The 56,973-nt window shown below is 75.2% G+C and carries 49 protein-coding genes (1 of these 49 only partly in view); 37 read left to right on the top strand and 12 right to left on the bottom strand.

Annotation, left to right across the window (positions count from 1 at the left end; all coding sequences use genetic code 11):
- From KVT14_RS09165 to KVT14_RS09155, 3 genes are all read right to left on the bottom strand, one after another.
- Nucleotides 1–849, bottom strand: the 5' portion of a protein-coding gene (locus KVT14_RS09165) for a carbohydrate ABC transporter permease (RefSeq protein ID WP_210417261.1). Its footprint begins 12 nt before the window's first position; only the first 849 of its 861 coding nucleotides appear in the window; its start codon is at nt 847–849; its stop codon lies beyond the left edge, outside the window.
- 17 nt (nt 850–866) lie between these two features.
- Nucleotides 867–1,856 carry a carbohydrate ABC transporter permease gene (locus tag KVT14_RS09160; RefSeq protein ID WP_217615373.1) on the bottom strand — a complete coding sequence of 330 codons (990 nt, stop codon included), beginning with the start codon at nt 1,854–1,856 and terminating at the stop codon, nt 867–869.
- 93 nt (nt 1,857–1,949) lie between these two features.
- Nucleotides 1,950–3,302, bottom strand: coding sequence for a sugar ABC transporter substrate-binding protein (locus KVT14_RS09155; protein WP_217615372.1), 1,353 nt, complete (start codon nt 3,300–3,302; stop codon nt 1,950–1,952).
- A gap of 287 nt (nt 3,303–3,589) precedes the next feature.
- On the opposite strand from KVT14_RS09155, the gene KVT14_RS09150 reads away from it, so the two are divergent.
- Together KVT14_RS09150 and KVT14_RS09145 are read left to right on the top strand one after the other, a co-directional pair.
- Nucleotides 3,590–5,098, top strand: coding sequence for an alpha-N-arabinofuranosidase (locus tag KVT14_RS09150; RefSeq protein WP_217615371.1), 1,509 nt, complete (start codon nt 3,590–3,592; stop codon nt 5,096–5,098).
- Nucleotides 5,091–6,170, top strand: coding sequence for an arabinan endo-1,5-alpha-L-arabinosidase (locus tag KVT14_RS09145; RefSeq protein ID WP_308160986.1), 1,080 nt, complete (start codon nt 5,091–5,093; stop codon nt 6,168–6,170). Before KVT14_RS09150 ends, KVT14_RS09145 begins: the two co-directional genes overlap by 8 nt.
- Here KVT14_RS09145 and KVT14_RS09140 read toward each other — a convergent pair.
- A complete protein-coding gene (locus KVT14_RS09140; protein ID WP_308160985.1) occupies nt 6,167–6,742 on the bottom strand; it encodes a GNAT family N-acetyltransferase in 576 nt (191 codons plus the stop codon). The two genes, KVT14_RS09145 and KVT14_RS09140, sit on opposite strands and share 4 nt — an antisense overlap.
- Nucleotides 6,739–7,575, bottom strand: a complete 837-nt coding sequence (locus KVT14_RS09135) for an HAD family phosphatase (RefSeq protein ID WP_147795371.1) — start codon at nt 7,573–7,575, stop codon at nt 6,739–6,741. The genes KVT14_RS09140 and KVT14_RS09135 overlap by 4 nt, the downstream gene beginning before the upstream one ends.
- 34 nt (nt 7,576–7,609) lie before the next feature.
- Here KVT14_RS09135 and KVT14_RS09130 point away from each other — a divergent pair, with 34 nt between their 5' ends.
- Both KVT14_RS09130 and KVT14_RS09125 read left to right on the top strand, forming a co-directional pair.
- Nucleotides 7,610–7,900: a glutaredoxin family protein gene (locus KVT14_RS09130; RefSeq protein WP_217615370.1), complete on the top strand. Its 291-nt coding sequence runs from the start codon at nt 7,610–7,612 to the stop codon at nt 7,898–7,900.
- A gap of 9 nt (nt 7,901–7,909) precedes the next feature.
- A complete protein-coding gene (locus tag KVT14_RS09125) occupies nt 7,910–8,596 on the top strand; it encodes a redox-sensing transcriptional repressor Rex (protein ID WP_217615369.1) in 687 nt (228 codons plus the stop codon).
- 220 nt (nt 8,597–8,816) lie between these two features.
- On the opposite strand, the gene KVT14_RS09120 is transcribed toward KVT14_RS09125, so the two are convergent.
- On the bottom strand, nt 8,817–9,374 hold the full coding sequence (locus KVT14_RS09120) for a YceI family protein (protein WP_147795374.1): 558 nt from the start codon (nt 9,372–9,374) through the stop codon (nt 8,817–8,819).
- A 135-nt stretch (nt 9,375–9,509) separates the two neighbouring features.
- Here KVT14_RS09120 and KVT14_RS09115 point away from each other — a divergent pair, with 135 nt between their 5' ends.
- The 6 genes from KVT14_RS09115 to ccsB all read left to right on the top strand — a co-directional run bounded on the left by KVT14_RS09115 (nt 9,510) and on the right by ccsB (nt 15,136).
- Entirely contained in the window at nt 9,510–10,055 is a 546-nt protein-coding gene (locus KVT14_RS09115) for a MarR family winged helix-turn-helix transcriptional regulator (RefSeq protein WP_217615368.1), read from the top strand.
- A 63-nt stretch (nt 10,056–10,118) separates the two neighbouring features.
- Entirely contained in the window at nt 10,119–10,775 is a 657-nt protein-coding gene (locus tag KVT14_RS09110) for a histidine phosphatase family protein (RefSeq protein WP_217615367.1), read from the top strand.
- Entirely contained in the window at nt 10,772–11,389 is a 618-nt protein-coding gene (locus KVT14_RS09105; RefSeq protein WP_217615366.1) for a TlpA disulfide reductase family protein, read from the top strand. The genes KVT14_RS09110 and KVT14_RS09105 overlap by 4 nt, the downstream gene beginning before the upstream one ends.
- Entirely contained in the window at nt 11,389–12,291 is a 903-nt protein-coding gene (locus KVT14_RS09100; RefSeq protein ID WP_306795748.1) for a cytochrome c biogenesis CcdA family protein, read from the top strand. The genes KVT14_RS09105 and KVT14_RS09100 overlap by 1 nt, the downstream gene beginning before the upstream one ends.
- Nucleotide 12,292: 1 nt before the next feature.
- Nucleotides 12,293–14,011 carry a cytochrome c biogenesis protein ResB gene (locus KVT14_RS09095; RefSeq protein ID WP_217615365.1) on the top strand — a complete coding sequence of 573 codons (1,719 nt, stop codon included), beginning with the start codon at nt 12,293–12,295 and terminating at the stop codon, nt 14,009–14,011.
- Between the two features lie 6 nt (nt 14,012–14,017).
- Nucleotides 14,018–15,136, top strand: coding sequence for a c-type cytochrome biogenesis protein CcsB (ccsB, locus tag KVT14_RS09090; RefSeq protein ID WP_217615364.1), 1,119 nt, complete (start codon nt 14,018–14,020; stop codon nt 15,134–15,136).
- 273 nt (nt 15,137–15,409) lie between these two features.
- Here ccsB and KVT14_RS09085 read toward each other — a convergent pair whose 3' ends face one another.
- Nucleotides 15,410–15,808, bottom strand: coding sequence for a PLDc N-terminal domain-containing protein (locus KVT14_RS09085; RefSeq protein WP_217615363.1), 399 nt, complete (start codon nt 15,806–15,808; stop codon nt 15,410–15,412).
- 139 nt (nt 15,809–15,947) lie between these two features.
- Between KVT14_RS09085 and KVT14_RS09080 the strand changes: the two genes are divergently transcribed.
- The gene (locus KVT14_RS09080; RefSeq protein WP_217615362.1) at nt 15,948–16,241 is read left to right on the top strand and encodes a DUF4229 domain-containing protein; all 294 of its coding nucleotides are present in this window, start codon (nt 15,948–15,950) and stop codon (nt 16,239–16,241) included.
- Here the strand turns inward: KVT14_RS09080 and KVT14_RS09075 are convergent.
- The gene (locus KVT14_RS09075) at nt 16,238–17,107 is read right to left on the bottom strand and encodes a 1,4-dihydroxy-2-naphthoate polyprenyltransferase (protein WP_217615361.1); all 870 of its coding nucleotides are present in this window, start codon (nt 17,105–17,107) and stop codon (nt 16,238–16,240) included. The two genes, KVT14_RS09080 and KVT14_RS09075, sit on opposite strands and share 4 nt — an antisense overlap.
- Nucleotides 17,108–17,207: 100 nt before the next feature.
- Nucleotides 17,208–18,410: an o-succinylbenzoate--CoA ligase gene (gene menE, locus KVT14_RS09070; RefSeq protein ID WP_217615360.1), complete on the bottom strand. Its 1,203-nt coding sequence runs from the start codon at nt 18,408–18,410 to the stop codon at nt 17,208–17,210.
- 85 nt (nt 18,411–18,495) lie between these two features.
- Between menE and KVT14_RS09065 the strand changes: the two genes are divergently transcribed.
- On the top strand, nt 18,496–19,557 hold the full coding sequence (locus KVT14_RS09065) for a DUF3048 domain-containing protein (protein ID WP_217615359.1): 1,062 nt from the start codon (nt 18,496–18,498) through the stop codon (nt 19,555–19,557).
- Between the two features lie 42 nt (nt 19,558–19,599).
- Here the strand turns inward: KVT14_RS09065 and KVT14_RS09060 are convergent, their stop codons facing one another.
- Complete coding sequence (locus KVT14_RS09060; RefSeq protein WP_217615358.1) at nt 19,600–20,568, bottom strand: 1,4-dihydroxy-2-naphthoyl-CoA synthase; 969 nt, start codon at nt 20,566–20,568, stop codon at nt 19,600–19,602.
- 116 nt (nt 20,569–20,684) lie between these two features.
- Between KVT14_RS09060 and KVT14_RS09055 the strand changes: the two genes are divergently transcribed.
- From KVT14_RS09055 to KVT14_RS09035, 5 genes are all read left to right on the top strand, one after another.
- On the top strand, nt 20,685–21,008 hold the full coding sequence (locus tag KVT14_RS09055; protein WP_217615357.1) for a multidrug efflux SMR transporter: 324 nt from the start codon (nt 20,685–20,687) through the stop codon (nt 21,006–21,008).
- Complete coding sequence (locus tag KVT14_RS09050; RefSeq protein WP_217615356.1) at nt 21,008–21,613, top strand: hypothetical protein; 606 nt, start codon at nt 21,008–21,010, stop codon at nt 21,611–21,613. Before KVT14_RS09055 ends, KVT14_RS09050 begins: the two co-directional genes overlap by 1 nt.
- Nucleotides 21,614–21,618: 5 nt before the next feature.
- On the top strand, nt 21,619–22,569 hold the full coding sequence (locus KVT14_RS09045; protein WP_308160984.1) for an o-succinylbenzoate synthase: 951 nt from the start codon (nt 21,619–21,621) through the stop codon (nt 22,567–22,569).
- Nucleotides 22,566–24,392, top strand: coding sequence for a 2-succinyl-5-enolpyruvyl-6-hydroxy-3-cyclohexene-1-carboxylic-acid synthase (menD, locus tag KVT14_RS09040; RefSeq protein WP_308160983.1), 1,827 nt, complete (start codon nt 22,566–22,568; stop codon nt 24,390–24,392). The genes KVT14_RS09045 and menD overlap by 4 nt, the downstream gene beginning before the upstream one ends.
- Before the next feature lie 117 nt (nt 24,393–24,509).
- A complete protein-coding gene (locus KVT14_RS09035; protein WP_217615355.1) occupies nt 24,510–26,336 on the top strand; it encodes a S1C family serine protease in 1,827 nt (608 codons plus the stop codon).
- Nucleotides 26,337–26,626: 290 nt separating this feature from the next.
- Here the strand turns inward: KVT14_RS09035 and KVT14_RS09030 are convergent, their stop codons facing one another.
- Nucleotides 26,627–27,961 (bottom strand): isochorismate synthase MenF, encoded by a 1,335-nt coding sequence (locus KVT14_RS09030; RefSeq protein WP_217615354.1) that lies wholly within the window; start codon nt 27,959–27,961, stop codon nt 26,627–26,629.
- A 57-nt stretch (nt 27,962–28,018) separates the two neighbouring features.
- Here KVT14_RS09030 and KVT14_RS09025 point away from each other — a divergent pair, with 57 nt between their 5' ends.
- The 18 genes from KVT14_RS09025 to KVT14_RS08940 all read left to right on the top strand — a co-directional run bounded on the left by KVT14_RS09025 (nt 28,019) and on the right by KVT14_RS08940 (nt 50,035).
- Complete coding sequence (locus tag KVT14_RS09025) at nt 28,019–28,720, top strand: demethylmenaquinone methyltransferase (protein ID WP_217615353.1); 702 nt, start codon at nt 28,019–28,021, stop codon at nt 28,718–28,720.
- A gap of 134 nt (nt 28,721–28,854) precedes the next feature.
- Nucleotides 28,855–30,162 (top strand): geranylgeranyl reductase family protein, encoded by a 1,308-nt coding sequence (locus KVT14_RS09020; protein WP_217615352.1) that lies wholly within the window; start codon nt 28,855–28,857, stop codon nt 30,160–30,162.
- Between the two features lie 115 nt (nt 30,163–30,277).
- Nucleotides 30,278–30,646, top strand: a complete 369-nt coding sequence (locus KVT14_RS09015) for an NADH-quinone oxidoreductase subunit A (protein WP_147795390.1) — start codon at nt 30,278–30,280, stop codon at nt 30,644–30,646.
- A 1-nt stretch (nt 30,647) separates the two neighbouring features.
- Nucleotides 30,648–31,199: an NADH-quinone oxidoreductase subunit B family protein gene (locus tag KVT14_RS09010; RefSeq protein ID WP_147795391.1), complete on the top strand. Its 552-nt coding sequence runs from the start codon at nt 30,648–30,650 to the stop codon at nt 31,197–31,199.
- Nucleotides 31,196–31,993: an NADH-quinone oxidoreductase subunit C gene (locus tag KVT14_RS09005; protein WP_217615351.1), complete on the top strand. Its 798-nt coding sequence runs from the start codon at nt 31,196–31,198 to the stop codon at nt 31,991–31,993. Before KVT14_RS09010 ends, KVT14_RS09005 begins: the two co-directional genes overlap by 4 nt.
- Nucleotides 31,990–33,345, top strand: coding sequence for an NADH-quinone oxidoreductase subunit D (locus KVT14_RS09000; RefSeq protein ID WP_217615350.1), 1,356 nt, complete (start codon nt 31,990–31,992; stop codon nt 33,343–33,345). The genes KVT14_RS09005 and KVT14_RS09000 overlap by 4 nt, the downstream gene beginning before the upstream one ends.
- The gene (nuoE, locus tag KVT14_RS08995) at nt 33,345–34,268 is read left to right on the top strand and encodes an NADH-quinone oxidoreductase subunit NuoE (protein ID WP_217615349.1); all 924 of its coding nucleotides are present in this window, start codon (nt 33,345–33,347) and stop codon (nt 34,266–34,268) included. The genes KVT14_RS09000 and nuoE overlap by 1 nt, the downstream gene beginning before the upstream one ends.
- Nucleotides 34,268–35,608 (top strand): NADH-quinone oxidoreductase subunit NuoF, encoded by a 1,341-nt coding sequence (nuoF, locus tag KVT14_RS08990; RefSeq protein WP_217615348.1) that lies wholly within the window; start codon nt 34,268–34,270, stop codon nt 35,606–35,608. The genes nuoE and nuoF overlap by 1 nt, the downstream gene beginning before the upstream one ends.
- The gene (locus KVT14_RS08985) at nt 35,608–38,265 is read left to right on the top strand and encodes an NADH-quinone oxidoreductase subunit G (protein ID WP_217615347.1); all 2,658 of its coding nucleotides are present in this window, start codon (nt 35,608–35,610) and stop codon (nt 38,263–38,265) included. Before nuoF ends, KVT14_RS08985 begins: the two co-directional genes overlap by 1 nt.
- A gap of 20 nt (nt 38,266–38,285) precedes the next feature.
- On the top strand, nt 38,286–39,674 hold the full coding sequence (gene nuoH, locus KVT14_RS08980) for an NADH-quinone oxidoreductase subunit NuoH (protein WP_217615380.1): 1,389 nt from the start codon (nt 38,286–38,288) through the stop codon (nt 39,672–39,674).
- Between the two features lie 82 nt (nt 39,675–39,756).
- The gene (nuoI, locus tag KVT14_RS08975; protein WP_308160988.1) at nt 39,757–40,404 is read left to right on the top strand and encodes an NADH-quinone oxidoreductase subunit NuoI; all 648 of its coding nucleotides are present in this window, start codon (nt 39,757–39,759) and stop codon (nt 40,402–40,404) included.
- On the top strand, nt 40,401–41,318 hold the full coding sequence (locus KVT14_RS08970; RefSeq protein ID WP_217615345.1) for an NADH-quinone oxidoreductase subunit J: 918 nt from the start codon (nt 40,401–40,403) through the stop codon (nt 41,316–41,318). The genes nuoI and KVT14_RS08970 overlap by 4 nt, the downstream gene beginning before the upstream one ends.
- Nucleotides 41,315–41,614, top strand: a complete 300-nt coding sequence (gene nuoK / locus KVT14_RS08965; protein ID WP_147795399.1) for an NADH-quinone oxidoreductase subunit NuoK — start codon at nt 41,315–41,317, stop codon at nt 41,612–41,614. Before KVT14_RS08970 ends, nuoK begins: the two co-directional genes overlap by 4 nt.
- 13 nt (nt 41,615–41,627) lie before the next feature.
- Nucleotides 41,628–43,541, top strand: a complete 1,914-nt coding sequence (nuoL, locus tag KVT14_RS08960) for an NADH-quinone oxidoreductase subunit L (protein ID WP_217615344.1) — start codon at nt 41,628–41,630, stop codon at nt 43,539–43,541.
- Nucleotides 43,542–43,551: 10 nt separating this feature from the next.
- On the top strand, nt 43,552–45,171 hold the full coding sequence (locus tag KVT14_RS08955) for an NADH-quinone oxidoreductase subunit M (protein WP_217615343.1): 1,620 nt from the start codon (nt 43,552–43,554) through the stop codon (nt 45,169–45,171).
- Nucleotides 45,168–46,937 (top strand): NADH-quinone oxidoreductase subunit NuoN, encoded by a 1,770-nt coding sequence (gene nuoN, locus KVT14_RS08950; protein WP_217615342.1) that lies wholly within the window; start codon nt 45,168–45,170, stop codon nt 46,935–46,937. The genes KVT14_RS08955 and nuoN overlap by 4 nt, the downstream gene beginning before the upstream one ends.
- 47 nt (nt 46,938–46,984) lie before the next feature.
- On the top strand, nt 46,985–47,992 hold the full coding sequence (locus tag KVT14_RS08945) for a polyprenyl synthetase family protein (RefSeq protein WP_217615341.1): 1,008 nt from the start codon (nt 46,985–46,987) through the stop codon (nt 47,990–47,992).
- A 312-nt stretch (nt 47,993–48,304) separates the two neighbouring features.
- Nucleotides 48,305–50,035: an RDD family protein gene (locus KVT14_RS08940; RefSeq protein WP_217615340.1), complete on the top strand. Its 1,731-nt coding sequence runs from the start codon at nt 48,305–48,307 to the stop codon at nt 50,033–50,035.
- Between the two features lie 520 nt (nt 50,036–50,555).
- On the opposite strand, the gene eccCa is transcribed toward KVT14_RS08940, so the two are convergent.
- Entirely contained in the window at nt 50,556–54,533 is a 3,978-nt protein-coding gene (gene eccCa / locus KVT14_RS08935; protein WP_217615339.1) for a type VII secretion protein EccCa, read from the bottom strand.
- A 260-nt stretch (nt 54,534–54,793) separates the two neighbouring features.
- Between eccCa and KVT14_RS08930 the strand changes: the two genes are divergently transcribed.
- A complete protein-coding gene (locus KVT14_RS08930; RefSeq protein WP_217615338.1) occupies nt 54,794–56,161 on the top strand; it encodes a hypothetical protein in 1,368 nt (455 codons plus the stop codon).
- Between the two features lie 64 nt (nt 56,162–56,225).
- Nucleotides 56,226–56,973, top strand: a 748-nt coding sequence (locus KVT14_RS08925; protein ID WP_217615337.1) for a zinc ribbon domain-containing protein, incomplete at its 3' end; no start/stop codon positions are given.

The following is a 56,973-nucleotide window of genomic DNA, read 5'->3' as shown; positions in this document are numbered from 1 at the left end:
CCCCGTCAGCGCGACCGACTCGATGATCTGCCGCTGGAAGATCAGGAACACGACCAGGATCGGCAGCAGCGCCACGAACGACGCCGCCATGATCAGCGGGTAGTCCCGCTGCGTGGCGTACTCGACGTTGAGGTTGGCGATGACCACCTGCAGCGTCTGCTTGGACTCGGTGTTCAGGTAGAGGATCGGCGCGAGGTAGTCGTTCCAGATCGTCATGAACCAGAGGATGAACTGCGCGGCGATGGCCGGGCGGATGAGCGGGAAGATCATCTTCCGGAACACCTGCAGGTAGGACGCCCCGTCGATCTTGGCGGCCTCGACCATGGAGTCGGGCACGCTCGACAGGTACTGCCGCAGGAAGAAGATCATCACGATGTTGCCGAACAGCAGCGGCACGATCAGCGGCAGCAGGGTGTCGACCCAGCCGATCTTCGAGAACATCACGAACTGGGGGATCATCAGCGTCGGGAACGGGATCATCAGCCCGGTCAGCAGACCGAGGAAGATCGCGTTCTTGAACGGCAGCCGCATCTTCGCCAGCGCGAACGCGGCGAGCGACGAGGTGATCGACCCGACGATCGTGACGGTGCCGGCGACGATGATGCTGTTCTTGAAGCCGGACAGGATCGGCGCCTCGGTCCACATCCGGACGAACGTGTCCCACTGGGGCGCGTCCGGGATCCAGACCGGCGGCAGCGCGAACACCTCGGCCTTGGTCTTGAGGGCGGTGGTCGCCATCCACAGCAGCGGCGCGATCATGACGACCGCGCCCAGCGCGAGCACGACGAACAGGATGGTGTTGACCACGCGGTTCTGGGCGGTGGTGCCCATCGGCGTCTTGCGGCTCATGAGTGCTCGGAGCCCCTTCAGTCGATGCTGAACGAGTTGCGCCGGTTGAGGCGGAACTGGATGAGGGTGACGACGAGGACGATCAGCCCGAGCACGACGGCCATCGCCGTGGCGTAGCCCATCTGCTGGTACTTGAACGCCTTGCGGACGATGTAGTAGACGATCGACGCGGAGCTGAACTCGGGCCCGCCGGTCGGCGTCATGATGTTGATCTCGGTGAAGATCTGCGACCCCGCGATGACGTTCGTGACGACCAGGAAGAACGTCACCGGGCGCACCATCGGCAGCGTGATCCACCGGAACCGGTGGTAGCCGTTCGCGCCGTCCAGGGAGGCCGCCTCGTAGAGCGAGCGGGGCACGGACTGGATGGCCGCCAGGTACAGCAGCATCGAGTACCCGAGGCCCTTCCAGACGGCCATGAGGATGATCGCGGGCTTCACCGTCGCGGTGTTCTGCAGCCAGTCGGGGCCGTCGACCCCGAACCACGACAGCACCTGGTTCACCAGGCCGAAGTCGCCGTTGTAGGCGAACTGCCAGACGATCGCGATGGCCGCCAGCGACGAGATGACGGGCACGTAGTAGATGGTGCGGAACGCGGTCTGCCCGGGGATCTTCCGGTTCAGCGCGATGGCCAGCAGCAGCGCCAGCACCAGGCCGATCGGGATGCCGATCATGTAGAACGCGGTGTTCCACAGCGTCTTGCGGAAGTACTCGTCGCCGAGCAGGGCCACGTAGTTGTCGAGGCCGATGAACTGCGGCGCCGTCAGGCCGTTCCACCGGGTCAGCGACGCGTACAGCGCGTAGCCCAGCGGGTACAGCGTGAAGACGAGGAAGCCGATCACCGGGGCGGCGACGAACGCGGCGGCCCAGCGGTGCTCGGTGCGGTGCAGGCGGCGCATGGCCTGCCGGGCGTGCAGCGCGGAGCCGCGGTCGTCGCCGGCGGGCGGGACGATGCCGGCGGCCGGCGCGGTGGGGACGGGGGTGGGCTCAGCGGTGGTCCGTGACATCCCGGTGCTCCTTCACGAGGGCGGCCCCGCCGCGCCGGGTCCGCCCGAGGAGGGGCGGTGCGCCGGCGCGGCGGGGGAGCGGGGGTGGGGTGGTCAGGCCCCGCCGGCCATCTCGGCGTTGGCGTTGGACTCGTCGAGCAGCGCCTGCATCTTGGGCTGGACCTCGGCGAGGTAGTCCGCGGCGGTCTGCTTGCCGTCGAGCACGGGCTGGATGTTCACCCAGAGCTCGTCGTACCACTCGGCGCCGTAGGTGAACGAGGCCGGCATGGCGCGGCCGTAGTCCTGCACGATGTCGAGGAACTCCTGGCGGTTGGCGGGCTTCGCGTCCGCCGCTCCGGCCCACTCCTCGGCCACGTCGATCAGGTTCGGGATCTGGATGTTCGCGTCGACGAGCGTCTGCTGGGCGTCGGGGTCGGCGGACAGGTAGGTCGCGAGCTGCACCGCGGCGTCGGGGTTGCCCGAGGTGGCGGAGACGCCGATGCCGAGCGAGCCGACCCAGGTGGCGGACTCGCCGGTGCTGCCGGCGGGCCAGGGGATCAGGTCGTACTCGAAGTCCAGGTCGTTGTAGACGCTGACGTCCCACGGGCCGACCGGGAAGAAGCCGATCTCGCCGGCCATCCACCGCTGGTAGGTGTCGAGGGTCGCGGCCTCGGACGCGTTCGGGGTGACGCCGTCGACCGTGGTGAGGTCGGCGAAGTACTGCAGCGCCTCGGCGAACTCCGGGGTGTCGACGGTGACCTCGGTGCGGTCCTCGTTGGTCCAGTCGCCGCCGTTGCTCCACACCATCGACTGCAGGTTCCACTGCACGTTGAGGCCGGTGCCCCACTGGTCGACCGCGCCGTCGCCGTCGGTGTCGGTGGTCAGCTGCTTGGCGATGTCGCGGAACTCGTCGAGGCTCAGCGGGACGTCGGGGTCGGGCAGCGGGATGCCCGCGGCCTCGAGCATCGTCTTGTTGTAGCCGAAGGCGAACGGGCCGACGTCCTTCGGCAGGCCGTACAGCCGGCCCTCGGGCGTGCCCTGCAGCGTGCCGTCGAACCGGTAGGAGTCGACGCCGTACTCCCAGATGTTGTCGAGGTCGACGCCGGCCTCCTCCACCTGGTCGGTGATGTCCAGCAGCACGCCGGACGCCACGTAGGACTGCAGATTGGCCTGCTCGATGTAGAACACGTCGGGCACCTTGTTGCCCGAGACCGCCGCCTGGAGCTTGGTGGCGTACTGGTCGGCGTCGGTCACGGTCATCTGGACCTTCACGCCGGTGTCCTCGGTGAACTTGTCGATCGCGGCCTGGTACGCGGCCTTCTCGTCCGCGCCGCCGCGGAACATGAACGTCAGGCTCTCTCCGTCGCCGGAGCCGCCGCCGTCGTCGCCTCCGCCGGAGCCGCACGCCGTCAGGGCGAGCGCCCCGGCGAGGGCCAGGGCCGCCGCCCGCAGGGTCTTCGTGGTCATCGCGCCGTTGCCTCCACTGGTGGACCGGGCGAGGTCGAGCGCGCGCCGGTCGGCCGTCGGTGGCGGACCGGACTTGCGAGGGCGGCTCTGACCTCGTGTTCTACATCGTTGCACTACAACGTTGGAGAGAGTGGCACGGGTCACGCGGGGTGGTCAAGTAACGGTCTGGTCACGGCCGGGGTGCGGTGAGTAGGTGCCTTGCGGTGCCATGGTTGACGGGTCCCGCTCCGGCGGGCACGATCGTCCTACAACGATGTAGATCGGACAGCGAAGGAGCTGTGCCCCACATGACCACCGTCACCCTCACCCTCGACCCGGCGTTCCGCGTCGGGCCGGTCCGGCGCCGGACGTTCGGCGCGTTCGTCGAGCACCTCGGCCGCTGCGTCTACACCGGCATCCACGACCCCGAGCACCCCACCGCGGACGCCGACGGGTTCCGCGCCGACGTCATCGGGCTGACCAAGGAGCTGGGCGTCTCGACGGTCCGCTACCCCGGCGGCAACTTCGTCTCCGGCTACCGCTGGGAGGACGGCGTCGGCCCGCGCGACCAGCGCCCCCGCCGGCTCGACCTGGCCTGGCACTCCACCGAGCCGAACCTCGTCGGCGTCGACGAGTTCATGCGCTGGACCAAGGCCTCCGGCACCGAGGCGATGATGGCCGTCAACCTCGGCACCCGCGGCGTCCAGGAGGCGCTCGACCTGCTGGAGTACTGCAACGTGAAGGGCGGCACCGCGCTGTCCGACCAGCGCCGGGCCAATGGCGCCGCCGAGCCGTACGACATCAAGCTCTGGTGCCTGGGCAACGAGATGGACGGCCCGTGGCAGATCGGGCACAAGACCGCGCACGAGTACGGCCGGCTCGCCGCCGAGACCGCCCGCGCCATGCGGATGATCCAGCCCGACCTCGAGCTCGTCGCCTGCGGCTCGTCCGGCGTGCCGATCCCGACGTTCGGCCAGTGGGAGCAGACGGTGCTCTCGGAGACCTACGAGCACGTCGACATGATCTCGGCGCACGCGTACTACGCCGAGGAGGACGGCGACCTCGGGTCGTTCCTCGCCTCGGCCGTCGACATGGACCACTTCATCGACTCGGTGACCGCGGTGGCCGACGGCGTGCGCGCGCACAAGAAGCTCGCGAAGCGGATCCACATCTCGTTCGACGAGTGGAACGTCTGGTACCAGAAGCGCGCCGAGTCGGTGCCGCCGTCGGGCGACGACTGGCCGGTCGCGCCGGTCCTGCTCGAGGACAAGTACAACGTCGCCGACGCCGTCGTGGTGGGCAACCTGCTCATCTCGCTACTCCGGCACACCGACCGGGTGCACTCCGCCTCGCTCGCCCAGCTGGTCAACGTGATCGCGCCGATCATGACCGAGCCCGGCGGCCGCGTCTGGCGGCAGACGACGTTCCACCCGTTCGCGCAGGCCTCGCAGTACGCGACCGGCGAGGTGCTGCAGGTGGCGATCGACGCCCCGACGTACGAGACCGCGAAGTTCGGCGACGCCCCGCTGGTCGACGCCGTGGCCACCCGGGACCCGGAGACCGGCGCCGTCGCGCTGTTCGCGGTCAACCGCTCGACCACGGAGACCGTGACCCTCGAGGTCGACACCCGGTCGATCCCCGGGCTGCGGGTGCTCGGCGCCACCAGCCTGTCGAACCCGGACCACACCTGGGTCGCCACCGCCGACGACGACACCGCGGTGCTGCCGCGGGACAACGACTCCGCGACGATCGACGGCGGACGGCTCACCGTCCGGGTGCCGCCGGTGTCGTGGAACGTCGTCCGGCTCGGTGCCTGAGGACGACGCCGCCGGCGCCCGCGCGCCCCGTCCCCGCCGCCGCGGCCTGCTGGTCGCGGCGGCGGTGGCGGCGGTCGCCCTCGTGGGGGCCGGGGGTGCGGCGGTCGCGACCCGCTCGGGCGCGCCCGCCGCCACCGAGATCCCGGTCGCGGGTGACGTCGGCGTGCACGACCCGGCGCTCGTCGTCGGCGACGGCGACGACCCCTGGTACGTGTACTCGACCGGCGACCAGCGGGAGAACGCCGGCGCCGTCCAGGTCCGCCGGTCCACCGACCGCGGCGCGACCTGGGAGTACCTCGGCACCGCGTGGGGGCCGTCCGACTCGCCGCGGTGGGCCCAGGAGGCCGTCCCGGGCGTCGTGAACTACTGGGCGCCCGAGCTCGTCGAGCACGACGGCACCTGGTACCTCTACTACGCCGCGTCGACCTTCGGCTCGAACCGGTCGGTCATCGGCCTGCGCACCAGCCCGACGCTCGACCCTGACGACCCGGACTACGGCTGGGTCGACCGCGGCGAGGTCTGGCGGTCGGAGCCGGCCGACGACTACAACGCGATCGACCCCGGCATCGTCGAGGACGCCGACGGCACGCCCTGGATGCTGTTCGGGTCGTACTGGTCGGGGATCCAGGTGGTCGAGCTGGCCTGGCCGGACGGGCTGGCGGCGGCGGGGGCGTCGCCCGTGGGGCTCGCGAGCCGGCTGGCGGCGCCGCACGCGATCGAGGCCCCGTACGTCGTCGAGCACGACGGCTGGTACTACCTGCTCGTGTCCCAGGACGCGTGCTGCCAGGGCACCGACTCGACGTACAAGGTCGCGGTCGGGCGGTCGCGGGACGTCACCGGGCCGTACGTCACGCGCGACGGCACGGACCTGCTGCTCGACGGCGGGGACGTGCTGCTGGAGACCGCCGGGGACCGGGTCGGCCCGGGCGGGCAGTCGGCGTCGCGCGGCGTGCTGGCGTACCACTACTACGACGCGGCCACGGGCGGGACGCCGACCCTCGGGCTGCGCGAGATCGCGTGGGACGCCGAGGGCTGGCCGGTGCTGACGACCGCGGAGGAGCAGGCGGGCTAGAGGGCCTGGTGCAGGACCAGGTCGTGGTGCCGCTGGTCGCCGACCTGGAACGTGCGCTCGCCGACGACCTCGAACCCCGAGCGCCGGTAGAACGCCTGGGCTCGCAGGTTCTCGCCGTTGACGCCCAGCCACACCCCGGCGGCCTCCCGGGCGCGGGCGGCGTCGAGGCTCGCGGCCATGAGCGCGCCGGCCACCCCGCCGCCGTGCCGGCCGGGCAGCACGTAGCACTTGCTCAGCTCGACCGTCGGGCGCAGCGGCACGACCGCGGCGACCTCGGCGGCGTACGGCTCGCCCGCGACCAGCATCGTGTAGCCGACCAGCTCGTCGTCGGCGTCGGCGACCAGCAGGTCGCGCGTCGGATCGGCCAGGTAGGCCGCGAAGTGCTCGGGGGTGAGGTGCGCGGCGATGAACGCGGCGTGGTCCTCGGGCGTGGACGACGGCGGGCAGGCCAGCGGGAACGTGGCGGCGGCCAGGTCGGCGAGCGGGGCGGCCTCGTCGGCGCGGGCGCGGCGGACCACCGGGGCGGCGGTCGCGGGCGCGTCCGGCGCCCCGGCGGTCCCGGCCGTGGTCACCGCGCGCCCCAGCGGGCCCGGATCGCGCGCCGCGCGGTCCGCACCACCAGCCCGAGCACCCACACCGAGCCCGCGACCGTCGCGGCGTCGACCCCGCGGCGGGTGGCGTTGCGGCGGCCGCGGAACTCCCGCATCGGCCAGCCGACCTCGGCGGCGTGCTTACGCAGCCGGCCGTCCGGGTTGATGGCGCACGGGAAGCCGACCTCGGACAGGATCGGCACGTCGTTGGTGGAGTCGCCGTAGGCGAACGACCGCTCCAGGTCGAGGCCCTCGCGCTCGGCCAGCGCCCGGACCGCCTCGGCCTTCGCGCGGCCGTGCAGCAGGTCCCCGACGAGCCGGCCGGTGTAGAAGCCGTCCTTGTGCTCCGCGATCGTGCCGAGGGCGCCGGTCGCGCCGAGCCGGCGGGCGATGATGTCGGCGATCTCGACCGGGGTGGCCGTGACCAGCCAGACCTCGTGGCCGGCGCGCAGGTGCTGGTCCAGCAGCCGCTGCGTGCCCGGGAAGATCCGGAGCGCGAGCACCTCGTCGTAGATGTCCTCGGCGATCGCCACGACCTCGGCGACCGAGCGGCCGTGCATGATCTCGAGCGCGCGCTGGCGGACCTCGTCGATCTGCTGCCGGTTCTCGCCGAACGTCAGGTAGCGGATCTGGTGCACCGCGAACCGGACGATGTCCGAGCGCTGGAAGAAGGCGCGGCGGTAGAGGCCGACGGCGAGGTGGAACGAGCTCGCGCCGCGGATGATCGTGTTGTCCACGTCGAAGAACGCGGCCACGCGCCCCGTCGGCGCCGTCGGCGCGGGCGCGCCGGTCAGGGGCTCGGTGGGCTCGGGCACGCCGCCACTGTAGTCACGGACCTAGGCTCGTGCCGTGCCGACCCCGCCAGCCGAGACCCCGCCCCGCGTCGTCCTCTACTCCCGCGCGGGCTGCCACCTCTGCGACGCCGCCCGCGACCTCGTGGCCGAGGTGGCCGCCGAGCGCGGCGCGTCCTGGGCCGAGGTGGACGTCGACGCGGGCGGCACGGCGCGCGACGGGCGACCGCTCGCGGCGGCCTACGGCGAGCTGCTGCCGGTCGTCGAGGTCGACGGCGTGCGGGTCGGCTACTGGCAGATCGACCGCCACCGGCTCGTCGACGCCCTCGCGGCGGCCCCGCAGGCCTAGGCTGTCGCCGTGCGAGCCCTGCCGCCGACCACCGTCGCCCGCCTGCCGGGATACCTGCGCTCCCTCGGCGGCCTCGCGTCGGAGGGCGTGACCACCACGTCGTCCGACCAGCTCGCCGAGCTCGTCGGGGCGTCCCCCGCGCAGCTGCGCAAGGACCTGTCGTACCTGGGCGCGGGTGGGCGGCGCGGCGTCGGGTACGAGGTCGACCACCTGCGGCGGCAGATCGCGCAGGCGCTCGGCATGACCGAGGAGCGCCGCGTCGTCATCGTCGGCATCGGCAACCTGGGGCACGCCCTCGCCACCTACTCGGGCTTCGCGGACCGCGGGTTCGTGCTGGTCGGCCTGTTCGACACCGACCCGGAGCTGGTCGGCACGGAGGTCGGCGGGCACGTCGTGCAGCACGTCGACGGCCTGGAGCGGGCGGTCGAGGAGCAGGAGGCGAGCGTGGCGATCGTCGCGACGCCCGCGTCCGCCGCGCAGCCCACTACGGACCGGCTGGTCGCCGCGGGCGTGACCGGGGTGCTGAACTTCGCGCCGCGCACGGTCCGGGTGCCCGACGGGGTGGACGTCCGCGAGGTCGACCTCGGGTCGGAGCTGCAGATCCTGGGCTTCCACGCGCGCCAGCGCTCGGGCGCCGCGTCCGCGCCGGCCGAGGCCCCGGCCGCCGAGCCCGAGCCGGTCCCCGCCGCCGACTGACCGCGCCCGCGCCCGCCTCCGCCGAGCGAGCAGCCGACGCGTCGAGCGAGTAGTCGGCGGGTACTCGGTCGACGCGTCGGCTACCCGGTCGCGGCGGCCGCCGACGCACGAGAGGGCCCGGTCGACCGCGGCAGGGGTACGCGGTCGACCAGGCCCTCACGTGCGCCGCCCCCGGCGTGCGCGCGGGGCGCAGCCGGGGGCGGCGGGGTCGTGCGGAGGCTCAGGCCTGCTTGATGGCCGAGACCTCGAGGTTGATGACGACCTTGTCGGACACCAGGACGCCGCCGGCCTCGAGGGCCGCGTTCCAGGTGATGCCGAACTCCTTGCGGGAGATGGTCACCGAGGCGGAGAAGCCCGCGCGCTGGTTGCCGAACGGGTCGGTGGCCGCGCCGCCGAACTCGGTGGCCAGCTCGACCGTCTTGGTCACGCCGTTGATGGTGAGCTCGCCGGTCACGACGTAGTCCTCGCCGTCCGCGGCGACCGAGGTCGAGGCGAAGGTCCACTCGCCGAACTTCTCCAGGTCGAAGAAGTCGGTCGAGCCCTTGAGGTGGCCGTCGCGGTTCGCGTCGCCGGTGGCGATGGTCGACGGGTCGAGCGAGGCGGTCACGCCGGACAGCGTGAGGTCCTCGGCGACGGTGATGGTGCCGGAGGTCACCGCGACGGTGCCGCGGACCTTGGAGATGCCCGCGTGGCGGACGGTGAAGGACGCCTCGGTGTGCGAGGGGTCGATCGCCCAGGTGCCGGCGGTGAGGGCGGTGGGGAGCGTCGTGGTCGACATGGTGCCTCCTGCGAAGTATTGGTTGAAGCATCAACTGCGGTTAGTTGAGATTTCTACTACAGTGGAGCCTGCTGCGCAAGGCCTGTGGGACGATCAGCCACCGACGTCACAGGCCGGCGCGGGAGGAGGACGGCGATGAGCACCACGACCACCGGGAGCGCGACCACCAGGGCGCCGCGGGAGCACGACGACGTCCGCTGGCTGACGGCGGACGAGCAGCGCGCCTGGCGCGCGTACCGGGACGGCACGGCCCGGCTGCTCGACGTGCTCGCGCACGAGCTGGAGCAGGACTCCGGCCTGTCGCTCGGCGAGTACGAGGTGCTGGTCCGGCTGTCCGAGGCGCCGCAGCGCACGCTCCGCATGTCGGAGCTCGCCGGCGAGCTCGCGCACTCCCGGAGCCGCCTCACGCACACCGTCCGCCGCATGGAGGCCGCCGGCCTGGTCGAGCGCGCCCCCTGCCTGGAGGACGCCCGCGGTGTGAACTGCACCATGACCGAGACCGGCTGGCGCCGGCTCGTGGACGCCGCGCCCTCGCACGTCGAGTCCGTGCGCGCGCACCTCGTCGACGTGCTCTCGCCGGTCCAGATGCAGGCCCTGGGCGACGCGATGGCCGCGGTCGGCGCCGCGCTGCAGGCCGGCTGCGCCCAGGTCGAGGCCGACGCGGAGGCCGCCGGACGCTGATCCGGCGGGTCCCCGCGCCCCGGCACGGTCCGACCACCCAGCCGGGTTTGCGAGACTGACCCCATGGTCGCCACCACCATCCACCTCATGCGGCACGGCGAGGTGCACAACCCCGAGGGCGTGCTCTACGGACGGCTCGACGGGTACCACCTGTCCGAGCGGGGCCGGGAGATGGCCGAGCGCGTCGCCGCGCACCTGGCCGGCACGCTCGACGGGCCGCGCCGCGACGTCACCGCCCTGTTCGCGTCGCCGCTGACGCGCGCCCAGGAGACGGTCGCCCCGATCGCCGAGGCGCTCGGCCTGCCCGTCACCACCGACGAGCGCCTGCTCGAGGCCGAGAACAGGTTCCAGGGCCTGACGTTCGGCGTCGGCGACGGCTCGCTGCGGCACCCCCGGCACTGGCCGCTGCTGGTCAACCCGTTCCGGCCGTCCTGGGGCGAGCCGTACCGGCAGCAGGTCGGCCGGATGCTCGCCGTCGTCGAGCGCGCCCGCGACGCCGCGCGCGGTCACGAGGCCGTGCTCGTCAGCCACCAGCTGCCGATCTGGGTCACCCGGCTCGCGCTGGAGGACCGCCGGCTGTGGCACGACCCGCGCCGCCGGCAGTGCTCGCTCGCGTCGCTGACCTCCCTGACGTACGAGGACGACCGCCTGGTGCGCATCGGCTACACCGAGCCCGCGGCCGACCTGCTGCCCGGCGCCTCGGCGGTGGCGGGCGCATGACGACCCGCAGCCGCGCCCGTCGCGCCGCCGCGGGCGTCGTCGCGCTCGGCGCCGCCCTCGCGCTCGCCGCGTGCTCCGGCGGGGGCGACGGCACGGGCTCGGACACCGACGTGGCCGACCAGGGCTACGTCTCGGGCGACGGGTCGTTCACCCAGTGGGCGGTCGCCGACCGGCAGGGCCCCGTCGAGGTCGCCGGCACGGACTACGCGGGGGAGGCCGTGGACATCGCCGACTGGCGGGGCGACGTCGTCGTGCTGAACACCTGGTACGCGGCGTGCCCGCCGTGCCGGGAGGAGGCGCCCGACCTCGTCGACATCGCGCACGAGTACGCGGACTCCGGCGTGCACCTCCTCGGCATCAACGGGGTCGACGACGCCGGGGCGGCCGAGCCGTTCCAGCAGACCTTCGACGTGCCGTACCCGAGCATCGACGACCGCGACAAGAACGCCATCGCGGCGCTGCAGGGCATCGTGCCGATCCAGGCCACGCCGACGACGGTCGTGCTCGACCGGGACGGCAAGGTGGCCGCGCGCATCGTCGGCCTGGCCGAGGGCTCGACCCTGCGCGCGCTGATCGACGAGGTGCTCGCCGAGGACGGCGGGGGCTCCGCGTGATGCTCGCCGACGTCGGGGACTCGTTCGCGCACGCGGCCACCTCGGGCTCGCTGCTCGCGGCGGTCCCCGTGGCGCTGCTCGCCGGGCTGGTGTCGTTCGCGTCGCCCTGCGTGCTGCCGCTCGTCCCCGCCTACGTCGGCTACCTCGGTGGGATGTCCGCCGCCTCCGCGCCGGGGACCGCCCGGGCGCCGCGCGTGCGGGCCGCCGCGGCCGGCGGTGGCGCGGCGACGCTCGACCTCGCCGGCGCCCTCCCGGCGCAGCCCGCGCTGACCCGGCCGGCGGCCGACGAGTCCCCGGCGGCCCCGGCCGCCACCTCCCGCGGCCGGCTCGTGCTCGGCGTCCTGCTGTTCGTCGCCGGCTTCACGGCGGTGTTCCTCGCCTACGGCTCGCTCGCCGGGTCGCTCGGCTCGTTCCTGCTGCGCTGGCAGGACCCGGTGTCCCGGGTGCTCGGGGTCGGCGTGCTCGTCATGGGCCTGGCGTTCCTCGGGCTGGTCCCGTTCCTGGAGCGGGACAGCCGCCGGGTGCTCGCGCCCCGCGCCGGCCTGTGGGGCGCGCCGGTGCTCGGCGTGACCTTCGGCATCGGCTGGACCCCGTGCATCGGCCCGACGCTGGCCGCGATCCTCCTGCTCTCCCTCGACGGCGGGTCCGCCGGCCGCGGCGCGCTGCTCGCGCTCGCGTTCTGCGTCGGGCTCGGGCTGCCGTTCGTGCTCGTCGCGCTCGGCCTCCAGCGCAGCCGCCGCGCCCTCGACTGGCTCGCCCGGCACCGGCTCGCGGTGATGCGGGTCGGCGGCGGCCTCCTGCTCCTGCTCGGTGCCGCGCTGGTCACCGGCCTCTGGTCCGCGTGGGCGGGCTGGCTCCAGGGCCTGCTCACCGGCGCCGAGCCCTTCGTCCCGGCGGTGTGAGATGACGCGCGACCCCCAGACCACCGAGACCTCGCCCCGCGGGTACACCCCCGAGGGGCTCGAGGACGTGTTCAGCGCCGGGCAGCAGCCCCCGGCCGGCGGCCCCGGCGCGCCCGGCGGCGCCGGGGGCGCGTCGCCCCAGCTGCCGTCGCTCGGCGTCGTCGGCTGGCTGCGCTGGGCGTGGCGGCAGCTCACCTCGATGCGCGTGGCCCTGCTGCTGCTCATGCTGCTGGCCGTCGCGGCCGTCCCCGGCACGGTGTTCCCGCAGCGCGCCCAGGACCCCGACAAGGTCGCCACCTACCTGACCGACCACCCGGACCTCGGCCCGCTGCTCGACCGGCTGGGGTTCTTCGGCGTCTACTCGTCGGTCTGGTTCTCCGCGATCTACCTGCTGCTGTTCGTGTCGCTCGTCGGCTGCATCCTGCCGCGCAGCCGCACCCACCTGCGGGCGATGCGCGGCCGGCCGCCGCGCGCCCCGCGCCGGTTCGACCGGTTCCCCGCCCAGGCGTCCGCCGAGCTCGACGGCGCGCCGCAGGAGGTCGCCGAGCGCGCCGCCGCCGCCCTGGGCGGTCCGCGCTGGTGGCGCCGGTTCCGGGTCGACGTCCGGGACGAGGGCCGCGGCACGTGGAGCGTCGCCGCCGAGCGCGGGTACCTCCGCGAGACCGGCAACCTCGTGTTCCACCTGGCGCTGGTCGGCCTGCTCGTCTCCGTCGCGACCGGCCAGCTGCTGCACTACCGGGGCCAGGCGATCATCGTCGAGGGCCGCGCGTTCGCGAACACCCAGAGCGACTACGACACGTTCGAGTCCGGCTCCGGGTTCAGCGCGTCGTCGCTCGAGCCGTTCTCGATGCGCCTCGACTCCTTCGAGTCGTCCTTCGACCCCGACACCCTGCAGTCCCGGGACTTCACCGCGCACGTGACGATCACCGAGCCGGGGTCCGAGGGAGTCCAGGAGCAGATCAAGGTCAACCACCCGCTCGACATCGCGGGCGCGAAGGTCTACCTGCAGGGCAACGGGTACGCGCCGCAGGTGACCGTGCGGGACCCCGAGGGCACCGTGACGTACTCCGGTGCCGTGCCGTTCCTCCCGCAGGACACCGTCTACACGTCGCAGGGCGTCATCAAGGTGCCGGACGTGACCTCGGGGCCGCAGATCGGCCTGCAGGGCGTGCTGCTGCCGACCGCCCAGCAGATCGGCGACGGCATCTACCGCTCCGTCGACCCGCAGCCCACCGACCCGCTGCTCGCCCTCGCGGTGTGGACCGGCGACCTCGGCCTGGACGACGGCGTCCCGCAGAACGTCTACCAGCTCGACGAGACCGGGCTGACCCAGGCGCTCGACGACGACGGCCGACCGGTCACGCTCTACCTGCGACCGGGCGAGACCGTCGACCTGCCCGACGGCCTGGGCACGCTGACGTTCGACGAGCTGCCGCGGTTCGTCGCGCTGGACCTCCGGCACGACCCGTCGCTCGCGTGGGTGCTGACGTTCTCGCTGCTGGCGTTCGCGGGGCTCGCGACGTCCCTGTTCGTGCCGCGCCGGCGGGTCTGGCTGCGGATGCGCGCGGGGGACGAAGGTCCCGGGCCAGGCCGTACAGTGGTCACCGCCGCCGCGCTGGCGCGCGGCGACGACGTGGGCCTGCAGGCGGAGCTCGACCGGGCGATGGACCGGCTCCGCGGAGCGGACGTCGACGGGCCCACCGGCCGGACCGGAAGGTAGAGGGACATGGCAATCGGCGACATCAGCACCCTGCTCGTGTGGGGGGCGGCGACCGCGTTCACGATCGCCCTGATCGCCTACACCTCGGCCCTGGCCCGGCTGGCGGACGCCGCGTCCACGGAGCACCGCGCCGAGCGCGCGGCCCGGGTCGCCGCCGCCAAGGAGGCGCGCGCCGCGGCCCGCGCGACCGTCGGTGCCGGCGGGCCGTCCGGCCTGGTGGTCCCGGCCGACGCGGACGAGACGACCGACGCGGGCGCGCCGCGGTCCGGACGGATCGACGACGCCGAGCCCGAGCGCCCCATGACGGCGCCCTCGGCCACGACCGGCATCGCCCGGACCACCACCTACCTCGGCATCCTGCTGCTCGGCGCCGGCATCGTGCTGCGCGGCGTCGCGGCGGGGCGGTGGCCGACGGCGAACATGTACGAGTTCACGCTCGTCGGCACGTTCGTCGCCGCCGTGGTGCTCGCGGTCGTGCAGCGGAAGCGGGTCATCCCGTTCCTCGGCGTCGTCGTCATGGGCATCGGCGTGCTGGCCCTGGCCCTCGGGCTGCTCGTGTTCTACGTCCAGGCCGACGCCGTGCAGCCCGCGCTGCAGAGCTACTGGCTGATCATCCACGTGGGCGTCGCCATCGCCGCGACCGGCATCTTCACCGTCGCTTTCGCCACCTCGGTCCTCCAGGTGCTGCAGGACGGCCGCGAGACCGGCCGCTCGCACCTCGACCACCCGTGGCGGTCGGCGGACGGCCTGCGCCGCTCGCTGGCCCGCTGGCGGGTCACCGGCCCGGCCTGGTCCTGGCTGCGCACCGTGCCGTCCGCCCGCCGGCTCGAGGCGCTGTCCTTCCGGCTCAACGCCATCGGCTTCGTGCTGTGGACGTTCACGCTGATCGGCGGCGCCATCTGGGCCGAGCACGCCTGGGGCCGGTACTGGGGCTGGGACCCCAAGGAGGTCGGCACGTTCGTCGCCTGGGTCGTGTACGCGGCGTACCTGCACGCCCGGACGACGCGCGGCTGGGCCGGGCGCAAGGCGGCGTACTTCGTGTACGTCGGCTACGCGGTGGTGCTGGCGAACTTCACCGTCGTGAACCTGTTCGTCACCGGCAAGCACTCCTACTCCGGCATCTGACGCCCGGCGGCGGGCGGGTAAGCCCCGCGCCCCGCGGTGCCGCCTCGGCGCAGGCCTGCGCCGCGCGACCCTGATCCCCACCCGATTCTCGCGAGACCACCCGATCGATCGGGGTGCGACGCGAGAACCAGGTGGGGACCAGGCTGCGAGGGGACCGCGTCGGTCCCCTCGCCCGTCAGCCGCACGCACCGGGCCTCGCCCGTCAGCCGCACGCACCGGGCCTCGCACGTCAGGGGTGCGGCCGGGCTTCGCGGTCAGCCGCGCGCCCCGCGGTCAGCCGCGCGCGCCCTCGTCGGGGACGTCGCCGTTGCTGCCGTCGCCGGTCCCGCTCTCGCGCTCGCGCCGCCGGCGCTCCTGGTCGAGACGCCACAGGAACTCGGGGTCGTCGTCGGGCGCCACCGGGCCGGGGCGGCGGGGGCCGGAGCCGCCGGGCCCGCCGAGGCCGCCGGACCCGCCGGGGCGACGTCCCTGCGCGGGGCCCGCACCGCCGGTCGCGGGCTGGGCGCGGCTGGTGAGGATCCACACGAGCGGGCCGGCGATCGGCACCAGCGCGATGAGGAACCACGCGCCCTTCGGCAGACCGCGTCGGGCGCGCTCGTCGCTCGTGGCGATGTCGGCGAGGGCGTACACCGCCAGGCCGATGATCACGAGGAAGAACAGCGCGCGTGCCATGCTCCACCCTAACCAGACCGCGCACGCGCACCCCGCCCCGGGCCGGGTGATCGCCCGAACCGGCACGAGGTCGTCACATCCGGCCGCGCCCCGGACGTCCCGGCTCGGACCGTCCCGGCGATCGGCCTACCCTGGACCCGTGCCCGTCGTGACCTACTCGCTGCTCCGCCTCGCCCTGTTCGTCGTCTGCCTGGTCGGCCTCGTGCTCGCCGGCACCGGCTGGCTGCTGGGCGTGATCGGCGCGGCGCTGCTCGCGGCGCTCCTGTCCTACGTGCTGCTCCGCGGCCCGCGCGACCGGGCGGCGCTGTGGCTCCAGGCCCGCTCCGAGGCGCGCGGCGACCGCCCGCGGCTGTCCCGCACCGCGACGGCGGACGCCGCGGAGGAGGACGCCGCGGTCGAGGCCGCCGAGCGCGAGGCCCGCGCGGACGGCTAGAGCGCCAGGCCCAGGCCCAGCAGCACGCCGAACGTCAGCTCGTACATGCCGGTCCCCGCGAGGACCGGCACCAGCGCGATGCCGCGCGCGCCGACCAGCACCGTGAACGCCAGGACGCCCGCGGGCAGCGCCAGCAGCATGACGATGAGCGCCCACGGGTTCGCCAGGGCGCACAGGACGCCGAGCAGCACGGGCAGCACGACCATGACCGCGTACGCGCGGCGGGCGCGGTGCTCGCCGAGCCGGACCGCGAGGGTGCGCTTGCCGACCAGGGCGTCGGTCGGGATGTCGCGCAGGTTGTTGACCATGAGCAGCGCGCACGCGATCAGGCCGACCGCGACGGCGCCGACCCACGCGGGCCAGGTCAGGGTGCCGGACTGGGTGTAGGTGGTGCCGAGCACCGCGACCAGGCCGAAGAACACGAAGACGCCGACCTCGCCGAGGCCGAGGTAGCCGTACGGGCGCCGGCCGCCGGTGTAGAACCACGCGGCCGCGACGCACAGGGCGCCGATCGCGAGCAGCCACCACTGGCCGCTCAGCGCGACGAGCCCCAGGCCGAGCAGGCCCGCGACGCCGAACGCCGCGAACGCCGCGGCCTTGACCTGCTTGGGGAAGGCCGCGCCGCTGGCGGTCAGGCGCATGGGGCCGACGCGGTCGGCGTCGGTGCCGCGGACGCCGTCGGAGTAGTCGTTGGCGTAGTTGACGCCGACCTGGAGCGCGAGGGCCACGCCCAGGGCGAGCAGCGCGCGCCCGAGGTGGGCCGCCTCGATCTGCGCGGCGGCGCCGGTGCCGACCAGCACGGGCGCGGCGGCGGCGGGCAGGGTGCGCGGGCGTGCTCCGGCGACCCACTCGGCGGCGGTGGCCATGGTGCTCCTGTCGTGGGGCCGCGGCGCGGGGCCGCGGCGGGTGGTTCGGCGTGCAGCGACGGTAACCCGGAACGCGGGCCCGGCACGCACGGCGTGGGGGTCAGGGTGCCGCGTCGCCGGCGACCGAGGTCCGTCCGAGCGCGCGGGCTGCCAGGTCGGCCGCCCCCCGCCGGTCGGGCTTGCCCGGGCCGCGCAGCGGCAGCGCCCCGACGGTGACGAGGTGCCGGGGCGCGGCGGGCCCGCCCAGCGCCGCCGCAGCGGCTTCCCGCAGGCCGGCGAGCGCCGGCGCGGGAGCGCCCGCCGCGGGGACGACGACGGCGACCAGCGCCTGGCCCCACTCGGGGTCCGGCACGCCGACGACGAGCACCTCGCCGACCCCGGGCAGCCCCGCGAGCACCCGCTCGACGGCCGCGGGCGGCACCTTGACCCCGCCGGTGACCAGCACGTCGTCGGCGCGGCCGAGCACCTCGAGCCGGCCGTCGTCGCCCCACCGGCCGAGGTCGCTGGTGCGCAGCCAGCGGGTGCCCTCCCGGACCTCGAACAGCTCGGCGTCCAGGTCCGGGCGCCCCCGGTAACCGGCGGCGAGCACGGGCCCGGCGATCCGCACCCGGCCGTCGTCGGGGTCCAGGTCGACCGTCACCCCGTCGAGGGGGACGCCGTCGTAGACGCAGCCGCCGCAGGTCTCGGACATGCCGTAGGTGGTCACGACCCGCGCGCCCGCGGTCCGGGCGGCGTCGAGCAGCCCCGGCGGCGTGGCGGCCCCGCCGAGCAGCACCGCGTCGAAGGCGGCGAGCGCGTCCCGCCCGGGCGCCGAGTCGAGCAGGCGGTGCACCTGCGTCGGGACCAGCGAGGTGTACCGCGGGCCGTCGGCGGCCGGCATCCGCGCCACCGCGGCGGCGAACGCGTCCGGCCGGAACGGCCCCGCCAGCACGGCCGGCTCCTTCCCGGCGAGGAGGGACCGCACCAGGACCTGGAGTCCCGCCACGTGCGCCGGCGGGAGCGGCAGCAGCCACCGGCCGGGCCCGGCGAGCCGGGACTCGGTCGCCCTGCCGGAGGCGCGCAGGGCGGCCGCGGTGAGCATCACCTCCCGCGGGGCGCCGGTGGACCCGGAGGTGCGCACGAGCAGCGCCACGTCGTCGGGGACCTCGCCCGCGCCCTCCTCGACGCGCCCGACGGCGCCCGCGTCGGGGGCCTCGACCGGGAGCACCGCCGGGCCGGTGCCGTCCAGCGCGGCGGCGAGGGCGGCGGTGAGCGCCGGCACCGTGGCGGGGGAGGCGGGGACCACGCGGACGGGACGGCTCACCCGGCCAGGGTAGGTCCGCCCGTAGAGTGGCGCGGGACGCGCGGCGGGGAGCCGTCGCGCACGCGGTCGGCACGGAAGGGTCGAGATGGTTCACAGCACGAGGCGGGGGCTGCGGCGCGCCGCCGCGGCCGTGGTCGCCACGACCCTCCTGGTCGCCGGCTGCTCGCAGGGGCAGGACCCGGCGCCGGAGGCCGCCACCGTGGCCCCGACCCTCGAGCCGCAGAAGGCTGCCGCGCCCGACCCCGTGGTCGCGCCGACCTGGCCGCTGACCGGCGTGGCGGGCGAGCCCGTGAACCGGCCGGCCCTCGCGGTCAAGATCGAGAACACCGCGACCGCGCGCCCGCAGTCCGGCCTGGACCAGGCGGACGTCGTGTGGGAGACGATCGTCGAGTTCGAGGTGTCCCGGTTCGTCGCGGTGTGGCACTCGCAGGTGCCCGAGGAGGTCGGCCCGGTCCGCTCGGTCCGCCCGATGGACCCCGACATCGTCTCGCCGATGAACGGCCTGCTGACGTTCTCCGGCGGCCAGCCCGGCATCCTCGACCTGGTCGCGGCGAGCCCCACCCAGGTGATCAGCCACGACGCCGGCGCGGCGGGGCTGTACCGGATCTCGTCGCGCTCGGCCCCGCACAACGTGTACGCCGACCCGACCGCGCTCTGGGCGCAGGCCGACGCGAACCACCAGAGCAGCCCCGGCGAGCAGTTCGCGTTCGCCCGGACCGCGGAGCGCGCGACCGCCGTCGCGGCGGGCACCCCGGCGACCACCCTGGCGTTCGACCTGTCCAGCCAGTCGAAGCCCTCGTGGACCTGGAACGGGACGGTCTGGGAGCGCTCGGAGGGCTCGACGCCCGCGGTGGCCGCCTCCGGCGCCCGGCTGTCCGCGACCAACGTCGTCTCGATCGTGGCCGAGCACCCGGGCACGCCGTTCGGGGCGCAGAACGGGGCGGTCGTGCCGACCTACACCCTCGTCGGCTCGGGCGAGGCCACGCTCGCGACCGGCGGCAAGACGATCCCCGTGCGCTGGCAGAAGGACTCGCGCGACGCCCCGATGCAGCTGTTCACCGCCGACGGCGCGCCCGCGCTGCTGGCACCGGGCAACACCTGGGTGGAGCTGGTGCCCGCCGGGACGGGCTCGCTCGCGATCTCCTGACCGGCGCGCCCGGGCCGGTCGCGCCGGCCCGGGCGTCGCCCATCAGAACGCGTAGGGGAACCGGCTCCAGTCCGGGTCGCGGCGCTCCAGGAACGCGTCCCGGCCCTCGACGGCCTCGTCCGTCATGTACGCCAGCCGGGTCGCCTCGCCCGCGAACACCTGCTGGCCCGCGAGGCCGTCGTCCGCCAGGTTGAACGCGAACTTCAGCATCCGGATCGCCTGCGGCGACTTCGTCGCGATGATCCGCGCGTACTCCAGCGCGGCGTCCTCCAGGTCGGCGTGGTCGACGACGTCGTTGACCGCGCCCCAGGCGTAGGCCTGCTCGGCGGAGTACTCGCGCGCCAGGAAGAAGATCTCCCGCGCGCGCTTCTGCCCGGTCTGCCGGGCGAGCAGCGCCGAGCCGTACCCGCCGTCGAACGACCCGACGTTGGCGTCGGTCTGCATGAACCGCGCGTGATCGCGGGACGCGATCGTCAGGTCGGCGACCACGTGCAGCGAGTGCCCGCCGCCCGCGGCCCAGCCGTTGACGACCGCGACGACGACCTTCGGCATCGTGCGGATGAGGCGCTGCACCTCGAGGATGTGCAGCCGCCCGGCGCGGGCCGGGTCGATCGCGTCGGCGGTCTCGGCCTCGGTCGAGCCGGTGTACCGGTAGCCGTCGCGCCCGCGGATGCGCTGGTCGCCGCCCGAGCAGAACGCGTGGCCGCCGTCCTTCGGGCTCGGCCCGTTCCCGGTGAGCAGCACGGTGCCGACGTCGGAGGTCATCCGGGCGTGGTCGAGCACCCGGTACAGCTCGTCGACGGTGTGCGGCCGGAAGGCGTTGCGCACCTCGGGCCGGTCGAACGCGACGCGCACCACGGGCAGGTCCCGCACGCCGTCCGCCGACCGGGCGACGCCCCGGTGGTACGTGAGGTCGGTGAGGTCCTCGAAGCCGGTGACCGTGCGCCAGCGGCTCGGGTCGAAGGTGTCGGAGACGCGCGGGGGCAGCGGGGCGGCGGCGGGGTCGGTCACGGAGCCCAGCGTAGGGCGGGACGCCGGCGCGAGATTCTGGTACGGTCGTACTAGAAACGGGCGCGGGACGGCGGACTCTGCCACCCGGCGCGCCCGATCCCGGGGAGGGATCACCCATGGCGTGGGTCGTGCTCGTCGTGTCCGGACTGCTCGAGGCGGGCTGGGCGCTGAGCCTCAAGGCGTCGGACGGCTTCAGCAGGCTGTGGCCGAGCGTGTCGTTCGTGGTGCTGGCGGTGCTGTCGTTCGCCGGCCTCAGCTGGGCGCTCCGGTCGCTGCCGGTGGGCGCCGCGTACGGCGTGTGGGTCGGGATCGGGGCGGCGACGACGGCGGTCCTGGCGATCGTGCTGTTCGGCGAGTCGGTGTCGGTGCTCAAGATCGTGTCGCTCGTGCTGATCGTGGCGGGCGTGGTCGGGCTGAACCTGTCGGGCGGCGGGCACTGATGACGCCGGGCGCGCCCGGTGCGGCCGGCGGCACGGCCAAGGGCGTCCGGCGGCGCGCCGAGCTCGCCCGCGCTGCCGCCGACCTGGTCCGCGAGGAGGGCCCGGCCGCGCTCAGCCACCGGGCGGTGGCGGCCCGCGCGGGGCTGTCGCTGTCGGCCACGACGTACTACTACGCCGGGCTGGACGACCTCGCGGGAGCGGCGGGCGCGGCCCTGGTCGACGCGTGGGTCGCGCATGCGGACGCGGTGCTCGCGCGGGCCCGGACCGCCGCCGCCGACGGGGTCGCCGTCGAGGACCCCGCCGCCGTCGTGGTCGACGCCGTCCTGCCGCCCGGCGACGACGCGGCCGTGCGCGCCCACTACGAGCAGCTGCTCGCGGCGGGCCGGGTCCCGGCGCTCGCGACGGCGCTCGGAGCGGGCCGGGCCCGGCTGGACGCGGTGCTCGCGGCGCTGCTGGCCGAGCTGCGGCTGCCCGTGCCCGCGGCGGTCGCGCTCGGGGTGGTCGACGGGGCCGTGGTCGCGGCCACGAGCGAGGGCCGCCCGGTCCGCGACGCCGCCCGCGACCTGCTGCTCGCCGTGCTCGGCCCGCGCGAACCTCTACGCTGAGCCGCGTGCACGTCTACGCGATCCCCCTGCGGACGCGCTTCCGCCGGATCACGGTGCGCGAGGGCGTGCTCGTCCGCGGCGAGGCCGGCTGGGGCGAGTTCAGCCCGTTCTGGGACTACGACGCCGCGGAGTCCGCGGCCTGGTGGCGCGCGACCCGCGAGGCGGCGGACCTCGGGTTCCCGGAGCCCGTCCGCGACCGCGTCCCGGTGAACGTCACCGTCCCGGCCGTCGGGCCGGACGCCGCGCGGCGGATCGTGCTCGCGTCGGGCGGCTGCACCACCGCCAAGGTCAAGGTCGCCGAGCCCGGCCAGGGCGCGGCGGAGGAGGCCGACCGGCTGGCCGCCGTCCGCGAGGCGCTCGGCCCCGGCGGCGCGATCCGGGTCGACGCGAACGCCGCCTGGGACGTCGACACCGCCGTCGAGCGGCTCAAGGTCCTCGACCGCGCCGCCCGCGGGCTCGAGTACGCGGAGCAGCCGGTCGCCTCCGTGCGCGACCTCGCCCGCGTGCGCCGGTCCACCCACGTGCCGATCGCGGCCGACGAGTCGATCCGTCGCGCCGAGGACCCGCTCGCGGTGGTCTGCGCCGAGGCCGCCGACGTCGTGGTGCTCAAGGTGCAGCCGCTCGGCGGCGTGCGCGCCTGCCTGGACCTCGCCGAGCAGGTCGGCCTGCCGGTCGTCGTGTCCTCGGCGCTGGAGTCGTCGGTCGGGCTGGCGGCGGGCGTGGCGCTCGCGGCCGCGCTCCCGGAGCTGCCGTACGCGTGCGGGCTCGCGACCGCCCAGCTGCTCACCGACGACGTCGCCGACCCGCCGCTGCTGCCCGTCGACGGGGCGCTGCCCGTCGCGGCCGCGCGCGCGGTCGTCCCGACGGACGAGCGGCTCGCCGCCACGGAGGCCGACGCGGCGACCGCCGCGCGCTGGGCGGAGCGGCTGGCCGCGGTGCGGGCGGTGGCGCGGTGACGGCCCCGGCCGTCGGCGGCGGGCCCCGCGGTCCGGTGCGCGGCGCACCCGCCGCGCAGGCCGCGCGGGTGCTGGTCCAGGAGCTCGCCGCCCACGGCGTGCGGGACGTCGTCCTGGCCCCCGGTTCGCGCAGCGCCCCGCTGGCCTACGCGCTCGCCGAGGCCGCCCTGCCCGACGCGGAGCGCCCGGCCGGCGCCCCGGCGGTCCGGCTGCACGTGCGGGTCGACGAGCGGGACGCCGCGTTCCTCGCGCTCGGGCTCGCCCGGGCCGCGGCGGCGGAGGGCGAGCCGCGCGCGGTGGCCGTCGTCACCACGTCCGGCACCGCCGTCGCGAACCTGCACCCGGCGGTGCTGGAGGCGCACCACGCGGGCGCCCCGCTGCTGCTGCTCACGGCCGACCGCCCGCACGAGCTGCGCGGGACCGGCGCCAACCAGACCACCGTGCAGCCGGGGATCTTCGGCGCGGCGACCCGGCTCGAGGCCGACGTCCCCGCCCCGTCGGGCCGTGCCGGCGAGGACCGCGACCTGCGGCACCTGGTCTCCCGCGCCGTCGCGGCGGCGCTCGGTTCGCGCACCGGCGACCCCGGTCCCGTGCACCTGGACCTCGCGTACCGCGAGCCGCTGGTGCCCGGGCCGGAGCCGTGGCCCGCCGACGGCGCGGCCGGGCGGGTCGTCGTCCCGCCGCGGCCCGTCGCCGCACCCGCCGTGGGCGACCCCGGCGTCCCCGCCCGCGCGGACCTGCCCGGCCCCGTCGTGGTCGTCGCGGGCGACGGCGCCGGCCCGGAGGCCCGCCGGCTGGCGGAGGCCGCGGGCTGGCCGCTGCTCGCGGAGCCGTCCTCGGGCGCCCGGGGCGGCCCGCACGCGCCCGCGACCTACCGGGTGCTCCTCGGCGAACCCGCCCTGGGCGGCCGGGTCCGCTCCGTGGTGCTGCTCGGCCGCCCGACGCTCACCCGGCCCGTGTCGGCGCTGCTCGCCCGGGACGACGTCGACCTGACCGTGGTCGCCCCCGCGGGCTCGGGCTGGCCGGACGCGGGACGGGCCGCCGACCGGGTGCTCACCGGCGTGCCCGACGCCTGGTTCGACGGGCCGGCCGACGACCCCGCGTGGCCCGCCGCCTGGCAGCGCGCCGACGCCGCCGCGGGTGCCGCGGTGGACGCCGCGCTGGACGACGACCCCGCCGCGCCGCCGACCCGGGCCACCCCGCCGCTCACCGGGCCGCGGGCCGTGCGGGCCGTCGCGGAGGCGTCGCTGCCCGGCGACGTGCTCGTGGTCGGGTCGTCGAACCCCGTGCGGGACCTGGACCTGGTCGCCCGCTGGGCGGAGCCGCCGCTCGTGCTCGCGAACCGCGGGCTCGCCGGCATCGACGGGATGCTGTCCACCGCCGCCGGGGTCGCGCTCGGCCTGCCGCGCCGCCGCGTGCGCGCGCTGGTCGGCGACCTGACCTTCCTGCACGACGTCGGCGGCCTGCTGCGGCTGACCACCGAGCCCGAGCCCGACCTCCAGGTCGTGGTGCTGAACGACGCGGGCGGCTCGATCTTCGCGACGCTCGAGCACGGGGCGCCCGAGCGCGCCCGCACGTTCGAGCGGGTGTTCGGCACGCCGCACGCCGTCGACGTCGCCGCCCTGTGCGCGGGCTACGGCGTGCGGCACGTGCGGGTCTCGGACGAGGCCGCGCTCGCCGCCGCGCTCGCGGCGCCGGGTCGGGGGACCTCCGTCGTCGAGGTCCGGGTTGACCGCGCCGACCGACGGGCGCTGGGGGAGCGGCTGGCTGCGGCGGCCCGGGACGCCGCGCGCGGCGCGCTGGGCGGCGGCGCCGCCGGCTGACGGGGTGCGACCCGCCGCGGACCACGTCATCGTGGATTCGCAGCGGACTCCCAGGTTCTGCCGAGCATCGCTCCAGTTCCGGGGGGTCTGATGGTCGGCAAGAAGGAGGTACACCCCATGAGCAGCAGCACCCCCGAGGGTCCGCGCGACGCCCAGGGCGCGCCGGAGCCGCAGCGCACCGAGGACGGCACCGCTGCGACCGAGGCCGTCCCCGCCACGCCGACGACCGATGCGCCGACGGCCGACGCGACGCCGTCCGCGGACGAGACGCAGCGCATCGCCCCGGCCCCCACCCAGCAGCTCCCGCAGACCCCGGCGCAGCCCGCGGCCCCGGCCGCCCCCGCCGCCGGCTCCCCGCAGCAGCCGTACCAGCACGCCGCGCCGCAGCAGCCGGCCGCGCAGCCGCAGCACCCCGGTGCCCCGGCGCCGCAGCAGCCGCGCTACGGCCAGTACGCGCCGCAGCAGCACCCGGCGCAGGCGCACCAGCAGTCGGCGGCGCACCAGCAGCCCGCTGCCCCGCAGCAGCACGCCGCCCCGCAGCAGCACGCCCCGCAGCAGGGGCACGACCCGCTGGCGGCGTTCCGCGCCCCCGCCGGCCCCGGCGCCCCGCAGGGTCCGGGTGGCCCCCAGGGCCCGCACGGTCCCCAGGGCCCCACCGGCGGCCCGGAGTACCCCGCCGCCTTCGGAGCCCCGGGTGAGCCCGGCGGCACCCCCGCCCGCACCCGGACCGCGCGCGACCGCGTCTGGCTGCCCGTCGCGAGCGTCGGCGTCGCGGCGGCCGTGCTCGCGAGCCTCGGCACGGCCGCGCTGACCGGCGCGTTCGAGAACGACGGCTCCTCCCGCGCGGCGAGCATCGCGTCGATCGGCCAGAGCAGCAACGACAGCGTCCCGGTCTCCGGCTCCACGTCGGACAACCCCGACTGGCAGGCGGTCGCGTCCGCCGTGAAGGACTCCGTGGTCGCGATCACGGTCACCACCAGCCAGGGCGAGGCCCAGGGCTCCGGCGTGATCGTCGACACCGAGGGCCACGTCGTCACCAACAACCACGTGGTCTCGGGGGCGCAGGACGGCAAGGTCCAGGTCACGCTGACCGACGGCCGGATCTTCACGGCTGACGTCGTCGGCACCGACCCCACCACGGACCTCGCGGTCGTGAAGCTGCAGGACGCGCCGGACGACCTCAAGCCCGCCGCGCTCGGCGCCTCCGCCGACGTGACGGTCGGCGACCCGGTCATGGCCGTCGGCAACCCGCTCGGCCTGGCGAACACCGTCACCACCGGCATCGTCTCGGCGGTCGACCGCCCGGTGTCGACCACGGAGGACGGCAGCAACGAGGCCGTGGTCACGAACGCGATCCAGATCGACGCGGCCGTGAACCCCGGCAACTCGGGTGGCCCGCTGTTCGACGCGCAGGGCCAGGTCATCGGCATCACCTCGTCGATCGCCACCACGTCGAGCCAGTCCGGCTCGATCGGCCTCGGCTTCGCGATCCCGGTGGACCTCGCGGACATGATCGCGGGCCAGCTGATCAAGGACGGCACCGCGGAGCACGCGTTCCTCGGTGTCGGGCTGACCGACAACACGGCGACCGCCGACGGGGTCACCCGCGCCGGCGCGGAGGTGCAGAGCGTCACCTCCGGCTCGCCCGCCGCGGACGCCGGCGTGCAGCAGGGCGACGTCATCGTGGCGATCGACGGCAAGGCCGTCGGCGGCGCCGAGTCGCTCACCGGCTACGTGCGGGCCTACGCCTCGGGCGACAAGGTCACCCTGACCCTGGTGCGCGACGGCAAGTCCCTCGACGTGGACGTCACGCTCGCGGTGCGCCAGGAGACGACGTCGAGCGACTCGGGCTCGGGCGGCTCGGGCAGCACCGACCCGCGGAACATGACCCCGGACGAGCTCTGGCAGTGGTTCCAGCAGCAGCAGGGCGGCGGCCAGAACTGACGCCGGCCCCACGACGGCCCCTCGGGCGGGATATCCCCTGCCCCGCCCGACGGGCACGGGGGCGGCGAGCCCGCACCTCGCCACCCCCACCGACGACCCCCGCGGCGCGCACCCCTGGCGCCCGCGGGGGTCGTCCCGCGTCCGGGCGGTGGCCGGGCTGGGCGCCGCCCGGTTCGGTGGTCCCTGCCGAGTTCGGTGGCTGGAGGTACCGAACTCGGCGACAGGCACCGAACTCGGCGACCCGTGTCCGGCGCGGACCGCCTGGCCCGGGCTCGCCCCGGTGCCCGCCGTCAGTCCGAGGCGAGGGCCGTGCGCATCGGGACCAGCTTGGCGCGGGACTCCGCCAGCTCGGCCTCCGGGTCGGACGCCGCGACGATGCCGCAGCCGGCGAACAGCCGGAGGCGGTGCGGGTCGTCCGGGTCGAGCTCCGCGGACCGCAGCCCGATGCCCCACTCGCCGTCGCCGTCCGCGCCGACCCAGCCGACGGGGCCGGCGTACCGGGCGCGGTCCATGCCCTCGATCGCCCGGATCAGGTCGCGTGCGGCCTCGGTGGGCGTGCCGCAGACCGCGGCGGTGGGGTGCAGCGCGGCCGCGAGGGCGAGCGACGTGGGGTGCGGGCCGCCGTCGGCGTCCGTTCCGGTCCCGCGCAGCACCGCGGTCACGTCGGACGCCAGGTGCAGCACGTTGGGCAGGTGCAGCACGAACGGGACGTCGGGCACGTTGGTCGACGAGCAGAACGGCGCGAGCGCCTGCGCGACCGAGGACACCGCGTACTCGTGCTCCTCGAGGTCTTTGGACGAGTGGGCGAGGATCGCGGCGCGCGCCAGGTCGGCGTCGTCGTCGCCGGTGCGGCGGATCGTGCCGGCGAGGACGCGCGACGTCACCAGGCCCTGGTCCGAGCGGACCAGCAGCTCCGGGGTCGCGCCGATCAGGCCGTCGACGGAGAACGTCCAGCAGGTCGGGTACCGGTCGGCGAGCCGGCCGAGTACGTGCCGGACGTCCAGCGGCTCGGCGGTCGTGGCGACCTCGTCGCGCGCGAGCACCACCTTGTCGACCTCCCCGGCCCGGATGGCGGCGACGCCGCGGGCGACCACGGCGGGCCAGTCCTCGGCCTCGACGGCGCCGGACGCGTACGTCACGGCCCCGGGGGCGCGGACCGGCGCGAGGCCGGCGAGGTGCCGGGCGACCAGCGCCCAGTCCGGCGCGGGGCCGAGGGTCCCGGCGGTCTCGACGACCGTCAGCCAGGACTGCCCGTCCCGGCGGCCGACGACCACCCGCGGCACCACGAGCGCGCCGCCCGCGGCGGACAGGTCGTCGAACGCGAACGAGCCGAACGCCACCGGCCCGGTGCCGGGCAGCCCGACCTCGTCCCGGACGACGGCGTGCCGGACCAGGTCCTGCCACCAGCGCTCGGCGTCGGCGAACCGGTCGGCACCCCGGACGTCGATGCGCGCGGCCTCGCCCCAGCCGACGAGCCCGTCGCCCCGGCGCACCCAGGTGAGCGGGGCGTCCTCGGGGAGCAGGGAGAGGAGGTCGTCCGGGGCGTCGATCCGGACGGTGCGCACCACGAGCGGCTCGGGGTGCGAGGACGCCGCGGCCTGGCGGTCGTCGAGGGGGCTGGTCATCGCCGACCAGGGTACGACCGCGCGCGAGGCGCCCGCGCGACCTGACACGATGGGCCCATGCCCCGCGCCTCGCTCGACAAGGACCCGCACGACGTCGCCACGATGTTCGACGGCGTCGCCCGCCGCTACGACCTGACCAACGACGTGCTGTCGCTCGGCCAGGACCGGATGTGGCGCAAGGCCACCCTGAAGGCGCTCGACGCGCTGCCGGGGGAGACCGTCCTCGACCTGGCCGCGGGCACCGGCACCTCGAGCGAGCCGCTGGCGGACGCCGGCGTGAAGGTCGTCCCGTGCGACCTGTCGACGGGGATGCTCACGGTCGGCAAGCGCCGTCGCCCCGACCTGCCGTTCACCGCGGGCGACGCGACGGCCCTGCCGTTCGCGGACGGGGTCTTCGACGCGGTGACGATCTCGTTCGGCCTGCGGAACGTGGTGGACACGGTCGGCGCGCTGGAGGAGATGCGCCGCGTGACCAGGCCGGGCGGGCGCCTGGTCGTGTGCGAGTTCTCGACGCCGACCTGGGCGCCGTTCCGCACCGTGTACTCGGGGTACCTCGTCAAGGCGCTGCCCGCGGTGGCGAAGGTGGTCGCGCGGGAGACCGCGGCGTACGACTACCTGGCCGAGTCGATCCAGGACTGGCCCGACCAGCTGGGTCTGGCGAAGCTCCTCAAGGAGGCGGGCTGGGGCTCGGTCGCGTACCGGAATCTGTCCGGCGGCATCGTCGCCCTGCACCGCGCGACGAATCCTGGGATCAATTAGCGCGGAATGGTGGGACGAAAGTCCCGCATAACCCCTGGTCAGGAGCAGCGACGCTACTGAGGCAAACCTTCGCAGACAGATCGTTGGTCGTATCACTAGACTCGCCCTGTCAACACGTGTGAAGGCATTCACAAATGGGGCGAACTGTGCACAGTGGCAAGAGCGATGACGCGGACGTCATCGTCGTCGGCGCCGGACCCGGCGGGTCCAGCGCCGCGTACCACTGCGCCGCCGCGGGCCTGTCGGTGCTGCTGCTCGACAAGGCGAGCTTCCCCCGGGACAAGATCTGCGGCGACGGCCTGACGCCGCGCGCCGTCGCCGAGCTGGTCCGGATGGGCGTGCCGCTCCGCGAGCAGGACGGCTGGATCCGGAACGTCGGCCTGCGGGTCCTGGGCGGCGGCCACGTGGTCGAGCTGCCCTGGCCCGAGCTGTCGTCCTACCCGTCGTACGGCCTGGTCCGCGCGCGCACCTCGCTCGACCACCTGCTGCTCGAGCACGCCCGCGCCGCCGGCGCCAAGGTGCAGGAGCGGACCAACGTCACCGGCCCCCTGGTCGACGAGCGCACCGGCCGCGTCGTCGGCGTGCAGGCCCGCCCGGTGGACGCCGACGGCCGCCGCGCGGGCGACCCGGTCGAGTACCGCGCGCCCGTCGTGATCGCCGCCGACGGCGTGTCCGCCCGGCTCGCGACCGGCCTCGGCCTGGAGAAGCGCCAGGACCGCCCGATGGGCGTCGCGGTGCGCACCTACTTCGAGACCCCGCGGCACGACGACCCGTGGATGGAGAGCCACCTCGAGCTCTGGGACGGCAAGCCCGGCGAGTCGGACCTCATGCCCGGCTACGGCTGGATCTTCTCCCTCGGCGACGGCACCGCCAACGTCGGCCTCGGCTCGGTCTCCTCGACCGCCGCCGCGACCAAGGTCGACTACAAGGACCTGTTCGCGAAGTGGATGGCGAACGCCCCCGCGGAGTGGGAGTTCACCCCGGACCACCAGCTCGGTCCGGTGCGCGGCGCCGCGCTGCCGATGGGCTTCAACCGCGGCCCGCTGTACGGCCGCGGGCTCATGCTGGTCGGCGACGCCGCCGGGATGATCAGCCCGTTCAACGGCGAGGGCATCGCCTACGCCCTGCAGGCCGGCCGGGTCGCCGCGGACGCGATCGTCCAGGCCGCCGCCCGGGGCACCGCCGCCGGACGGGAGCGCGCGCTCGCCACCTACGGCGCGCGGATGAAGGACGACCTGGGCGGGTACTACACGCTCGGCCGGGTGTTCGTGAAGCTGATCGAGCGCCCCGAGATCATGCGGGCCTGCACGAGGTACGGCCTGCCTCGCCCGCTGGTCATGAAGCTCACGCACAAGCTGCTCGCGGACTGCTACGAGCCGCACGGCGGCGACTGGGCCGACCGGACCATCGCCGCCCTCGCGCGTCTGGCGCCGGCCTCGTGACGGCCGCCGCCCGCACCGGACCGCCCTGACGGGCGGCGCGCCGGCCTCGCCCGCCGGACGCGCCCCGCCCCCGCAGCCCCACGGAAGCACTCCACCCCCCACCGGGAGAGCACCGATGACCAACCCGTACGTCCCCCTCCTCGTCATGATGGGGGTGGCCGCCGTCCTCGCGGTCGGCGGCCTCGCCGCCAGCGCCGTGATCGGCCCCAAGCGCTACAACCGCGCCAAGCTCGAGGCCTACGAGTGCGGCATCCAGCCGACCCCGCACGCCGTCGGCGGCGGCCGGTTCCCGGTGAAGTACTACCTGGTCGCGATGACCTTCATCATCTTCGACATCGAGGTCGTGTTCCTCTACCCGTGGGCCGTCAGCTTCGGTGAGCTGGCCGTCTTCGGGCTGGTGGCGATGGTGGGGTTCCTCGCGCTGATCACCGTGCCGTTCCTCTACGAGTGGCGGCGCGGCGGTCTCGAGTGGGACGAGGACTGAGATGGGTATCGAAGAGGCTCCCAGCGGCTTCCTGCTGACGTCGGTCGAGACGCTCGCCGGCCTGGTCCGGAAGGCCTCGCTCTGGCCGGTGACCTTCGGCCTGGCGTGCTGCGCGATCGAGATGATGGCGACGGGCGGGTCCCGGTTCGACATCTCCCGGTTCGGCATGGAGGTGTTCCGCGCCTCCCCGCGCCAGTCCGACCTCATGATCGTGGCCGGCCGGGTCAGCCAGAAGATGGCGCCGGTGGTGCGGCAGGTCTACGACCAGATGGCCGAGCCCAAGTGGGTGCTGTCGATGGGCGTGTGCGCCAGCAGCGGCGGCATGTTCAACAACTACGCGATCGTCCAGGGCGTCGACCACGTCGTGCCGGTCGACATCTACCTGCCGGGCTGCCCGCCGCGGCCGGAGATGCTGATCAACGCGATCCTCGAGCTGCACGAGCAGATCAAGGCCGAGCCCCTCGGCAAGAACCGGGCCGACATCGCCCGCGAGGTCGAGGCCGCCGCGCTGCGCGCCGAGCCCACCTCCCACATGACGGGGCTGCTGCGATGAGCGACGAGAAGCAGGACGCCGCCGCGGCCGCGAAGGCCGGGGACGCCGCCTCCGCCGACACCGGGGCCCAGACGACGAGCGAGGCGGCCCTGGAGGCCGGCGCGCAGAACGTCCCCGCCGACCGGTCGCTGCCGCTCGAGGTCGTCCAGACCCGGCACGGCATGTTCGGCGTGCACGGCTCCGGCGACACGTCCGGGTTCGGCGGCCTGGTGCAGACCGTGGCGCTGCCCGGCCCGAGCGAGCGGCCGTACGGCGGCTGGTTCGACGAGGTCGTGGACGTCCTGACCGAGCTGCTGGACGCCTCCGGCACCGGCGCGGCCGCCGCGCTGGAGTCGGTGGTCGTCGACCGCGGCGAGCTCACGCTGAACATCGCGCGGGAGCACGTGGTCGAGGTCGCGCGGCACCTGCGCGACGACCAGGACCTCCGGTTCGAGCTGTCGCTCGGGGTCAGCGGCGTGCACTACCCGCACGACACCGGCCGCGAGCTGCACGCCGTCTACCACCTGGTGTCCGTGACGCACGGGCGCCGGCTCCGGCTCGAGGTCGCCGCACCCGAGGGCGACCCGACCATCCCCAGCACGGTCGGGGTGTACCCGGCCAACGACTGGCACGAGCGCGAGACCTGGGACTTCTTCGGCATCGTCTTCAGCGGCCGCACCGACCTGGCGCGGATCGAGATGCCGGACGACTGGCCCGGCCACCCGCAGCGCAAGGACTACCCGCTCGGCGGGATCCCGGTGGAGTACAAGGGCGCCACCATCCCGCCGGCCGACCAGCGGAGGCAGTACTCGTGAGCTCCCAGACCCACGCGCCGAAGGCCACCGGCCACCTCGTCGACGACGAGACCGTCGGCCTGCGCACCTTCGAGGCGACCGGCGGCGACTGGTCCGACATCGCCGAGGAGGCGGCCCGGCTCGGCGAGCAGCGCATCGTCGTCAACATGGGCCCCCAGCACCCGTCCACGCACGGCGTGCTCCGCCTCATGCTCGAGATCGACGGCGAGACGGTGACCGAGGCCCGCGCGGGCATCGGCTACCTGCACACCGGCATCGAGAAGAACATGGAGTACCGCACCTGGACCCAGGGCGTGACGTTCTGCACCCGCATGGACTACGTCGCCCCGCTGTTCCAGGAGGCCGCGTACTGCCTCGCGGTGGAGAAGCTGCTCGGCATCACCGACGACATCCCGGTCCGCGCCAGCGAGATCCGCGTGCTGATGATGGAGCTCAACCGGATCTCCTCGCACCTGGTGTGCCTGGCGACCGGCGGCAACGAGCTCGGCGCCACGACGATCATGACCATCGGGTTCACCGCCCGCGAGGAGATCCTGCGGATCTTCGAGATGGTCACCGGCCTGCGGATGAACCACGCGTACATCCGCCCCGGCGGCGTCGCGCAGGACATCCCGCCGGGCGGGCTCGACTCGGTCCGCGAGGCGCTGGTCGGCGTGCGGCGCTACCTCACGCAGCTCGAGGACCTCATGCTCGGCCAGCCGATCCTCAAGGGGCGGCTGAAGGACGTCGGCGTGCTCAACCTCGCCGGGTGCATGGCGCTCGGGATCACCGGCCCGATGCTCCGGTCCACCGGCCTGCCGTACGACGTCCGCAAGGCCGCCCCGTACTGCGGCTACGAGACCTACGACTTCGACGTCCCGGTCTCCGAGGGCTCGGACTGCTGGGACCGCATGGTCCTGCGCATCGAGGAGTGCTACCAGTCGATGCGGATCGTCGAGCAGGTGATCGAGCGGCTGCAGGCCTCGGCCGGCACGCCCGTGATGGTCGAGGACAAGAAGATCGCCTGGCCCGCCCAGCTCGCCATCGGCAGCGACGGCATGGGCAACTCGCTCGATCACATCCGGGAGATCATGGGCACCTCGATGGAGGCCCTGATCCACCACTTCAAGCTGGTGACGGAGGGCTTCCGGGTCCCCGCCGGCCAGGCGTGGCAGACCGTCGAGCACCCCCGCGGCGAGCTCGGCGTGCACCTCGTGTCCGACGGGGGCACCAAGCCGTACCGGGCGCACTTCCGCGACCCGTCGTTCAACAACCTGCAGGCCGTCTCGGTGCTCTGCGAGGGCGGGCAGGTGGCGGACGTCGTCTGCTCCGTCGCCTCCATCGACCCGGTGCTCGGAGGGGTGGACCGCTGATGACCGCCATCGACCACCCGCGGATCCCCGGCTCGGGGCGCCCGCGCGCGGCCTACGACGACGCGACCCGGGAGCGGCTCGCCGCCGACGCGGCGCAGGTCGTCGCCCGGTACCCGGACCCGCGGTCGGCCCTGCTGCCGCTGCTGCACCTGGTGCAGTCCGAGGACGGCTACGTGAGCCCGGCGGGCATCGCGTTCTGCGCGGCGACGCTCGACCTGTCGACGGCCCAGGTGTCCGCGGTCGCGACCTTCTACACCCAGTACAAGCGCCGCCCGAACGGCGAGTACACGGTGGGCGTCTGCACCAACACGCTCTGCGCGATCATGGGCGGCGACGCGATCTGGGAGGACCTCACCGACCGGCTCGGCATCGGCCACGACGAGACGACAGGCGACGGCAAGATCACGCTCGAGCGGATCGAGTGCAACGCGGCCTGCGACTACGCGCCGGTCATGATGATCAACTGGGAGTTCTTCGACAACCAGACGCCGGACTCGGCCGCCGAGGTGGTCGGGAGGCTCATCGCGGGGGAGCCCGTGGCCCCGACCCGCGGCCCGGCCCGGGTGCAGACGTTCAAGCAGGTGTCCCGCGTGCTGGCCGGGTTCGACGACGGCCTCGCGGACGAGGGCGTGGCGGCCGGCGAGCCGACGCTGCGCGGGCTGCGGCTCGCGCGGGAGAACGGCTGGACCGCCCCGTCGGTCGACGCCGGCGAGCGCGACGCCGCGCAGGCCGAGGACGCGGCCCCCGCGGCGCCCGCCGCCGGCACCGCCGCACCCGCGGCCTCCGCGCCGCAGCCCGGCGGCGAGCAGTCCTCCGTCGACCGCCCCGCGGCCGGCGCCCCCGAGCGGTCCGCCGACCAGGAGAAGGCCGAGCACCGCGCCGACGACACGAGCAAGCCCGCCGACAGCGAGAAGGAGTCGTGATGGCCGACGCGACGACCCTGACCCCGGTCCTGAGCGACCGGTGGGACGCCGACCGCCCGTGGGACCTCGGCACGTACGAGGCCCGCGGCGGCTACCGGGGGCTGCGCAAGGCCCTGACGATGGACGCCGGCGACGTCGTGACCACCGTCAAGGACTCCGGCCTGCGCGGCCGCGGCGGTGCCGGCTTCCCGACCGGCATGAAGTGGGGCTTCCTGCCCGCGCCGGACGGCGGCCCGCGCTACCTGGTGGTCAACGCCGACGAGTCCGAGCCGGGCACCTGCAAGGACATCCCGCTGATGCTGGCGGACCCGCAGCTGCTGGTGGAGGGCGTGGCGATCACGTCCTACGCGATCGGCTGCCACCACGCGTTCATCTACCTGCGCGGCGAGGTCGTGCACGTCTACCGCCGGCTGCTGCACGCGGTCGAGCAGGCGTACGCGCAGGGCTACCTGGGGAAGAACATCCTGGGCAGCGGCTACGACCTCGACGTCACGGTGCACGCCGGCGCCGGCGCGTACATCTGCGGCGAGGAGACCGCGCTGCTCGACTCGCTCGAGGGCCGCCGCGGCCAGCCGCGCCTGAAGCCGCCGTTCCCCGCGGTCGCGGGCCTGTACGCCCGGCCGACCGTCGTGAACAACGTCGAGTCGATCGCCTCGGTGCCCGGCATCGTGGTCGGCGGCTCCGACTGGTTCCGCACGATGGGCACCGACCGGTCGCCCGGCCACGGCCTGTTCTCGCTGTCCGGGCACGTGCAGCGCCCCGGGCAGTACGAGGCGCCGCTCGGCATCACGATGCGCGAGCTGCTGGCGATGGCCGGCGGCGTCCGCGAGGGCCACGAGCTGAAGTTCTGGACCCCGGGCGGCTCCTCGACGCCGATCTTCACCGCGGAGCACCTGGACGTCCCGCTCACCTACGAGGAGGTCGGCGCCGCCGGCTCGATGCTCGGCACCCGCGCGCTGCAGGTGTTCGACGACTCGGTGTCGGTGGTCAAGGCCGTGTCCCGGTGGACGCAGTTCTACAAGCACGAGTCCTGCGGCAAGTGCACGCCCTGCCGCGAGGGCACGTTCTGGCTCGCGCAGGTGCTCGGCCGCCTGGAGGCGGGCCAGGGCACGTCGGGCGACATCGACCTGCTGCTCGACCTGTGCGACAACATCCTCGGCAAGGCGTTCTGCGCCCTGGGCGACGGCGCGACCAGCCCGATCACCTCGGCGATCCAGTACTTCCGGGAGGAGTTCGAGGCGGGCACCCACACGCCCGCCGACGTGCTGTTCCCGCCGGAGCGCGCCTCGCTCTTCCCCTACACGCCGCGCCGCAGCGGCCAGCTCGCGGGAGCCCACTGATGACCGTCACCGCATCGAAGCCCGCCGGGTCGGGCGCGACGCCGCCGCCCGAGCCGAAGCCGGACGGCGTCACGTTCACGATCGACGGCATCGAGACCACCGTGCCCAAGGGCACCCTGGTCATCCGCGCCGCCGAGCAGCTCGGCATCCAGATCCCGCGGTTCTGCGACCACCCGCTGCTGGCCCCGGCCGGCGCCTGCCGCCAGTGCCTCGTCGAGGTCTGGGCCCCGGGCCGCGACGGCAAGGTCGCGAAGATGCCCAAGCCGCAGGCCTCGTGCACGCTCACGGCCACGCCCGGCATGGACGTCCGCACCCAGCGCACCTCCGCCGAGGCGGACAAGGCGCAGCACGGCGTCATGGAGCTGCTGCTCATCAACCACCCGCTGGACTGCCCGGTCTGCGACAAGGGCGGCGAGTGCCCCCTGCAGAACCAGGCGATGTCGAACGGCCGCAGCCAGACCCGGTTCGTCGACATCAAGCGGACGTTCCCCAAGCCGATCGCCGTGTCGACCGAGATCCTGCTCGACCGCGAGCGGTGCATCCTCTGCCAGCGGTGCACCCGGTTCTCCCGGGAGATCGCCGGCGACCCGTTCATCGACCTGCAGAAGCGCGGCGCGATGCAGCAGATCGGCCGGTTCGACGCCGACGTGCTCGGCTTCGCCGGCGCGGGGGTCGAGGGCGAGGACGGGGCGGCCGACGGCACGCTGGCGTTCGACGACCGCGTCTTCCTCGGCGCGGACATCCCCGTCGGCCCCGCCGAGGACGACGAGTCGGGTTCGCCGTTCGCCTCGTACTTCTCCGGCAACACCGTGCAGATCTGCCCGGTCGGCGCGCTGACCGGTGCGGCCTACCGGTTCCGCGCCCGCCCGTTCGACCTGGTGTCGACGCCCGGCGTGGCCGAGCACGACTCGTCCGGCGCGGCGATCCGCGTCGACCACCGGCGCGGCGTCGTGCTGCGCCGGCTCGCGGGGGAGGACCCCGAGGTCAACGAGGAGTGGATCACCGACAAGGACCGGTTCGCGTTCACCTGGCAGTCCGAGGCCGACCGGATCACCACGCCCCTGGTGCGGGACCGCGCCGAGGACGGCGGCCGCGGCGAGCTGCACCCCGCGTCCTGGGCCGAGGCCCTGGAGGTCGCGGCGCACGGGCTGGAGCAGGCGCGCGCGGCTGGCGGCGTCGGCGTGCTCCCCGGCGGCCGGCTGACCGTCGAGGACGCCTACGCGTACGGCAAGTTCGCCCGCGTGGTGCTCGGCACCAACGACGTCGACCTGCGCGCCCGGCCGCACTCGGACGAGGAGCTCGCGTTCCTCGGCCACGCGGTCGCCGGCACCGGCCTGGGCGTCACGTTCCGCGACCTGGAAGCGGCGCCGACCGTGCTGCTCGCCGGCCTGGAGGCGGAGGAGGAGGCCGGGATCGTGTTCCTGCGGCTGCGCAAGGGCGTGGTCGCGGGCCGCACCCGCGTGCACGCGGTGGCGCCGCTGGCCAGCCGCGGGCTCGAGCGCCTGGACGGCACGCTGCTGCGCGCCGCCCCGGGCACCGAGCCCGAGGTGCTGGACGCCGTCGGCACCGGCGACCTCGCCGACCTCGGGGCCGCGCTCGGCGCCGAGGGCGCGCTGGTCCTGGTGGGCGAGCGCCTGGCCGCCGTGCCCGGCGCGCTGTCCGCCGTGCTCCGGCTGGCCGACCGCACCGGTGCCCGCGTCGCGTGGATCCCGCGCCGTGCGGGAGAGCGCGGCGGCGTGGAGGCCGGCGCGCTGCCGACCCTGCTGCCCGGCGGGCGCCCGGTCGCCGACGCCGCGGCGCGCGTGGACGTGGCCGCCGCCTGGGACGTCGAGCACCTGCCGACCGAGCCCGGGCGCGACACCGCCGCGATCCTCGCGGCCGCCGCGGACGGGACGCTCGGCGGCCTGCTGGTCGGCGGCGTGGACGTGCGCGACCTGCCCGACCCGGCCGCCGCCCGCGCGGCGCTGGCCGCCGCCGGCTTCGTCGTCTCGCTCGAGGTGCGGGCCTCCGAGGTCACCGCGCTCGCCGACGTCGTGCTGCCGGTCGCCCCGCCCGTGGAGCGCCCCGGCACGTACGTGTCCTGGGAGGGCCGGGTGCGGCCGTTCCCGCAGGCGCTCACCTCGACCGCGATGCCGGACCACCGCGTCCTCGACGCGCTGGCCGACGAACTCGGGGTGACCCTCGGCCTGCGCACCGTCACCGAGGTGCACGCCGACGCCGACCCGCTCACCGGCGAGTGGGACGGCGCGCGCGTCGCCGCCCCGGCCGTCGCGGCCGCCGAGCCGCCGGCCGTCGCCCCCGGGCACGCGGTCCTGGCGTCCTGGCACCAGCTGCTCGACGCCGGCCGGCTGCAGGACGGCGAGCCGTTCCTGGCCGGCACCGCCAAGCGCCCGGTCGCCCGGCTGTCGCCCGCGACGGCCGCGGCCGCCGGGGTGCTGGACGGCGCGCTGCTGACCGTCGCCACCGACGCCGGGTCGATCACGCTGCCGGCCGTCGTCACCGACATGGCCGACCACGTCGTCTGGCTGCCCACCGCCTCGGCGGGCAGCCAGGTCCGGGACGCGCTGCGCGCGGTGCCGGGCGACCTGGTCCGGGTCGGGCCCGCCGCCGACGCACCCGCGGACGGCACCGCCACCGACGAGGAGGTGACCGCGTGACCGCGACCCTCGCGGCCGTGCTGCCCACCGTGCTCCCCGCCGCCGCGGCGGACGGCGGCGCCGCCGACTTCAGCCAGGACGTGTTCTGGGTCTGGCTGCTCAAGGCGGTCGGCATCCTGGTGTTCCTGCTGCTCAGTGTGCTCATCGCCATCTGGTTCGAGCGCCGCGTCGTCGGCCGGATGCAGCTGCGCCCGGGCCCGAACGTGCACGGCCCGTTCGGCCTGTTCCAGTCGCTCGCCGACGCGATGAAGCTCCTGCTCAAGGAGGACGTCACCGTCAAGGCGGCCGACAAGCTCGTCTACCTGGTGGCACCGTTCATCGCGGTGTTCTGCTCGCTGCTGACGATGGCGGTCATCCCGTTCGGGCCCGAGGTGTCGATCTTCGGCGTGCTCACCCCGCTGCAGCTGACCGACTTCCCGGTCGCGGTGCTCTACATCCTGGCCTGCGCCTCGGTCGGCGTGTACGGCATCGTCCTCGGCGGCTGGTCGTCCAACTCGACCTACCCGCTGCTCGGCGCCGTGCGGTCCACCGCGCAGGTCATCTCGTACGAGCTCGCGATGGGCCTGTCCCTGGTCAGCGTGTTCATCCTGGCCGGGTCGATGTCGACCTCCGAGATCGTCGCCTCGCAGACCACGATCTGGTGGCTGATCCCGCTCGCCCCGGCGTTCGTCATCTACGTCATCTCGATGGTCGGCGAGACCAACCGGCTGCCGTTCGACCTCCCCGAGGCCGAGGGCGAGCTGGTCGGCGGCTACACCACCGAGTACTCGTCGATGAAGTTCGCGTGGTTCTTCCTGGCCGAGTACATCAACATGCTCAATGTGTCGGCCGTGGCGACCACGCTGTTCTTCGGCGGCTGGCGCGCCCCGTGGCCGCTGTCCTGGATCGGCGACGGCGTGCTCAACACCGGCTGGTGGCCGCTGCTGTGGTTCGTCGCCAAGGTCTGGCTGTTCATGTTCCTGTTCGTGTGGATCCGCGGCACGCTGCTGCGGTTCCGGTACGACCAGTTCATGAAGTTCGGCTGGAAGGTGCTGATCCCGGCCGCGCTGGTGTGGCTGGTCTGCGTCGCGGTCGTCCAGGGCGTCCGCCAGTTCGGCGGCGCGGACGTCATGGCGATGCTGCCCTGGCTCGGCGGCGCGATCCTGGTGATCGTCGCGCTGTCGTTCCTCATCCCGGAGAAGAAGGCCGCCCCCGAGCCGGCCCCGTCCGACGAGCCGTTCGACGCCTTCGCCGGCGGCTTCCCCGTGCCGCCGCTGCCGGGTCAGAGCCTGCCGCCGTCGCCGCGCGCCGCGCGCCGCGAGGCCCAGCCGCCCGCGTCACCCGCCCTCGTCGGCGGGCCCGCGTCGGGCGACCAGGGCCCGGACGGCGACGCCCCCGAGTCCCCCACCCAGGAGGTGCCGCGTGGCTGACACGCCGGACAAGTCCGTCGAGCGGAAGGGCGGTGGTGGCGAGGTCGCCCGGCCCGCCCAGGTCCGCCCGTACGAGTCGCTGATCCCGAAGCGGAGCCCGGTCGCCGACGCGCTCGCGCCCGCCGCCGGGTTCGGCGTGACGATCAAGAACTTCTTCAGCCGGACCGTCACCGAGCAGTACCCGTTCGAGACGGCGCCCGTGAAGCCGCGGTTCCACGGCCGGCACCAGCTCAACCGGTACCCGGACGGGCTGGAGAAGTGCATCGGCTGCGAGCTGTGCGCGTGGGCGTGCCCCGCGGACGCGATCTACGTCGAGGCGTCGGACAACACCCCCGAGCGGCAGATGTCGCCGGGGGAGCGGTTCGGCAGCGTCTACCAGATCAACTACCTGCGCTGCATCTTCTGCGGCCTGTGCATCGAGGCGTGCCCGACGCGCGCGCTCACGATGACGAACGACTTCGAGCTGGCGGGCCCGACCCGCGAGGGCCTGATCTACGAGAAGCAGGACCTGCTCGCGCCGCTGGCCGAGGGCATGCTCGCCGCCCCGCACCCGATGGTCGAGGGCACGACCGACACCGAGTACTACCGCGGCGAGGTCACCGGCCCGACGCCGGCGCAGGTGAACTGGGTCGCCGAGCAGCGCCCGGACGACCCGACGCTGGACGCCGCCCGCCGCCGCGCCGGCTCCTCGTCGGAGGCGTCCGCGCCTGTGGGACGGGAGCCCCGATGACCCCGTCGACCGCCGAGACGGTCCTGTTCTGGGTCCTGGCCCCGATCATGGTGCTCGCCGCGTCCGGCCTGCTGTTCGCCCGCAAGGCGGTGCACGCCGCGCTGTGCGTCATCACCGTGATGATCTCGCTGGCGTTCCTGTACGTCGCCCAGGAGGCGCCGTTCCTCGGCGTCGTCCAGGTGGTCGTCTACACCGGCGCCGTGATGATGCTGTTCCTGTTCGTGCTCATGCTGGTCGGCGTCGACGCGTCCGACTCGCTGGTCGAGACGCTCAAGGGCCAGCGCTGGGTCGGCTGGCTCGGCGCGCTCGGCCTGGGCGTGGTGCTGGTCGGCGTCGTGGGCCGGGCCACCTACCCCGACGCCGTGGGCCTCGCCGAGGCGAACGCGCCCGGCAACCCGACCGGCGTCGCGCGGATCATCTTCGGGCAGCACGTGTTCGGCCTCGAGGTCGTCGGCGCCCTGCTGGTGACCGCGGCGCTCGGCGCCCTGGTCCTGACCCACCGGCAGCGCCTCAAGCCGCTGGTCAAGCAGCCCGAGCGCGCCGCGGCCCGCGTGGCCGCCGGCGCCCGGCTCACCCCGCTGCCCGCCCCCGGCGTGTACGCGCGGCACAACGCGATGGACGTCCCCGCGCTCGATCCCGACGGCAACCCGATCGAGGACTCCGTGCCCCGCGTGCTGCGGATCCGCGGCCAGGAGGCCGGCACGGCCGAGTACCGCGCGGACACCTACCGGCGCGCGGTCACGGCGGTGCTCGCGGAGCGCGGTGCGGCCGTGACGGACGGGGAGGTCGACGCGGCGCTCGGCACGGTCGAGGACGACCCGCGGCCCGCCGCGGCACCGCCGGGGACCACCACCGGCCCGGCGGCCGACATCGACCTCGGCGGCGGCTCGACCCGGACGGAGACCGAGCGGTGACCCTCACGAACTACCTGGTGCTCTCCGGGATCCTGTTCTCGATCGGCGCCGCGACGGTGCTGCTGCGCCGCAACGCGATCATCGTGTTCATGGGCGTCGAGCTCATGCTCAACGCGACCAACCTCGCGCTGGTGACGTTCTCCCGGCTGCACGGCGACCTGACCGGTCAGGTCATGGCGTTCTTCGTCATGGTCGTGGCCGCCGCGGAGGTGGTCGTCGGGCTGGCGATCATCGTGTCGATCTTCCGCACCCGGAAGTCGGCCTCCGTCGACGACATCAACCTGCTGAAGAGCTGAGGGGACTGTGGACGTGAACTCCCTCGCCCCGCTGCTGGTGGCGGTGCCGCTGGCGAGCGCGGCGGTGCTGCTGCTGCTCGGGCGGCGCTCCGACCGCTGGGGCCACTGGCTCGGCCTGCTGGCGTCGACCGCGGCGTTCGTCGTGGGCGCGCTGCTGCTGGTCGAGCTGCTCGGCCGGCCGGCGGACGACCGCTCGATCCAGGTGCACCTGTTCGACTGGATATCCGCGGGCCGGTTCGACCTCTCGGCCGGGCTGCTGGTCGACCCGCTGTCGCTCACCTTCGTCCTGCTGGTGACGTTCGTCGGCTCGCTGATCCACCTCTACTCGGTCGCGTACATGGCGCACGACGCCGCGCGGCGCCGGTTCTTCGCCTACCTGAACCTGTTCATCGCGGCGATGCTCATCCTGGTCCTCGCGGACTCCTACCTGCTGCTGTTCGTCGGCTGGGAGGGCGTCGGCCTGGCGTCGTACCTGCTCATCGGGTTCTGGAACCACCACACCCCGTACGCGGTGGCGGCGAAGAAGGCGTTCGTCGCCAACCGGATCGGCGACATCGGCCTGCTGGTCGCGCTCATGCTCATGTTCGCGACGTTCGGCTCGGTGGACTTCGCGTCGGTCTCCGCCGGGATCGACGGCGGGCTGGCGTCCACCGCCACGCTGACCGCGATGGGCCTGATGCTGCTGCTCGCCGCGTGCGGCAAGTCGGCGCAGTTCCCGCTGCAGTCCTGGCTCGGCGACGCGATGGCCGGCCCGACCCCGGTGTCCGCGCTCATCCACGCGGCGACCATGGTCACCGCCGGCGTCTACCTGATCGTCCGGTCCGCGCCGGTGTTCGAGGGCGCGCCCACCGCGCAGCTCGTCGTCACGATCGTCGGCGCGATCACCCTGGTGTTCGGGGCGATCGTGGGCTGCGCGAAGGACGACATCAAGAAGGCGCTCGCCGCGTCGACGATGTCCCAGATCGGCTACATGGTGCTCGCCGCGGGCCTCGGCCCGGTCGGGTACGCGTTCGCGATCTTCCACCTCGTGACCCACGGCTTCTTCAAGGCCGGCATGTTCCTCGGCGCCGGGTCGGTGATGCACGGGATGGACGACCAGACCGACATGCGCCGGTTCGGGGCGCTCCGCAGGTACATGGTGATCACCTGGGTCACGTTCGGCCTCGGCTGGCTCGCGATCCTCGGCGTCCCGCCGTTCTCCGGCTTCTGGTCGAAGGACAAGATCATCGAGTCCGCGTTCGTCGTGCCGGAGGGCGCCGGCGAGTGGCGGGCCTGGCTGTTCGGCGCCGTCGCGCTGATCGGCGCCGGGATCACCGCGTTCTACATGTCGCGGCTGTTCTTCATGACCTTCCACGGGAAGAAGCGCTGGACCCAGGACGCCGAGGGGCACGAGCCGCACCCGCACGAGTCGCCCGCGCTGATGACCATCCCGATGGTCGTGCTCGCGATCGGCTCGGTCGGCCTCGGCTTCGTGCTCCAGCTCGGCGGGGGGTTCACCACCTGGCTGGAGCCGGTGACCGGGCACGTCGAGCACCACGAGCCCGTGCTGCCGGTCCTGGTGATCCAGGTCGTCACGCTGCTGGCCGTCGCCGTGGGCCTCGCGCTCGCCTGGCGGCAGTACGCCTCGCTGCCGGTGCCGGAGACGGCGCCGCAGGGGTCGCCGCTCACCCGCGCGGCCCGGGTCGACCTCTACCAGGACGCCGTCAACGACGCCGTGCTGGTGGAGCCCGGCCGCCACCTGACCCGCTCGCTCGTCTACGGCGACCGCACCGCCGTCGACGGGACGTTCACCGGGCTCGGCCGCCTCACGGTCGGGATCGGGGAGCTCGTGCGCCGGCTGCAGACGGGCTACGCCCGCCAGTACGCCGCCACGATGCTGCTCGGCCTCGTCGTGCTGGCCGTCGTCGTCCTGGCACCTCGGATCTGAGGGGAAGTCGATGTCGTCCTCCGTCGCCACCACGGACGTGCCGTGGCTGACCCTCCTCATCGTGTGGCCGCTCGTCGGCGCGCTCGTCCTGTGGCTGCTGCCGCGGGGCTCGCGCGCCGCGGGGTCGGCCGACGCCGAGGTGATCGCCGCCGGGCCGCGGCGGTACACCCGCCAGATCGCCCTCGGCGTCGCGCTCGTCGAGGTCGCCCTCGGCGTCGGCGCGCTGCTGGCGTTCGACACCGGCGCCGCCCGGGTGCACCAGCTGAGCGAGACCCACGCCTGGATCTCGCAGCTCGGCGTCTCGTACGCGGTCGGCGTCGACGGCGTCGGCCTCGCGCTCGTGCTGCTCTCGGTCGTGCTCGTGCCGGTCGTGATCCTCGCCGCCTGGCGGGAACAGGGCTCCGGCGCGCTGCCCACCGAGCGGCTGCGGCACTACCTGGCGCTCGTCCTGGTGCTGACCGCGTTCATGGTCGCGGTGTTCGCCGCCCGGGACGTGTTCCTGTTCTACGTGCTGTTCGAGGCCATGCTGATCCCGGTCTACTTCATGATCGGCGCGTTCGGCGGGCCCCGGCGGCGGTACGCGGCCGTGAAGTTCCTGCTGTTCTCGCTCGCGGGCGGGCTCATCATGCTGGCGGGCGTCATCGCGCTCTACCTGCAGGGCCCCGGCGGGCCGCAGGGCTTCCTGACCGAGAACCTGACCGGGCTGGACATGCCGGTGGGGACCGAGCGCTGGCTGTTCCTCGCGTTCTTCCTCGCGTTCGCGATCAAGGCCCCGATGTTCCCGGTGCACACCTGGCTGCCCGACGCCGCCGAGCAGGCGCCCGCCGGCACCTCGACGCTGCTGGTCGGCGTGCTGGACAAGGTCGGCACCTTCGGGATGCTCACGCTCTGCCTGCCGCTGTTCCCGGCGGCGTCCCGCTGGGCTGCGCCGGTGATCATCGCGCTGGCCGTCGTGTCGATCCTCTACGGGGCGCTGCTCGCGATCGGCCAGCAGGACCTGTTCCGGCTGGTGGCGTACACCTCGGTGTCGCACTTCGGGTTCATCGTGCTCGGCATCTTCGCGTTCACGTCGACCTCCGTCGCCGGCTCGTCGTTCTACATGGTCAACCACGGGCTCTCGACCGGGGCGCTGTTCCTGCTGGTCGGGTTCCTCGCGGCACGCCGCGGCTCCGCCCGGATCGAGGACTTCGGCGGCCTGCAGAAGGTCACCCCGGTGCTCGCCGGCGTGTTCCTGGTGACCGGCCTGTCCGCGCTGTCCCTGCCCGGCCTGTCGACCTTCGTGTCCGAGTTCCTGGTCCTGGTCGGCTCGTTCGGCACCAACCGCGCCGCGGCGGTGGTCGCGGCGCTCGGCGTCGTGCTCGCCGCGATCTACGTCCTGTGGACCTACCAGCGCGTCTTCACGGGCCCGGTGCGCGGCGACCTCGCCGGCACCCGGGACATCGGCGGCCGCGAGCGGTGGGTCGTCGGCCCGCTCATCGCGATCATGCTGGTGCTCGGCTTCTACCCGGCGCCCGCGCTGCGCCTGGTCGACGAGCCCGCCGCGCAGACCGTCGAGCACGTGGGCGGCGAGCCGCCCGCGGTCGAGATGCCGATCGCCGTCGACGGCGACTCCGAGGGGAGCGAGCAGTGAGCTTCACCGTGCCCGACATCGCGTGGGCCCAGCTCACGCCGGTGCTCATCGTCCTCGGCGCCGCCGTGGTCGGCGTGCTGGTCGAGGCCCTCGTGCCGCGGCGCGTGCGCCGGGTCGTCCAGCTGACGCTGACCCTGGTCGCGCTCGCCGGCGCCGTCGTCGCGGTCGCCGCGCTCTGGAACGGCGTCGCCGACACGGGCGGCACCGACGTGCTCGGCGGGTCGCTGCTGGTCGACGGCCCGACCCTGGTCCTGTGGGCCACCACCGCCGTGCTGGCGCTGCTGGCCGTGCTCGTGATCGCCGACCGCACCGCCACCGGCGAGGACGCGTTCGCCCCGCAGGGCGCCGCGGTGCCCGGCTCCGGCTACGAGGAGGCGGCGCGCGCCGCGGGCCTCGAGCAGACCGAGGTCTACCCGCTCGTGCTGTTCGCCACCGGCGGCATGCTGATCTTCCCGGCGACGGGCGACCTGCTGACGCTGTTCGTGGCGCTCGAGGTGCTGTCGCTGCCGCTGTACCTGCTGACCGGGCTGGCCCGGCGGCGCCGCCTGCTCAGCCAGGAAGCGTCCATGAAGTACTTCCTGCTGGGCTCGTTCGCGTCCGCGCTGCTGCTGTTCGGCATCGCGCTGCTCTACGGGTTCTCCGGGTCGCTCCGGTACGCCGAGATCGCCGACGCCGTGCGGACCGTCTCCGGCATGGACGGGCTGCTGCTCGCCGGGTCGCTGCTCGTGCTCGCGGGGCTGCTGTTCAAGGTCGGCGCCGTGCCGTTCCACTCCTGGACCCCCGACGTGTACCAGGGCGCGCCCACCCCGATCACCGGGTTCATGGCCGCCTGCACCAAGGTCGCCGCGTTCGGCGCGCTTGTCCGGGTGTTCTACACGGTGGTGCCGGACCTGCGCTGGGACCTGGAGCCGGTGATGTGGACCGTCGCGATCGCCACCATGGCGGTCGGCACGGTCGTCGCGCTCGTGCAGACCGACGTCAAGCGGGTGCTCGCGTACTCGTCGATCGCGCACGCGGGCTTCGTGCTCACCGGCGTGGTCGCGCTGGTGCAGTCCGGGATCACGGCGGTGCTGTTCTACCTCCTCGCGTACGGCGCGGCGACGGTGGGGGCGTTCGGGATCGTGTCGCTCGTGCGGGAGCGCGGGGCGGTGCGGTCGGGTGCGGGCGCGCGGGTGCCGGCGCTGGCGTCGGCGGGCGCGTCGGCCGGAGCGACCGGCGGTGCCTCGGCCGGGTCGAATGTGGACGTCGTGGGGACGGGCGCGGGTGCCGACCGTGCCGACGCCGTGGCCGCCACCGACGGGGAGGAGCCGCCGGTCGAGGCCGAGGGCCCGATCCTCGGCGAGGCCACCCACCTGTCCCAGTGGGCCGGCCTCGGCCGGACCAACCCGGTGCTCGCGACCACGTTCGCGCTGTTCCTGCTGTCGTTCGCGGGCATCCCGCTCACGGCCGGGTTCACCGGGAAGTTCGCGGTGTTCTCCGCGGCCGTCGAGGGCGGCGCGTGGCCGCTCGCGGTGGTCGGCGTCGTGGCCTCCGCGGCCGCCGCGTTCTTCTACGTGCGGATCATCGTCCTGATGTTCTTCACCAGCCCGCACGGCGGCCCGCGCGACGACGCCGACGACGAGGCCCGCCCGGGCGCCGTGGTCGTCGCGTCGCAGGGCTTCGCCGTCGTCGCCATCGGCGCCTGCGCCGTGCTCACCGTGCTGCTCGGCGTGCTGCCCGGCCCGGTCCTGGACGCCGTCGCGGGCGTCGCCCAGCTCCTGCCCTGACCGCTCTCCCGTCCGCACGCGGCCGTGCGGCCAGATAGGTTCGACCCGTGACTTCCCCGACCGCCCTGCCGCTCGCCGACCCCGTGCTCGCCGAGCGCATCGCGGGACGCCTCGACGTCGTCGAGGAGCGTCTGCGCGCCGCCGTCGCGTACGCGGACCCGCTCGTCGACGACGCCGCGCACCACCTGGCGAACGCCGGCGGCAAGCGCCTGCGCCCGCTGCTGACGCTGCTGTCCGCCGAGCTCGGCGGCACCGCGGGCTCCGACGACGTCCTGGACGCGGCCGTCGTCGTCGAGCTCACGCACCTCGCGTCGCTCTACCACGACGACGTCATGGACTCCGCGCCGCTGCGCCGCGGCGCCCCCGCCGCGCACGAGGTCTGGGGCAACAGCGTCGCGATCCTCGTCGGAGACCTGCTGTTCGCGCGCGCCTCCAGCACCGTCGCGCACCTCGGCCCGGAGGCCGTGATCATCCAGGCCGGCACCTTCGAGCGGCTGTGCCTCGGCCAGCTGCACGAGTCCACCGGCCCCGGCGCGGAGGACGACGCCGTGCAGCACTACCTGCACGTGCTCGCGGACAAGACCGCGTCCCTCATCGCCACCTCCGCGAGGCTCGGCGCCATGTACGGGGGCGCGTCCCCGGAGGCCGTCGAGACCGTCGCCGCGTTCGGCGAGCGCATCGGCGTGGCCTTCCAGCTCGCCGACGACGTCCTGGACCTCACCTCCGCGGGCGACGTCTCCGGCAAGACCCCCGGCACCGACCTGCGCGAGCAGGTGCCGACCATGCCGGTGCTGCTGCTCCGGGAGCGCGCCGCCACCGGCGCGGACCCCGCCGACGCCGAGCTCGTCGCCCGCCTCGACGGCGACCTGTCCGACGACGCCGTCCTCGCCCGGGTGCTCGCCGACCTCCGCGCGCACGACGTGGTCCGCGAGACCCGGGAGCGGGCCGCCGCGCTCGTGACCGAGGCCGTCGACCTGCTCGCGCCGCTTCCGGACGGGCCCGTGAAGGACTCGTTCGTGTCGTTCGCGGACGCGCTGGTCGACCGGGCGTCCTGACCCGCTGACGGCTTCGGGGGGAGCGGGATGAGCACGCCGGACGTGGCGGGCGCGGCCGAGGGCGGCGCGGGGGCGCGGGTCTGCGCCGTGTGCGGCGCGGGGCTGGAGCCGGGCGCGGCGTTCTGCGGCACGTGCGGGACCCGGGTGCCGGCGGCGGGCGCACCGGGCGGCGGGGCGCCGGGTGGTGTGGCGGCGGGCGACGTGGCGCCGGGTGGTGTGGCGGCGGGCGACGTGGCCCCGGGTCGCGGGGCTCAGCCCGACGGCTCTGCCGGGCGAGTGGATCCCTCCGTACCGACACGCCCGGGCGAGTCCGTGCGGACGGATCCACTCGCGCCGGGGTCCGGGACGGGTCCGGGGTCGGCGCGCGGGGCCGGGGCGCCGGCCGCGCCGGGCTGGTCGCTGGGCGCCGACGTCGACGACGCCGTCGCGCCCGTGTGGCGCCGGCTCGTCGCGCTGGTGGTCGACCAGGCGCTGGCCGTGCTCGTCGGCAGCGCGGGTCTGCTCGCGGTGCTGCCCGCGCTGCGCTCCGACGGCTCGGTCGGCGCGCTGCTGGTGCCCGGCCTGCTCCTGCTGCTGCTCGCCGCGGGCCAGTGGTTCGCCGAGGCGTTCGGGGGTCGCACCGTCGGCGGCGCGCTGCTCGGTACCCGCACCGTGTCCGCGCGGACGGGCCGCGCGCCCGGTCTGTGGGCGGTGCTGGTGCGGAGCGTCGTCCAGGCGCTCGGTGTCCTGCTCGGCGGCGTCGGGGTGTACGTCGTCGCGGGCTCGGGTGCCTGGGACGAGGGCCCGGAGCAGCGCGGCTGGCACGACAAGGCCGCGGGCACCCTCGTGCTGCGCGCGCGAGCGCCCCGTCGCGAGGACCCCGTGCCCGCGGCGACCCCCACGACCGCCGCGCCTGCGCCTGCTCCCCGACCGTCGGGCCCCACGTCCGGCCCGCCGCGCTCGACGGCGACCCCGTCGTCCGCCGAGGTCGCCGCGCCCGCCGTGACCGCGCCGCGGATCACGCCGACCTCGGGCCCGCCCGCGCCCGTCGCACCGACCTCGGGCCCGCCCGCGCTCGTCGCGCCGACCTCGGGCCCGCCAGCGTCCGTTGCCCCCACCTCGGGCCCGGCCGGGCCCGTCGTTCCCACCGCGGACGCTGCGTCGGTCGAGCCGGATCTCCCCACCCGGTCGCCGGACGCGCCCGCCGACCGCGAGGCATCCGACACTCCGCGCGAGCCGGCGCCCGCGCCCGCCGCTGCTGCCCCGGTCGTACCGACCCCGGTGCCGGAGGTGCACGTCCGCCCCGAGCCGGCGCCCGCCGTGCGCGAGGACCTCGCCGCGCCCGTCACCCCCGCGCCGGTCGGCCCCGCCACTTCCGCCGCCGCGTCGGACGGTCCGGCACCGCTCGCGGCCGCCTCGACGCCGGCCCTGCCCGACCCGGAGACCGCGGTTCCGGCCCCGGGCGTCGCGCTCGACCTACCCCCGACGCCCGTCGCGGACGGCGGCGCCCGCCCTCCGCGGCACGCGGCGCCGACCCCTGCCGCGCCCGCGCCCTCCGTCGCCGCGCCGCCGACGCCCGCCCCGGCGACTGACGCCACCTCTGCCCTGCCCGCCGTGCCAACCCCGGCGGACGACATCCCGCTCGGTCTCCCGGACACGACCGTCCCGACGGCCGACCTCGGCGACCTCGAGCACACCCGCGTCGGCCGCTGGGCGGGCTCGCTGGACGCGGCGTCGTCGACGCTCGCCCTGGTGCTCGACACCGGCGACCGGGTGGCCGTCACCGGCCCGGGCCTCGTCGGACGCCGCCCACTGCCCGGGGCCGAGCAGTGGGCCCACCTCGTCACGATCGACGACCCGGAGCAGTCGGTGTCGTCGACCCACTTGGCGTTCTGGCCGGTCGACGGCGGGCTCGACGTCGTCGACCGCGGTTCCACCAACGGCACCGTCCTCCTGGACGCGGCGGGCAAGCCGTGGAGCCTCCCGCCCGGGCAGCCGGCCCGCGTCGGCGCCGGCTGGACCCTGGTCCTGGGCAGCCGCCGCATCACCGTCACCACGGCCTGACGCCGAGGCCGGACGGGCCGAGTCCGAGCCCCGGCGGGGCCGCTCGACCTCACCGAGAACCGTCGACCTCGCCGCCCGGGGGAGGCACACGCGCCGAGCGCGGTCGTCCGCGCCGAGCGCGGCAGCTGGAGGTACCGCGCTCGGCGGGAGTCACCGCGCTCGGCGGGAGTCACCGCGCTCGGCGGGAGGTACCGCGCTCGGTCGCGCAGCCGCCGTCGGCGGGGGCGACGCTCACCCCGTGCGGATGAGGTGACGCCCGCGCTCCCGGCGGCAGCATGGTCGCAGCCGGGTCTCCCGGCAGGCGCGCCGCCCCGGGGCCGGGGGGACCGGGGCCGGCCGCGCCGCCCTCCACGCCGTGCTCGACGCCGGACCGCCGTCGCTCCGCGCCGAGCCCGGCCACTCCGATCCCGCGAGTGCGCATCCGACGCGTCGAGTGCCTACCCAGGGGATAGGCGCTCGACGTGTCGGGTAGGCACTCGGGGCGGAGTGGTGCCGCGCAGCCGCCCGGGCTGGCGCCGCGTCAGAGGGTCGGCGGGGTCCAGGCCAGCTGGACGACCTGACGGCCCTCGTCGCGGGTCACCAGCTGCGCGCGGCCCGCCACGGACGGCACGGGCTTCGCGCCGCCGACCAGCGCGCCCTCGTCCGGGCTGCCGGACATCACGATGCCCGGCGCCGCCAGGTCGCGGAGCGCCTGGAGCACGGGCTCGTACATCGCGCGCCCGGCGCCGCCGGACCGGCGGGCCAGCACCAGGTGCAGGCCCACGTCGCCGGCTTGGGCGAGCAGCGGCACGAGCGGCTGCAGCGGGTTGCCGGTGGTCGTCGAGACCAGGTCGTAGTCGTCGACGATCACGTACACCTCGGCGCCGGTCCACCACGAGCGGGACCGCAGCTGCTCCGGCGTGACGTCCGGCCCGGGCAGCCGGCTGCGCAGGTACTCCGCGAGCCCGGCGATCTCGGACGCCGCCTGGTCCTGGGTCGTGAAGTAGCCCGCCAGGTACTCGTCGGGGATCTCGCCGAGCAGGGACCGCCGGAAGTCGACCGCGAAGATCTGCGCCTCCTGCGGGGTGTGCAGCCGCCGGACCTCGGACGCCACGGCGCGCAGCAGCGCGGACTTCCCGGAACCGCCGTCGCCGAACGCGTACAGGTGCGGCTCCTCGGCGACGTCGATCCCGACCGGCGCGAGCGCGGCCTCGTCGATGCCGAGCAGCAGCCGGCGGGCGTCGGCGCGGGCGTCGGACCGGACGTGGTCGAGCGTGACCTCGTCGGGCAGCAGCCGCACCTTGGGCCCGGCGGGGCCCTGCCACGCGGCGTTCACGGTCTCGATGAGGTGCGCGACGCCGGCACCCAGCGTGTCGGGCGAGGAGTCGCCGTCGACGCGGGGCAGCGCGGTCAGCACGTGGTGCTTCGACACCGCGAGGCCGCGGCCCGGGCGGTCCTTGGGGACGTTGACGGCGACCTTGCGGTCGATCTCCGAGTCCATCGGGTCGCCGAGCCGGAGCTCCAGCCGGGTGCCGAACAGGTCCTTGACCTGGGTGCGGAAGTCCATCCAGCGCGCGGCCGACGCCACGAGGTGCACGCCGAACGTGAGGCCGCGGCCGGCGAGCGCCTGGATGCGCGGCTCCAGCTCGTCGAACTCGGCGCGGATGGTGGACCAGCCGTCGACGAGCAGGAAGACGTCGCCGTAGCCGTCGTCGGCGGTGCCCTGGGCACGGCGGGTGCGGTAGGTCTCGATGGAGTCGATGCCGTTCGCGCGGAAGTACCGCTCGCGCTCGTCGACGATCGACTCGACCTCGGCGACCGTGCGGCGCACGACATCGGGCTCGGCCCGGGACGCGACGCCCGACACGTGGGCGAGGCCCGCCAGCGGGGCGAACGTGCCGCCGCCGAAGTCGAGCACGTAGAACTGCACCTCGAGCGGGGTGTGCGTCAGCGCGAGCGCCGTGACCACGGAGCGGAGCACGGTCGACTTGCCGGTGCGCGGGGCGCCGACGACGGCCATGTGGCCGGCCGCGCCGCCGAGGGACACGGTGAGGTTCTCGCGGCGCTGCTCCAGCGGCCGGTCGACGGTGCCGAGCGGGACCGTGAGCGTGCCGGCCGACCGCCAGCCCGGGGACACCAGGCCGAGCCGCGGGTCGGCGACCAGGTCGGGCATGAGCTCGTCGAGCGTGCGGGGGACGACCAGCGGCGGCAGCCAGACCTGGTGCGCGGGCGGCCCCTGGTCCTTCATCCGCTGCACCGCGATGTCGAACGTCGCGCGCGACTCCTCGGGCTCGGTCGCGACGACCTCGGTGGACGCCGGCGCGGCGACGACGCCGCCCAGCACGGGCGCGGCGGTGAACGACTCCAGCCGGGCGAGCCCGGTGCCCGCGACGGTGCCGCCGGTGGCGGTGCGGCGGCGGGCCTTCGGCGGACCCGACACGTAGGCCGCGCGGAACTGGATCATCGTCGTGGTGTCGGGCTTGAGGTAGCCCATGCCGGGGACCGGCGGCAGCGTGTACGCGTCGGGGACGCCGAGCACGGTGCGCGACTCGGCGGCCGAGAACGTGCGCAGACCGATCCGGTAGGACAGGTGCGACTCCAGCCCGCGGAGCCGGCCCTCCTCCAGCCGCTGCGAGGACAGCAGCAGGTGCATCTGCAGCGACCGGCCCAGGCGGCCGATCGTCACGAACAGGTCGACGAACTCCGGCTTGGCGGACAGCAGCTCGGAGAACTCGTCGCAGACGATGAGCAGGGCGGGCAGCGGCGCCAGGTCGGTCCGGCCGCCCTTGCGCGCCTTCTCGTAGTCGGCGACGTTCGCGAAGTTGCCCGCGGCGCGCAGCAGCTCCTGGCGGCGGACCATCTCGCCCTGCAGGGCGTCCTGCATGCGGTCGACGAGCGTGAGCTCCTCGCCGAGGTTCGTGATGATCGCGGAGACGTGCGGCATGTCGGCCATGCCGGCGAACGTCGCACCACCCTTGAAGTCGACGAGGACGAAGTTGAGGTCCTCGGACGAGTGCGTCATCGCCAGCGCCAGCACCAGCGTGCGGAGCACCTCGGACTTGCCGGAGCCGGTGGCGCCGATGATCAGGCCGTGGGGGCCCATGCCCTGCTGGGCGGACTCCTTGATGTCGAGCGCGACGGGCTGGCCCTGCGGGGTCACGCCGATCGGCACCCGGAGCCGGTCGCGGGGCAGGCGTGGCCGCCAGGCGACGTCCAGGTCGAGGTCCCGGACGTCGCCGACGCCGAGCAGGTCGACCAGCTCGGACGACACCTCCTCGTCGCCGCGCTCCGGGCCCGACTCGACGTGCAGCGGGAGCAGGCGGCGGGCGGTGGCCTCGGCGTCCGCGACGGACATCTGGTCGCCCTCGACGCGCACGGGCGGGTTGCCGAGCCGCAGCACGTCGACCGGCGCGCGCACGGCGTCCTCGGTGGCGACCGCGCCGCCGACGTTGAGCCGCAGCGTCGTCGGCTCGTCGAGCTCGTCCCAGCGGTCCGGCAGCTCGAGGACGGTCACGCCGAGCACGCCGTCGGTCGTGAGGATCGCGTTGCCGACCGGCACGTGCCCGCCGTCGACCACGACCAGGACGTGGGGGAGGGGCGCCTCGGCGGCGTAGCCGAACCGCGGGCGGTCCGTCAGGTCCTCGGGGAGCAGCGACTCGACGTCGGCGAGCGTGGTGCCGATCATCCGGGCGGCGCCGACGGCGTCCCGGGACCGGGTCGAGTGCGCGTGCGGCAGCCACTTGACCCAGTCCCACTCGGGCAGCGCGGCGTCGCTCGCGACGACGGCGATCTGCAGGTCCTCGGGGGCGTGGAACGTGGCGAGCTGGCTGACGACGGCCCGGGCCAGCGCGCGCGACTCCGCGGCGGCGCCGGTGACCTCGATGCGGGCGACCGACCGGACGTCGAAGGCCATCGGGACGCCCTGCTGGACGCGGTGCGTCACCAGGAACCGGTGCGCGGCGGACGCGGCCACCGGGTCGAGCTGCGCCAGCGGCGGGGTCTGCGGGGCCTCGAGGTCGAGGCACAGCGGCTGCGCCCCGACGCCGACGCGCGCGACCAGGAAGTCGTCGTGCTGCGACCTCCGCTCCCACACACGGGTGCGCTCCTCGGCGACCGCGGGCAGCGCGCGGGGCTCGGGGGAGGTCCACTCGGCGGCGCGGCGCTGGGCGCCGGCGGCCTGGCGGACCGAGTTCCGCAGGTCGGACAGGTAGGCCAGGTACTCGCGGCGGGCGCCGACGACCTGCGCCTGGTGCTGCGAGCGCTGCCGCCAGCCGTTGACGCCGACGAACCCGAGCGAGGCCAGCAGGAACATGCCGGCCGTGATGAACCCGCGCGGCCCGGGCTGGGTGGTCGCGACGAACACGATCGAGCCGACCGACCCGAGCATGGGGATCGCGTTGGCCAGCATGCCGCTGATGCCGTCGGAGGCCTGGATCTCGGGCGGGGGCTGCAGGACGACCTGTCCGCTGGGGACGGCGGGCGGCTCGAGGCGCGTCCCCTGCTGCGGCGCGATCGACATCGTCGGCGCTCGGTCCCTCCTGCCGGGCGGGGAGCCAGACGCCCCCCGACGTTCCTGTGGCGTCAACCTACCCGCACGGGCGCGCGCGGGGCGGTCGGCGTTCCACCGTCCGGGCGATCCTGGCCGCGGTCCCCCCGGACGGGGGGACGACCGGGGTGCTGACCGGCCCTGACCGCATAGCATGACTGGCGCCGCGCCCGGGGGCGGGCGGGACCGCCGCCGACGCCCCGCCGGGCGCGCGACCGGCGGAAGGAGAGCGCGTGACGGTGCAGTCGACCGGCGCGCCCCTGACGCGCGTCGCCGTGCACCTGGGTGCCCGCCGCCTCGACGTCGCCCTGGACGCCGCCCGCACCCTCGGCGAGCTGCTGGCCGCCGCCGGGGTGCCCCTCGTGCCGGGGATGCTCGCGCTCGACTCGTCCGGCCGCGTCCTCGACCTCGCCGCGCCGGTCGCCGCGCAGGTGGCCGACGGCGCGGTCGTGCACGTCGTCGCACCCGCGCCGCGCCCGCGGGGCCGGGCCGCCCGGGCCCGCGCCGGCTGGGTCGCCCGCCGGCCCGACCCGCAGCCCGCGCTGCTCGGCGCCGCCGCGGCCGCCTCCGGGGTGCTGGCGGCCGTGGCGCTGATCGACCCCGTGGCGCGGGGCTGGCTCGCGCTGGCCGCCGCCGTGCTGCTGGGGGCCGCGGGGCTCGCGCTGGCCGTGCTGCCGGTGGCGTCGGCGACCGCCGCCACGCTCGTCGCCCCGGTGCTGGCGTTCGCCGCGGGTGTGGCCGCCGTCGACCCCGCCGGGTCCGCAGACCGGCGGCTCGCGCTCGTCGCGGGCCTCGTGGCGGCGACCGCCGCGGCCGCGGTGCGCTGGGTCGCCACCCGCGCGGAGCGGCGGGGCCAGGACGTCGCGGGGGTGCTGGTCGTCGCCGTCGGCGTGATGGCGGGCCTGGCGCTCGCCGTGCTGCTGGCCGGGCTGCCGGGCGTCGTCGCCGCGGCGGTGCTGCTGGGTCTCACGCCGGTCGGGCTGCGGGCGATCCCCGTCATGGCGCTGTCCGTGCCGGACGAGCAGCTGGTCGACCTCGCGCACGTCGCCCGCACGGCGCCGTCCGTCCGCGGGCCGCGGCCGCGCGGGCTGGGCCGGGTCAACGAGCGCCAGGTCGTCCGCACCGTCGACTCCGCCGAGCGCCGCACCGACGCCGGCGTCCTGCTGGTGTGCGCGCTGCCGCCCGTGCTCGTCCCGCTGGTGCTCGTCGCGGCGCTGGGCGACCCGCAGCGGGCGACGCTCCGCGGCTGGGCCGCCGTGGCGCTGGTGGCGGCGCTGGTGGCCGTGCTGTCCCTGCAGCCGCGGGCGGCGCGGGGGCCGGTCGCGCGCTGGGCGCCGCGGGTGGCCGCCGCGCTCGTGCTCGTGGAGCTCGCCGCGCTGGGTGCGCCGCGGCTCGGGCCGGACGCGGTGCTGCTAGCGGCCGGGTGCCTCGTGGTCGCGCTGGCCGCCGCGGCGATCGGCGTGGCGCTCGGGCGCGGGTGGCAGTCGGTGGTGGCGTCCCGGTTCGCCGACTTCGTCGAGGGGCTGGGCGTCGTGCTCGCGCTGCCCGCGGCGCTGGTGGCGGCGGACCTGATCGAGACGCTGCGGCGGGTGACGTCGTGAGGCGGGCGCGCGCGGCCGCGCGACCGGGCAGGGGCAGGACGACAGCGACGACGGGGGAGCCGACGTGGACCAGACGATGAGCGCGATCCCGGTCGGCACCGTCGCCGTCCGCGCCTGCGCGAGCTGCCACCGGCCGCTGCGGGAGGACGCCCGGTTCTGCACCGCGTGCGGCGCCCCGGTGCAGCCCGACGCCACCGTGACGGTCGTCGAGGGCGCCCAGGGCCGGACCCGCGCCGACGCCCGCCCCCGCGAGCCGCGCCCCGCCGTGCTGCACCCGGCGTTCGGCGACGCGACCCCTGCCGGCCCCGGGCGCCGCGTGCTGGCCTACGCGCTCGACGCCGTGGCCGTGGGCGCCGTCGCCGGCGGCCTGCTGGCCTGGACCGGCTCGTGGCTGCTCGCGGCGCTCGTCGTCGTCGAGCTCGCCGTCGGCCTGCTCGTCTGGGAGGCGCACACCGGCCGGACGCTCGGCAACACCGTCCTCGGCCTGCGCACCGCGCGCGAGGAGACGCCGTACTCGGTCGGGCCGGCGCGCGGGTTCCTGCGCGGGCTCGTGCTCGCCGCCGGGCACGCCGCCGCGGGGCTCGGGCAGTGGCTGGTCGTGGCGTCGGGGGCGTTCGACAAGACCGGGCGGGCGCAGGCGTGGCACGACCGCGTCGGGCGGGCCGTCGTCGTGGACGTGCGAGCGCACGAGCGGGCCGTCGAGGCGGCCGCGGACGCCGCGGAGCGCGCGGGGGCCGTGGCCGTGGGGGCGGCGCCGCGGGCGGGCGTGCAGGTGGGGGCCGCGGGGGTGCCGCAGCAGCCGGGGGCGGTGT

Origin of the sequence: Cellulomonas sp. GbtcB1, assembly GCF_019091725.1 — a bacterium.
Classification (GTDB): domain Bacteria; phylum Actinomycetota; class Actinomycetes; order Actinomycetales; family Cellulomonadaceae; genus Cellulomonas.
Note: the sequence above shows the minus strand (reverse complement) of the source record. Positions and strands in the feature narration are given on the sequence as shown.

Bases quoted from the DNA above. Each gene is read 5' to 3' on its own strand.
- ccsB (WP_217615364.1), top strand. From the start codon at position 14,018: ATGGCAATCGGCGACATCAGCACCCTGCTCGTGTGGGGGGCGGCGACC.
- KVT14_RS09160 (WP_217615373.1), bottom strand. From the start codon at position 1,856: ATGTCACGGACCACCGCTGAGCCCACCCCCGTCCCCACCGCGCCGGCC.
- eccCa (WP_217615339.1), bottom strand. From the start codon at position 54,533: ATGTCGATCGCGCCGCAGCAGGGGACGCGCCTCGAGCCGCCCGCCGTC.
- KVT14_RS09105 (WP_217615366.1), top strand. From the start codon at position 10,772: ATGACGACCCGCAGCCGCGCCCGTCGCGCCGCCGCGGGCGTCGTCGCG.
- KVT14_RS09035 (WP_217615355.1), top strand. From the start codon at position 24,510: ATGAGCAGCAGCACCCCCGAGGGTCCGCGCGACGCCCAGGGCGCGCCG.
- KVT14_RS09075 (WP_217615361.1), bottom strand. From the start codon at position 17,107: ATGGCCACCGCCGCCGAGTGGGTCGCCGGAGCACGCCCGCGCACCCTG.
- KVT14_RS09150 (WP_217615371.1), top strand. From the start codon at position 3,590: ATGACCACCGTCACCCTCACCCTCGACCCGGCGTTCCGCGTCGGGCCG.
- KVT14_RS09085 (WP_217615363.1), bottom strand. From the start codon at position 15,808: ATGGCACGCGCGCTGTTCTTCCTCGTGATCATCGGCCTGGCGGTGTAC.
- KVT14_RS09065 (WP_217615359.1), top strand. From the start codon at position 18,496: ATGGTTCACAGCACGAGGCGGGGGCTGCGGCGCGCCGCCGCGGCCGTG.
- KVT14_RS09055 (WP_217615357.1), top strand. From the start codon at position 20,685: ATGGCGTGGGTCGTGCTCGTCGTGTCCGGACTGCTCGAGGCGGGCTGG.
- KVT14_RS08955 (WP_217615343.1), top strand. From the start codon at position 43,552: ATGTCGTCCTCCGTCGCCACCACGGACGTGCCGTGGCTGACCCTCCTC.
- KVT14_RS09050 (WP_217615356.1), top strand. From the start codon at position 21,008: ATGACGCCGGGCGCGCCCGGTGCGGCCGGCGGCACGGCCAAGGGCGTC.
- KVT14_RS09005 (WP_217615351.1), top strand. From the start codon at position 31,196: ATGAGCGACGAGAAGCAGGACGCCGCCGCGGCCGCGAAGGCCGGGGAC.
- KVT14_RS09095 (WP_217615365.1), top strand. From the start codon at position 12,293: ATGACGCGCGACCCCCAGACCACCGAGACCTCGCCCCGCGGGTACACC.
- nuoE (WP_217615349.1), top strand. From the start codon at position 33,345: ATGACCGCCATCGACCACCCGCGGATCCCCGGCTCGGGGCGCCCGCGC.
- KVT14_RS08985 (WP_217615347.1), top strand. From the start codon at position 35,608: ATGACCGTCACCGCATCGAAGCCCGCCGGGTCGGGCGCGACGCCGCCG.
- KVT14_RS09115 (WP_217615368.1), top strand. From the start codon at position 9,510: ATGAGCACCACGACCACCGGGAGCGCGACCACCAGGGCGCCGCGGGAG.
- KVT14_RS09100 (WP_306795748.1), top strand. From the start codon at position 11,389: ATGCTCGCCGACGTCGGGGACTCGTTCGCGCACGCGGCCACCTCGGGC.
- KVT14_RS09020 (WP_217615352.1), top strand. From the start codon at position 28,855: ATGGGGCGAACTGTGCACAGTGGCAAGAGCGATGACGCGGACGTCATC.
- KVT14_RS09030 (WP_217615354.1), bottom strand. From the start codon at position 27,961: ATGACCAGCCCCCTCGACGACCGCCAGGCCGCGGCGTCCTCGCACCCC.
- KVT14_RS09120 (WP_147795374.1), bottom strand. From the start codon at position 9,374: ATGTCGACCACGACGCTCCCCACCGCCCTCACCGCCGGCACCTGGGCG.
- KVT14_RS09015 (WP_147795390.1), top strand. From the start codon at position 30,278: ATGACCAACCCGTACGTCCCCCTCCTCGTCATGATGGGGGTGGCCGCC.
- KVT14_RS09155 (WP_217615372.1), bottom strand. From the start codon at position 3,302: ATGACCACGAAGACCCTGCGGGCGGCGGCCCTGGCCCTCGCCGGGGCG.
- KVT14_RS08970 (WP_217615345.1), top strand. From the start codon at position 40,401: ATGACCCCGTCGACCGCCGAGACGGTCCTGTTCTGGGTCCTGGCCCCG.
- nuoF (WP_217615348.1), top strand. From the start codon at position 34,268: ATGGCCGACGCGACGACCCTGACCCCGGTCCTGAGCGACCGGTGGGAC.
- KVT14_RS09010 (WP_147795391.1), top strand. From the start codon at position 30,648: ATGGGTATCGAAGAGGCTCCCAGCGGCTTCCTGCTGACGTCGGTCGAG.
- KVT14_RS09025 (WP_217615353.1), top strand. From the start codon at position 28,019: ATGCCCCGCGCCTCGCTCGACAAGGACCCGCACGACGTCGCCACGATG.
- KVT14_RS09110 (WP_217615367.1), top strand. From the start codon at position 10,119: ATGGTCGCCACCACCATCCACCTCATGCGGCACGGCGAGGTGCACAAC.